This window comes from Stenotrophomonas sp. 1278 (assembly GCF_029892765.1).
GTDB lineage: Bacteria > Pseudomonadota > Gammaproteobacteria > Xanthomonadales > Xanthomonadaceae > Stenotrophomonas > Stenotrophomonas indicatrix.
Genome location: NZ_JARXWD010000030.1, coordinates 1 through 47212, shown reverse-complemented (window position 1 = coordinate 47212; position 47212 = coordinate 1). Strand labels below are relative to the sequence as shown.

Here is a 47212-nt window from a genome sequence, read left to right as displayed (position 1 = left end):
GGGGGGGGGGGGGGGGGGGGGGGGGCGGCGGGGGGCCCCCGGCGCCCCCCCCCCCCCCCCCCCCCCCCCCCCCCCCCCCCCCCCCCCCCCCCCCCCCCCCCCCCCCCCCCCCGCCACCCCACGGATAGCCCGGTGTTGCTGTTGCTCCGGCTCCGGCCTCGGCGGGTGCAGGGCGCAGCCCTGCCGGCCAACCTCACCCCAGCGCGCGCGCCTTCAGTTCGCCCTGCTCATGCAGCGTCACGAAACGTCCCTTCTCATCCCGCCCGACCTGCGCCAGCGCCACCTGCGGATCATGGGTGAAGAACAGATGCACGTTGCGCGCCAGCTTGTCTTCCAGGAACTGTCGCTTCTCGTCGATCAGCAGCTCGGCGTTGCGGTCGTACCCCATGGTGATCGGCACGTGCACCCACGAGCGACCCGGAATCAGATCGGCGCAGAACACCACGCCGCCGTGCGCCCCCTCGCCTGCGCGTGCCTGCCCGACGATCTCGGCCAGCATCAGCCCCGGCGTGTGCCCGTCGCTGTAGCTGAAACGCACGCTGTGGCCCAGCACCTTCGAATACTCGCCGTCCACCACTTCCAGGCGGCCACTGGCCTGCAGCAGGCCCGGCAGTTCTGGAATGAAGCTGGCGCGATCGCGCGGGTGCGGCTGCAGCGCGCGCTGCCAATGCTGCGCCCCGACCACGTACGTAGCATTGGGGAACAGAAGTTCCGGTTCACGGCCTTCGTGCCACGCGGCCAACAGGCCGCCGGCGTGGTCGAAGTGCAGATGGCTGAGCACCACCACGTCGATGTCTTCGTGCTCGAAGCCGGCTTCGCGCAGCGAATCGATCAGCACATGCTGGCTTTCCTGCACGCCATAGCGCTCGCGCATGCGCGGCTCGAAGAACGCACCGATGCCGGTTTCGAACAGCACCGTCTTGCCTTCCAGCGGGCTCGCCAACAACGCACGACAGGCCAGCTCGATGCGGTTGAGCTCATCCGGTGCTGCCCACTTTTCCCACAACGCGCGCGGCGCGTTGCCGAACATTGCACCGCCATCCAGGCGTTGGGTATTACCGCGGATCGACCATAGTTTCATGACGCAATTATCGGTGGCCGCTCGTTAAATAATCGCTAGTGGGAAAATGAAAAACCCCGCCGTTGCGGGCGGGGTTCTCAGGTTTGCGTCCGCCGGGCATGGCCCGGCGCTGCCGCCGGATCAGGGAGCCGGCACAATCTGGGCACTGCCGACCGGGTTGCGCGGGTCACTGCCGCCAAACAGTTTGTTGGCCTTGCGGTCCCACTCCACCGTCTGCAGGTTGCCCCACACGTGGCTGGAGCCGCGGCCGCCGGCAGCGACCTCGCCCGGCAGGTCGATCTTGTGGCCCATCGCCTGCAGCTGCTTGATGGTGCCAGCGTCGAAAGCATTGCTTTCCGCTTCGATCAGGTCCGGCAGCCACTGGTGGTGGTAGCGCGGCAGCGCGGCGACCTGCTGCGCATCCAGGCCAGCGTCGTAGCCCAGGATACCCAGCAGCACCATGGTGATGATGCGGCTGCCACCGGGCGTGCCCAGCACGATCACCTTGTCGTCGTTTTCCATGAAGGTGGGCGTCATCGAGCTGAGCATGCGCTTGCCCGGCTTCGGCGCGTTGGCCGCGTAGCCCATCACGCCAAAGGCGTTGGGCGTTCCCGGCTTCAGCGCGAAGTCGTCCATCTCGTTGTTCAGCAGCACGCCGGTGCCCTTCGGAATCAGCCCCGAGCCGTACAGCAGGTTGACGGTCTGGGTGGCACCGACACGGTTGCCATCACGGTCGATGATCGAGAAATGGGTGGTCTCGTCATCCTCCAGCGGCGTCGGGTTGCCCGACAGCAGGTCGCTGGGGGTCGCCTTTTCCGGGTGGATGGTGGCGCGCAGGCCCTGCGCGTAATCCTTGCTGGCCAGCACCTTCTGCGGGATCTGCACGAAATCCGGATCGCCGAGGAAGAAGGTGCGGTCACGGTAGGCACGACGCATCGACTCGACCACCAGATGGGTGCGGTGCGCGGCATCCATCTGCTTGATGTCCCAGCCTTCCAGGATCTGCAGCATGCTGGCCAGGGCGATGCCACCGGAGGACGGCGGCGGTGCGGTGGTGATCTTCCAGCCGTTGTAGTTGAAGACGATCGGCGCACGCTGCTTGACGCGGTAGCCGGCCAGCTCTTCGGCGGTCCACTTGCCGCCCGCCTGCTTCACGCCGGCCAGCAGCAGCTTGCCGGTCTGGCCCTTGTAGAAGCCGTCGAAGCCACCGGCCGCCAGGCGCTCCAGGGTCTGCGCCAGTTCCGGCTGCTTGAACAGGTCACCGGTGGCGATCGGCTTGCCATTGCGCAGATAGACCTCGCGCGTACCGGGATAACGCTCCATCACTTCACGGCGCGAGGCATAGCCCTTGGCCATGCGGTCGTACACCGGGAAGCCTTCACGCGCGATGCGGATCGCCGGCTGCAACGACGCTGACAGCGGCAGCTTGCCGTGCTTGGCCGACAGTTCGACCAGCGCCGCCGGCAGGCCCGGAATGCCGGCCGACCACGGGCCGTTGACCGAGCGGTCGCGGTCCAGGTCACCCTTCTTGTCGAGGAAGGCCTGCGGCGTGGCCGCGGCCGGCGCGGTCTCGCGCGCGTCCAGCATCACGTCCTTGCCGGTGGCCGCATCATGCAGCAGGAAAAAGCCGCCGCCACCGAGACCGGAGCTGATCGGCTCGACCACTGCCAGGGTGGAGGACACCGCCACCGCCGCGTCGAAGGCGTTGCCGCCCTGGGCCAGGATGTCGACACCGGCCTGGGTGGCCAGGGCGTGACCGCTGGCGATGGCCGCGCCATCGGGGCGCTCGGCACGGACCGGGGCATCAGCCCAGGCGACGGAACTCAGCAGCAGGCCGAGCAGCAACAGGGGGCGGGCGAACGACTTCATTCGGATGGGGGCTCCGCATAGAGTTCGGGATGATCGTGCTGCAGTTGGCGCAACTTGGCCAGCAGCTCGATTTCGGTTTCGACGATGTCCGGATCGGGGTCGATGCATTCGACCGGGCAGACGACCACGCACTGCGGTTCGTCGAAATGGCCCACGCACTCGGTACAGCGGGCGGGGTCGATCACGTAGATGGTTTCACCCATCGTGATGGCCTGGTTCGGGCAGGCCGGCTCGCATACGTCGCAGTTGACGCAGAGCTCATTGATTTTCAGCGACATGGCGATACTCCACGCCCGCGCCTTGGGACAAGGACCGGCCTGCGCGGGCGCGCGGGCCGGTCAGGTCATCAGCGGCGCCCATCGCAGGGCGCCGCCCGGGCCGTGCCGAAGCACGACCGCCTCGGCTCGGTCTTACTTGGCTTCGACGAAAATGTACTCGGCACCGGTCGGCTGGACCACGGCCTGCACGCGGGCGTTGTCGGCAGACTGGCCGATGAAGACGACGCGCACGCCCTTCATCGAATCCGGCGAGACATCCTTGAACACGGTCTGGATCATGTCAGCCATCTTGCCCGAGGCCGACGAACCGAAGGCCAGCATGTTGCCGGGCTGCACGCCACGGGCCACGGCCTGGGTCGCGCTTTCGGTCTGGCGCTCGTACTTGGCCTGGAAGTCCGGATCCGATTCCGGCGACAGGTAGTACAGGAACGGGCTGTTGGTGATGTTGCCCATGTTCTGGATGGCCACTTCCTGCAGGTACTTCTTCCAGCCTGCGTCGTCTTCCTTGGCCGGCGCGACCAGCGCCTGCTTGGCTTCGTCGACCGGAGCGGCTTCTTCCTTCTTGCAGGCGGTGAAAGCCAGGGCAAACGAAGCGATCAGCATCGCGCGCATGGTGTTGTTCATGGGTTTCCTCCCGGAATGTTGCGTGTTGGTGTGCGTAATGGAATGCGTGGTGCTACAGGATCTACTGCTGGCCAGGGCTTACGACTGCGCCGACTTCGCTTCGCGGACCTTGCGCAGCGCCTCGAGCACGGCGGCCGGCACGAAGCCGGACACATCGCCACCCAGGCGTGCGATCTCGCGGACCAGCGAGGACGAGATGAAGCTGTGCTGTTCGGCCGGGGTCAGGAACAGGGTCTCGACCTCCGGAATCAGGTGGCGGTTCATGCTCGCCATCTGGAATTCGTACTCGAAGTCGGACACCGCGCGCAGCCCGCGCAGCAGCACACCGCCCTGCACCGAACGTACAAAATGGGCCAGCAGCGTATCGAAGCCGATGACCTCGACGTTGCTGTGGTGGCCCAGGGCGCCACGCGCCAGCTGCACGCGCTGTTCCAGCGGCAGGGCCGGTCCCTTCGAGGGGCTCTGCGCCACGCCCACCACGACCTTTTCAAACAGCGGCGCGGCCCGGCTCACCAGGTCGATATGACCATTGGTGATGGGGTCGAACGTGCCGGGATAGACGGCGATGCGGCGGTTGGCCACGGTCATGGGCGGTCGCAGATGTTCAGATGAGGTCAAAGTGTAGCAGCGGCGCGGCGGTACAGGGCAAAGCGCACCTCGCGGGTGCCGCCATCGCGGTGCAGCAGCCATTCCGGGGGCAGCACCGGCACGTGGCTGGCCGGCGATTCCAGGTACAGCCAGGCATCGGCGGCCAGGTGCCGCGGCAGCTGGGCCAGCACGTCCTGCCACAGGCCATCGGCGAACGGCGGGTCGATGAACACCAGATCCGCCTGCTGTGCCGGCGCGGCCTGCAGCCAGCGCAGCGCATCGGCCTGGGCGACGGTCACGACGTCACCCGCCTGCAGTCTGGCCACGGCCGCCGACAGGTTGCGCGCCAGCTGCGGATCGCGCTCGACCAGGGTGGCATGCGTGGCCCCCCGCGAGACCGCCTCCAGCCCCAGCGCGCCGCTGCCGGCGAACAGGTCCAGCACGCGCGCCCCGCCCAGCTTGGGCATCAACCAGTTGAACAGGGTCTCACGCACGCGGTCGCTGCTGGGCCGCAGGCCCGGCAGGGTCGGAACCGGCAGTCGGGTATTGCGCCAGCGCCCACCGATGATGCGCACCTGGCCTTCGTTGCCACCTCGGCCGCTCACAGGCGCCCCTGGCGAGATTCATTCGAGAATTTCAGCATGAGCGGGATTGTAGTTCGGCCGGGCTGCGCCCGGCACCCGCAGAGGCCGAAGCAACGGCCGAAGCAACGTCAAAAGCTGGCTTCCTGCGGATTGGCGGGGTGGCCCCGGTTGCGGGGGCCGCCGTAAATCCGTCCATGGAGGCTCGGTCGCGCCATCCATGGCGCTCACGCCCCCGCAACCGGACCCACCCCGCCTTCGACAGTTTCCTGCGATCTGTCAAACGGCTCTTGGGGGATTTCGATATCTGAGAGATTTCATCCACGCATGGCGTGGATCTACTGCAGGTCGCGACGATCTGTCGAAGGCGGGGCACTGTGGGTTTGCGGGGTGTGAGCGGCATGGATGCCGCGACCAAGCCCCCATGGACGGGTTTACGGCGTCCCCGCAAACCCACAGTGCCCCGCCATCCCACGGAATGCCCGCTGTTGCTGTTGCTGTTGCTTTGGCCTCGGCCGGTGCCGGGCGCAGCCCGGCCGACCAACCCCTTGATTTCGGGACAATCACCCCTACCCCTTGGCGAGGCCGCACGCGCTTGCGCGGCACCGCACATGGAGCCCTACCCGATGACCGAGACGACCCAGACCGAAACCCTTGGCTTCCAGACCGAAGTCAAGCAGTTGCTGCAGCTGATGATCCACTCGCTGTACTCCAACAAGGAGATCTTCCTCCGCGAGCTGGTCTCCAATGCCGCCGACGCCGCCGACAAGCTGCGCTTCGAAGCCCTGACCCAGCCTGAGCTGCTGGAAGGCGACAGCGAGCTGCGCGTGCGCGTCAGCTTCGATCCGGCCGCCCACACCATCACCATCGAAGACAACGGCATCGGCATGAGCCGCGCCGATGCCATCACCCACCTCGGCACCATCGCCAAGTCCGGCACCGGCGACTTCCTGCGCCAGCTGTCCGGCGACCAGAAGAAGGACTCGCAGCTGATCGGCCAGTTCGGCGTCGGCTTCTACAGCGCCTTCATCGTCGCCGACGAAGTGGAAGTCACTTCGCGCCGCGCAGGCTTGGCCGCCAATGAAGGCGTGCGCTGGACCTCGCGTGGCGAAGGCGATTTCGATGTCGCCACCATCGACAAGGCCGAGCGCGGCACCCGCATCGTCCTGCACCTGAAGGACGGCGAGCACGACTTCGCCGACGGCTGGCGCCTGCGCAGCATCCTCAAGAAGTACTCCGACCACATCGGCCTGCCGATCCAGATGCCCAAGGAAGGCGGCGAAGAAGGCGCCGCGATCGAGTGGGAAACCGTCAACCGCGCCAGCGCGTTGTGGACCCGCCCGCGCACCGAGATCAGCGATGCGGAGTACACCGAGTTCTACAAGCACGTCGCCCACGACCACAGCGACCCGCTGGCGTGGAGCCACAACAAGGTCGAAGGCAAGCTGGAGTACACCTCGCTGCTGTACGTGCCGGGCCGCGCGCCGTTCGACCTGTATCACCGCGATGCACCCAAGGGCCTGAAGCTGTATGTGCAGCGCGTGTTCGTGATGGACCAGGCCGAGCAGTTCCTGCCGCTGTACCTGCGTTTCATCAAGGGCGTGGTCGATTCCAACGACCTGTCGCTGAATGTCTCGCGCGAGATCCTGCAGTCCGGCCCGGTCATCGATTCGATGAAGGCAGCGCTGACCAAGCGTTCGCTGGACATGCTGGAGAAGCTGTCCAGCGACAAGCCCGAGCAGTACGCCACGTTCTGGAAGGAATTCGGCCAGGTGCTGAAGGAAGGCCCGGCCGAGGACTACAACAACCGTGAGAAGGTCGCCGGCCTGCTGCGCTTCGCTTCCACCCGTGGCGAGGCCGATGCGCAGACCGTCTCGTTGGCCGACTACATCGGCCGCATGGCCGAAGGCCAGGACAAGATCTATTACCTGACCGGCGAGAGCTACAGCCAGGTGCGCAACAGCCCGCACCTGGAAGTGTTCCGCAAGAAGGGCATCGAAGTCCTGCTGCTGACCGATCGCATCGACGAGTGGCTGATGGGCTACCTGACCGATTTCGACGGCAAGGGCTTCGTCGACATCGCCCGCGGCGACCTCGACCTGGGCGCGCTGGAGAGCGAAGCGGACAAGCAGGAGCAGGAAGCCGCAGCGAAGGAGAAGCAGGGCCTGGTCGAGCGCCTGAAGAACGTGCTCGGCGATGACGTGGCCGAAGTGCGCGTGTCGCACCGCCTGACCGATTCGCCGGCGGTGCTGGCCATCGGCGAACAGGACCTGGGCCTGCAGATGCGCCAGATCCTGGAAGCCAGCGGCCAGAAGGTGCCCGACAGCAAGCCGGTGCTGGAGATCAACCCGGGTCATCCGCTGATCGCCAAGCTGGATGCCGAAGCCGATGGCGCACGTTTCGACGACCTGGGCCGGGTGCTGTTCGACCAGGCCGCACTGGCCGCCGGCGACAGCCTGAAGGACCCGGGTGCCTATGTGGCCCGTCTGAACAAGCTGCTGCTGGAGCTGTCGGCCTGACCGATGCCGGGATCGCCCGGCCTGGTGGGTGCCAACCTCGGTTGGCACCGCCATTGCCCCGGTAGATGCCAACCTTGGTTGGCGCTGCTGTTGGCCTGGTAGATGCCAACCTTGGTTGGCGCTTGAAAAGCTGCCGAGCATGGCTTGACTGCAAAAGCGTGCCAACCAAGGTTGGCACCTACCAGAGCAGGTCGGATCAGACCCATCCCAGATGCGGTCGGATCAGGCCTGCCGATCCAGCAGCGAGCCCAGCATCTGGTCCTCGCGACGGATCAGCGCGGCATTGGCGGCGAAGGCCACCACCTCGGCCTTGGCAGCCAACAGGTCGCCCAGCGGTGCGGTCGGATCGGTGTCGCCATGGGACGTCACGCGGGTGTCCACCCCGCCCTGCGCTGCGGCATCGCGCTGCAGTTGCAGTCGTGGCGCATCCGGGGTCGCCACATTGTGTGCGGCCACCTGCACGCCCTGCTGGGCCGCACGCATCCCGCTGAGCGCAACACCTGTCACATCGTTCATCGGCGGTCTCCCAGGCCACCCAACGCAGCCCTCCGGACCGGTTAACGGCCGCGTAGCTGCGACCTTGAGTCCACGCCGGCCATACAGGCCCGGGTGGTAGCATATCCCTCTGATTTCAGCGCCTTTTGCCAATGCTCAGTTTTTTCCGCCGCAAGAAGCCCCAGGACGCCGCCACACCGGACGCGCCCAAGACCCAGCACTACTCGGCTGAAGAGCTGGCGGCGGCATTCCCGTCGGCCGCGCCACCCGAGCAGGCCCCGGCCGCACCGGTAGCCCCGCCGACGGTGGAAGCGCCTGTGCCAGCTGCCACGCCCGAGGTCGTTGCGCCCGCAACGTCAACCGCGCCGGCCCCGCAAGCAACACTGCAAGCGGCGCAGGAATCCATCCCCGAAGCCGCGCCCGCACGCGTGCTGGCGCCGGAAAACTTCGAAGCCGAAGCGGCCGCCGCCGCCGCGGTGCTCGCCCCGCTGGCCCCGGTCATCCCGGCGCAGGAACCAGCCGCCCCCGCCGCCGACCTGCCGGTACTGGTCGATGCCCCGGCTGCTGCGGCGGGCAAGCCCGGCTGGCGCGAGCGCCTGCGCAACAGTGCGTTCGCCCGCAGTTTCGGCGGCCTGTTCTCGCGCAACCCCAAGCTCGATGACGATCTGCTGGACGAGATCGAGACCGCGCTGCTGACCGCCGACGTTGGCGTTGCCGCCACCACCGACCTGATCGCCGACCTGCGCAAGCGCATGAAGGCACGCGAGTTCATCGATGCCAATGCCCTGCTGGCGGCACTGCGCGCGGACCTGATCGCGATCCTGCAGCCGGTATCCAAGCCGCTGGTCATCGACCGCAACGCCAAGCCCTTCGTGGTGCTGACCGTGGGCGTCAACGGCGTCGGCAAGACCACCACCATCGGCAAGCTGGCCAAGCGCTTCAAGGACGAGGGCCACAGCTTGATGCTGGCCGCTGGCGATACCTTCCGCGCTGCCGCCGTCGCCCAGCTGCAGATCTGGGGCGAGCGCAACGGCGTGGCCGTGGTCGCGCAGGGGCAGAACGCTGATGCCGCCTCGGTGGCCTACGATGCGCTGCAGGCCGGCAAGGCCCGCGGCACCTCGGTGCTGATCGCCGATACCGCAGGCCGCCTGCACACCCAGTCCGGGCTGATGAACGAGCTGGGCAAGATCCGCCGCGTGCTCGGCAAGATCGACGAGAACGCGCCGCACGAAGTGCTGATGGTGATCGACGGCACCACCGGCCAGAACGCGCTTTCGCAGCTGCGCCAGTTCAATGCCGCGGTCAAGGTGACCGGCCTGGTGGTGACCAAGCTGGACGGTACCGCCAAGGGCGGCGTGGTGTTCGCGCTGGCCCGCGAGTTCGGCATTCCGATCCGTTTTGCCGGTATCGGCGAGCGCCCGGAGGACCTGCGCGTATTCGATCCGGAAGCCTTCGTCGACGCCCTGTTGCCCGAAGCGCTGGGCACTGCCTGACGCGTCCGCATCCACGCATGGCGTGGCTCTACTGCAACCCGGTAGAGCCACCCCATGGGTGACCGGCCGCTGCCGTAGTAGAGCCACCCCATGGGTGGCTGCCCCCCTGGAGTACCGATGCCCCGCCAGCCGAACGCCAGCGCCACGTCCGACCCTGAGCACGGCTTCGTTGCCCGCCTGCTGCACTGGTTCGACGACCACGGCCGCCACGACCTGCCCTGGCAGCATCCGCGCAGCCCGTACCGGGTGTGGTTGTCGGAGATCATGCTGCAGCAGACCCAGGTGGCCACGGTCATTCCGTACTTCCACCGTTTCCTGCAGCACTTCCCTACCCTGCCCGACCTTGCCGCCGCCAGCAACGACGCGGTGATGGCGCAGTGGGCCGGCCTGGGCTACTACGCCCGTGCACGCAATCTGCACGCCGCCGCCAAGCGCTGCGTCGTCGAGCACGGCGGCGACCTGCCGCGTGATTTCGATGCCCTGCACGATCTGCCCGGCATCGGCCGCAGCACCGCCGGCGCTATCCTCAGCCAGGCCTGGAACGACCCGTTCGCGATCCTCGATGGCAACGTCAAGCGCGTGCTCAGCCGCTACCACGGCGTCGAGGGCTTCCCTGGCCTACCCGCCATCGAGAAGCAGCTGTGGGCCATCGCCGAAGCGCAGGTCGCCCAGGTGCCGGCTGGACGCATGGCCGACTACACCCAGGCGCAGATGGACCTCGGTGCCACGGTCTGCAGCCGGTCCAGACCGGCCTGCGTGATCTGTCCGCTGCAGGCCGATTGCGTGGCACGTCGCGAAGGCCGCACCGCCGAGCTGCCAACCGCAAAGCCAAGCAAGACGCTGCCCGAACGCGAGGCGGTGGCTTTGCTGCTGCGCGACAAGCAGCAGCGCGTACTGCTGCAGAAGCGGCCGGACACCGGCATCTGGGCACAGTTGTGGACGCTTCCGCAGGCCGATGCGGGCAGCGAGCTGCAGGACTGGTTCGACGTCCACGTCGATGGTTCGCTGGAAGATGCCGAGGAACTGCCTGTGCTGCAGCACACCTTCAGCCACTACAAGCTGCACCTGCAGGTATTGTCACGGCAGGTGCACGGCCTGCGCGTGGAAGAACCCACGCTGCGCTGGGTTGACGCCGCCGAACTGCCTGCACTGGGCTTGCCTGCCCCCATCCGCAAACTGCTTGAGGGCGCGCCCATCAAGAGCCCGAAGCGAACTTCCGCAAAATCCCGCAACCACGAGTGAGTGCCATGCCCCGAACCGTCTTCTGCCAGTACGAACAACGCGATGCCGAGGGCCTGGACTTCGTGCCTTACCCGGGCGAGCTGGGCCAGCGTGTGTTCAACCACATCGGCAAGCCGGCGTGGACCGCATGGCTGGCACACCAGACCATGCTGATCAACGAGAACCGCCTTTCCCCGCGAAAGCCGGAGCATCGCGCCTTCCTGGAGACGGAGCTGGTGAAGTTCCTGTTCGAGAAGGACGCGGAGAAGCCCGCCGGGTTCACCCCCGAAGCCTGACCTGCCGGTAACGCCGGGCCATGCCCGGCGTCCAGCCATCCGCCGGGCATGGCCCGGCGCTACCGCCCTACTTCGCGGATTCCTCGCGCTCCTGCACCTGCGCCTGGCGCAGCTCCTGCTCGGAGGCGCGTAGCGCCTTCACGTCGAGCTTGCGTATGGTCTTGATGAAGCACGGCATGCGCGGGCCAGCGGTCGGGTCACGTACCAACACCTTGTCGAACGGCGCCGAGACGCGGTTCATCCGGCTGGTCAGGCCGATGGCGGTCGCATACGACAGATCCTGGCAGGGACCATTCAATTCCAGCAGGTAGGCCTCGCTCGGACGCGTCCAGACCGCCAGCGCACTGTCGCCCAGCTCGGTCCAGCCATTGAGGCTGCCGAAGAACTGCATGTCCTTCTGCGGTGCGCCGGCGTGGGCACGATACAGCTCCAGCTTCTCGGCACTGCCCAAGCGGCCGGTGGTGGCACAGCCAGCCAGAGCCAGGCACAGCCCGGCGATCAACAGTGGGGTCTTCATGGCCATCTCCACGGGGGAACTGTGCCGATCATGCACCCGCCGGGGTGGCGCCGGCGCAACGGCCGGCAGCCTGGTTCAGCCGTTGGTCGGCGGCCCCCAGCCGACCAGGCCCTGCATCGAATCCGGTAGTCGCCAACCTTGGTTGGCGCTTGGCCGGCCGCTCAGACGTCGGCGTGGGCCAGCGCGTGCAGGCGCCCTTCGCGCAGCTCCAGCACCCGGTCCAGACGCCGTGCCAGCGAGCGGTCATGGGTCACCAGCACCAGGCTGGTATGCCGCGCACGGTTGAGCTCCAGCATCAGCTCGAACACGGTCGCAGCGGTGCGGTCATCCAGGTTGCCGGTCGGCTCGTCGCCCAGCACGCAGGCCGGGTGATTGACCAAGGCACGCGCCACCGCGGCGCGCTGGCGTTCGCCGCCGGACAGTTCGCCGGGCTTGTGGTCCAGGCGATGGCCGAGGCCGACCGATTCCAACAGCGCAGTCGCACGCGTGCTGGCCTCGGCCGCCGCGGTACCGGCCAGCATCACCGGCATCATCACGTTTTCCAGCGCGGTGAATTCCGGCAGCAGGTGGTGGAACTGGTAGACGAAACCCAGCGCCTGGTTGCGCAGCAGGCCGCGCGAGGTGTCCGACAGCGCCGACATGCGCTGGCCGGTGACATACACCTCGCCAGCGGTGGGCGTATCCAGCCCGCCCAGCAGGTGCAGCAGCGTGCTCTTGCCGGCACCGGAGGCACCGATGATCGCAACCGTCTCACCTGCAGTCACCGTCAGGTCCAGCCCGTCGAACACCGGTGTCTGCATGCGTCCTTCGGCGTAGGTCTTGCCTAGTCCTTCGGCACGGATCACTTCATCGCCGCGGTTGAAGACCTTATTCATAGCGCAGGGCCTCCGCCGGCTGGGTGCGTGCTGCCCGCCAGGCGGGATACAGAGTGGCCAGGAAGCTCATCAGCAGCGCGACCAGGGTGATCACCACGATGTCGCTGGTCTGCATGTCGGTCGGCAGGCCGGTGATGTAGTACACATCCTCCGGCAGCAGCTTGACGTTGAACACCGACTCGATGGCGCCGAGGATCCGTTCCAGGTTCAGGGTCAGGGTGATGCCGCCGATCAGGCCGGCAAGGGTGCCGAAGATGCCGATCAGCGAGCCCTGCACCATGAACACCTGCATCACCCCGCCCGGGGTCAGGCCTAGGGTGCGCAGGATCGCGATGTCGGCCTGCTTGTCGGTCACCAGCATCACCTGCGAGGACACCAGGTTGAACGCGCCCATGGCGATGATCAGCGAGAGCAGGATGCCCATCACCACTTTTTCCATGCGCAGCGAGTGGTACAGATTGGCGTTCTGCTGGGTCCAGTCGCTGACCCGATAGGCACCGCCGAGGTTCTGCGCCAGGTCCACGCCCACCTCCAGCGAGCGGTCCATGTCATGCAGTTTCAGGCGCACGCCGGTGGCGCCATCGGAACGCAGTACGCGCTCCAGGTCTTTCATGTTGGCAAAACCCACACCGCGATCGACCTCGTTGTAACCGGCCTCGAAGATGCCGCTGACGGTGAAGCGCTTCATCCGCGGCACCGCGCCGGCTGGCGTGCCCTGCACTTCCGCGAAGGTCACCAGCACCTGGTCACCGACGTCCACGCCCAGCCAGACGGCCAGTTCCTTGCCCAGCAACAGGTTGAAGCTGCCCGGGGTCAGGCTGCCGTAGCTGCCCTTGGTGACCTTCCTGTCGATCACCGACACCTTCGGTTCCAGTGCCGGGTCGATGCCCTGGATGATCGCACCCTGCACGCGCGGGCCGCTGATCATCGACTGGATCTCGATATACGGCGCAGCACCGGCCACGCGCGGATCCTTGTTGGCCACATCGACCACGCGCATCCAGTCCGGCATCGGTTCGCCGTCGCGGCTGATGGTGGTGTGCGCGGTCATCTGCAGCAGGCGGCTGCGGATTTCCTTCTGGAAACCGCTCATGACCGCCAATGTGGTGATCAGCACCGTCACCCCGAGCGCGATGCCCAGGATCGATGCCATCGAAATGAAGGAGATGAAGCCGTTGCGGCGCTTGGCGCGCAGGTAGCGCAGGCCAATGGCCACGGGAATGGGTTTGAACATGCAGGCACGCCAGTCGATTCAGCCTATGGTGCCACCGACCGGGGCCGACGGGAAACGCTTCGTGCGGCCACGGCCAGTCGCAGTTCACGTCGTTGTGCGCGATCAAGCACGTCCGGCCAGAACAACAGGCGCCTGCGACGCCAGCCCTCCCGCCAGTGCAGCAGCAGCCAGGGCCCGCGCACCACCAGCCGCGGCTCGGCAATATCGCCGCCGTCCAGCCGCAGCAGCTCTGGCAGGGGCGGCAGCTGCAGCACGACAGGGCGCCGCCGCAGGCGCCAGGCCAGCTCAGCCAGGCCAAGCGCCCAGACCCCGATCAACGCCGGAAGCAGATGCGCGGATGGCAGATCCGAAGCATGCAGCAGCCACGGCGCGGCCAGCAGTACCGCCAGCTGGGCGCCGGCCTGCAGCCGCGACGGGCGCCACTCAAGGCTTGAGGGCGAGGATCCTGTGCATGAGGGGGACGGCGTGTGCATGCGGACAGGCCTCGTAGCCCATGAACCAGCGCCACAACTTATCGTCCTCGCAATCGAGCAGGAACAGGAAAACCTCGCGGTCTTCGGTCGGCGCACTGCTCCATTCGCGGTCCAGGTAGCGACCGAACAACTGGTCCAGTTCGCGCATGCCGCGCCGGCAGCGCCAGCGCAGCTTCTTCAGCAGGATTTCTTCATCCATTGTGTTTCTCCAGATACAGCAAAGCCACGCATGGCGTGGCTCTGCTGGGGTCATGCAACTACCCGGCACCGTATCAGGCGCGGCGTTCCATCATCAGCTTCTTGATCTCGGCGATCGCCAGCGCCGGGTTCAGGCCCTTCGGGCAGGTCCGGGCGCAGTTCATGATGGTGTGGCAGCGGTACAGCTTGAACGGATCTTCCAGATCGTCCAAGCGCGCACCGGTGTCCTCGTCGCGCGAATCGATGATCCAGCGGTAGGCCTGCAGCAGGATCGCCGGGCCCAGGTAACGCTCGCCGTTCCACCAGTAGCTCGGGCAGCTGGTCGAACAGCACGCGCACAGGATGCACTCGTACAGGCCATCGAGCTTCTTGCGGTCTTCCGGCGACTGCAGGCGCTCACGGTCCGGCGGTGCCGGGGTCTGGGTGCGGATCCACGGCTTGATCGAGGCGTACTGCGCGTAGAAGTGGGTCAGGTCCGGAACCAGATCCTTGACCACGTTCATGTGCGGCAGCGGGTAGATCGGCACTTCCTTCTTGCCGCAGTCCGAGATGGCTCGGGTGCAGGCCAGGGTGTTGGTGCCGTCGATGTTCATCGCGCACGAACCGCAGATGCCTTCGCGGCACGAGCGCCGGAAGGTCAGGGTCGGGTCGATCTCGTTCTTGATCTTGATCAGCGCGTCCAGGACCATCGGGCCGCAGGCGTCCAGATCGACGTCATAGGTGTCGGTGCGCGGATTGCTGTCGTCGTCCGGACTCCAGCGGTAGATCTTGAAGGTGCGCACGTTCTTGCCGCCGGTCTTGGCGGGGAAGTGCTTGCCCTTCGTGATCTTGGAATTCTTGGGGAGTGAAAACTCGGCCATGGCTGCTCTCGTTGGCTCAGGCGGCCCGCGCCCGAGGGCGCGGATTGCATGTTAGGCGGGGTCGGATCAGTACACGCGCGGCTTCGGCGGCACCACGGACACGTCATCAGTCAACGTGTACATGTGCACCGGACGGTAGTCGAAGCTGCACTTGCCCTTCTCGTCCACGCTGACCAGGGTGTGCTTCTGCCAATTGACGTCGTCGCGGTCCGGGAAGTCCTCGTGCGCGTGTGCGCCGCGGCTTTCCTTGCGCTGCTCGGCCGAGTTGATCGTCGCCACTGCATTCAGCAGCAGGTTGTTCAGCTCGTAGGTCTCGATCAGGTCCGAGTTCCAGACCAGCGAACGGTCGGAGACCTTCACGTCCTGGAACGAATCGAAGATCTTGTCCATCTTCTCGCAGCCTTCCTTCAGCGTCTGGCTGGTACGGAAGACCGCCGCGTCGGCCTGCATGGTGCGCTGCATGCGATCGCGGATGACCGAAGTCGGGGTATCGCCGTTGGCGTGACGCAGCTTGTCCAGCAGGCCCAGCGCCTTGTCGCAGGCGTCGGCCGGCAGGGTCTTGTGCGCCGCGCCCGGGGTGATCGTCGCCGCGCAACGGTTGGCCACCGCACGCCCGAACACCACCAGGTCCAGCAGCGAATTCGAACCCAGGCGGTTGGCACCGTGCACCGAAACGCAGGCCGCTTCGCCGATGGCGTACAGGCCCGGCACGACCGCATCGGGGTTCTCGCCGTCCTTGCGTACCACTTCACCGTGGTAGTTGGTCGGGATGCCGCCCATGTTGTAGTGCACGGTCGGAATCACCGGGATCGGCTGCTTGTGCACGTCGACGCCGGCGAAGATGCGCGCGCTCTCGGCGATGCCCGGCAGCTTGTCGTCGATCACGCCCGGGCCGAGGTGGGTCAGGTCGAGCAGGATGTGGTCCTTGTGCTCGCCCACGCCACGGCCTTCGCGGATCTCGATGGTCATCGAACGGCTGACCACGTCGCGCGAAGCCAGGTCCTTGTAGTGCGGTGCGTAACGCTCCATGAAGCGCTCGCCGCTGCTGTTGCGCAGGATGCCGCCTTCACCGCGGACACCCTCGGTGATCAGGCAGCCGGCGCCGTAGATGCCGGTCGGATGGAACTGCACGAACTCCATGTCCTGCATGGCGATGCCGGCGCGCATGGCCAGGCCGCCACCGTCGCCGGTGCAGGTGTGCGCCGAGGTGGCGCTGAAGTAGGCGCGGCCGTAGCCGCCGGTGGCCAGCACCACGCCCTGGGCGCGGAACAGGTGCAGCGTGCCGTCGGACATGTCCAGCGCCAGCACACCACGGCAGGCACCTTCGTCATCGAAGATCAGGTCGAGTGCGAAGTACTCGATCATGAAGCGTGCGTCGTGCTTCAGCGACTGCTGGTACAGCGTGTGCAGCATCGCGTGGCCGGTACGGTCGGCCGCCGCGCAGGTACGCTGCGCCGCCGGGCCTTCGCCGTACTGGGTGGTCATGCCACCGAACGGACGCTGGTAGATCTTGCCTTCGGCGGTGCGGCTGAACGGCACGCCGTAGTGCTCGAGCTCGATGATCGCCGGAATCGCTTCACGGCACATGTACTCGATGGCGTCCTGGTCGCCCAGCCAGTCCGAACCCTTGATGGTGTCGAAGAAGTGGTAACGCCAGTCGTCCTCGCCCATGTTGCCGAGCGCGGCGGAGATACCGCCCTGGGCGGCAACGGTGTGCGAACGGGTCGGGAAGACCTTGGTCAGGCACACGGTCTGCAGGCCCTTGGCGGCCAGGCCGAACGTGGCACGCAGGCCGGCGCCGCCGGCGCCCACCACGACCATGTCGTACTTGTGTTCGGTAATCTTGTAAGCGGACATCTAGTCTGGATTCCTGTCTTGGCGCCTGGGCTCAGGCAACGCCGAGGGCGATGCGGCCCACCGCAAACACACTGACGATCATGCCGAGCACGGCAACGAACTTCACCGCGGTCTGCAGCACCAGGGCCAGCAGCGATTCGTGGATGTAGTCCTCCAGCACGACCTGCAGGCCGAGCTGGGCATGCCAGAACATGGCGATCAGCAGGCCGATCAGCGGAACGGCGTTCCACGGCTTGGCGATCGCGGCGGTGGCAGTCACGTAATCCGAGCCCAGCAGGCCCAGCACGAACACCAGGAACCAGATGCCCAGCACCACCAGCGCGGCGGCGGTCAGGCGCTGATGCACGAAGTGCTCGGTGCCGGTCTTGGCCGAACCGAGACCGCGCACGCCCTTCAACGGGGTACGGAACTTGCTCATGCGGCACCTCCGAACAGCACATAGGCCCACACGGCCAGGGTGATCAGCAGGCTGCCGATCACCGACATCCAGCTGCTGCGGATGAAGGTGGCAATGCGGAATCCGATCGCGAAGTCCTGCACGATATGGCGGATGCCATTGCACAGGTGATAGGCGAACGACCATGTCCACGCGAACAGGAACACGCGGCCATACCAGGCCCCGGCATGGCCGGTGAAGCAGTTCCAGGATTCGGGCCCCATCATCAGAGCCAACAGGCCTCCGGCGATGATGAGGGCACCAACAGACAGAAAGACGCCAGTGGCTCGATGCAGGATCGAGGTGGCCATCTGAATCTGCCAGCGATACACCTGAAGGTGCGGAGAAAGGGGACGTTGTCTGGTCGCCATTCGCTGGGCTCGTTGTCTCGGCTGGGCGGCATAAGGCCGCGTTGGCTCAATGCTGATCAAAAATCGATGCAGCGTCCGTTTTTTTCCCAATCGCCATACCGCACCGGATCAAGTCCGCCGCGGCCACCGAATTCTTCTTCCACCTCTGGTTGTTCCACGGGCACAGGGACCGGGGGAACCAGCGGGGCTTCAGCTTCGGCGTCGGGAGTGGGGGTTGTTTGGCCTATCATGATGGGTCTCGCAACGCACAAATTTTAGACCTCGTTCACGTGCCTGACAACCTTCCCCCTGCTTTCGTCGCATATCCGCGCCTGCCCGGCCATCAATTGCTGAGCCTGCAGGGCGTGGATGCAGTGGCTTTTGCCCATGCCCAGTTCAGCAGCGACGTGACCGCCCTGCCCCTGCTGCACTGGCAGTGGAGCGCGTGGCTGAGCGCCAAAGGCCGCACCCTGGCGGTGTTCCAGCTGCTGCGGCTGGCCGATGACCATGTGCTGCTGGTGCTCGCCGACGGTGATGCCGATGCGATTGCGTCGCAACTGCAGCGCTTCGTGTTCCGCCGCAAAGTGAAACTGCAGGTGCATGCGGACCTGGCCGTGGCCGGTGCCTTTACTGCGCCGGAAGCCGCCGCTGGCGCCGCCATCGCGCTGGTCGGCAGTCAGGGTTGGGAGCTGGATCTGGGCAGCGACGCACTTCCCCGTACGCTGCGCATCGGCCCGGTCGAGGCCTTCCCGGCCAGCGACGAAGCCGAAGATGCCGCCTTCGCCCTGGCCTGGCGCCAGGCCGACCTGCGCTTTGGCCTGCCACGCTTGGCAGAGAGCCAGCGCGAGGTGTGGACCCCGCAGCAGCTGGGTCTGGACCGCCTCAACGGCTACAGCGTGAAGAAGGGCTGCTACCCCGGCCAGGAAATCGTCGCGCGCACCCATTTCCTCGGCAAGGCCAAGCGCGCGGTGCAGCTGCTGCATACCGCTGCACCTGCGCAGGCAGGCGATGGCGTGCAGCAGGACGGCGTCGCGCTCGGCACCCTGGCCAGCGTGGCCGGCGATCTGGCACTGGCTGTGCTGCCGCTGGAGACCGGCGACAGCGAACTGCAGGTGGGCAACGCGGTCGCGCAGCGGATGCCGCTGCTGGACGGCCTGGCGCGCTGAACCGCCGATCCGGCATTTCATCCACGCATGTCATCCACGCATGGCGTGGATCTACTGGTGATCACGGTGGGTGCGGACCGTTGGTCCGCACGCCTTCGGCGAAGGAAGGTAGTGCCGGCCACTGGCCGGCAACCACGCCGGGTTGAGGTTGCCGGCCAGCGGCCGGCACTACCGGTTACAGGCGCTCGCCGGTTTCCGGGTTGAAGAAATGCAGGCCCTGGGGGTGGATCGCCACCCGGATGTCCTCGCCCACGCCCGGCAGCGACTGCGGCGCCACGCGCATGGTCAGCGCGTGCTGGCCGCTGCTCATGTTGACGAAGATCTCGTTGCCGACCGGCTCGATGCCTTCGATGCGCGCGGTGAACGCATGCGTGTCTTCACTGCCTGCCGGCTGCAGGTGCTCGGGACGCACGCCCACGGCGATCGGCTTCTGCAGCCACGCCGGATCGATCGTCGCCTGCCCCAACGGGGCACGCCACTGGCCATCGACCACGGTCACGCCACCAGCGTCGCCCTGCAGCGTGCCGCGCAGCACGTTCATCGCCGGGCTGCCGAGGAAGCCGGCCACGAACAGGTTGGCCGGGCGGTCGTACAGCGCCATCGGCGTATCGATCTGCTGGATGATGCCGTCCTTCAGCACCACGATGCGCTGGCCCAGGGTCATCGCCTCGACCTGATCGTGGGTCACGTAGATCATGGTGGTGCCCAGCTTGCGGTGCAGCTGCGCGATCTCGGTGCGCACGCTGTGGCGCAGCTTGGCATCCAGGTTGGACAGCGGCTCGTCGAGCAGGAACACCGCCGGCTCACGCACCAGCGCACGGCCCAGGGCAACACGCTGGCGCTGGCCACCGGACATCGCCTTGGGCAGCTTGTCCATCATGTCGGTCAGGCCCAGCGTCTGCGCGGCTTCGCTGATGCGCTTGTCGATGGTCGCCTTGTCGTGCCCGCGCAGCTTCAGGCCAAAGGCCAGGTTCTCGGCCACGGTCATGTGCGGATACAGCGCGTAACTCTGGAACACCATCGCGATGTCGCGATCCTTCGGCGCCACGTCGTTGACCACGCGATCACCGATGGTCAACGTGCCGCCGCTGATCTCTTCCAGCCCGGCCACCATCCGCAACAGGGTCGACTTGCCACACCCCGACGGACCGACCAGCACCATCAACTCGCCGTCGGCGACCTCGAAGGTGGCGTCCTTCACTGCAACCTGGCCGTTGTCGTAGACCTTGCGCACACCCTGCAACTGCACTTTTGCCATTTCACTCATCCAGTCCGCCCGACGCCGGGCTGTCTTTTGGGACTGCCTCGGCCCTCCCGATGGCAGTGATGATTGCGCGGTTGCCGCATGACGGCGACCACTGCAATCGAATACAGTTGCCCATTCTGCCATGTAAACGTTTTCACGTGGCACTATCCGACAGTCGGTGCGCGCCGACCTGCATCGTCGACCGAACGAAGGGTTGCCGCTGTAGTGGTTTCGATTGGAACGGTGCTCCGCCAACCCGGAAAACCGATCCAGATGAGCCTCGGACAGGCAGTTGCGCGGATGTCCCCCGAACCCAGCCATGAAGCGATTGACAACGATGTCACCCGGATCTGAAACTCGAGCGATGCACGACACACTCTTCCTGTTTGGTGCCACAGGTGATCTGGCCCAGCGCTACCTGTTCCCTTCGCTGCTGCGCCTGCTCGGCGACGGCCTGCTGCCGGAGGATTTCCGCATCCGTGCGCTGGCCCTGTCGGGCCACGACACCGAAGCCTTCCATGACATCCTGCGCCCGCGCCTGCAGCAGGCGATGCCGATGGCCAGCCAGGAGGACATCGCCTCCCTGCTGCGCCGCATCGACTACCGCTCGGTGGACCTGCGCGACGTCGACTCGGTCGCCGCTGCCGTGTCCGACCTGGTCGACCGCCGCTGCGTGAGCTACCTGGCGATCCCCCCGGGCCTGTACATCTCCACCTGCGAGGGCCTGGCCAAGGGCGGCGCGCTGGCCGCACCCGCGCGCCTGATGCTGGAGAAGCCGATCGGCAGCGACAGCGAAAGCGCCGAGGAGATCATCACCACCATCGGCCAGTGGATCGACGAAGACCGCGTGTTCCGCCTCGATCACTACCTGGGCAAGGCGGCGGTACAGAACCTGATCGCGCTGCGCTTCGGCAACACGCTGCTGGAAGCGGTGTGGAACCGCAATTACATCGAATCGGTGCACATCCTGGTCGCCGAAAGCGAAGGCGTGGATGGCCGCGATGCCTACTACGCGCGCTCCGGCGCCCTGCGCGACATGGTGCAGAGCCACATCCTGCAGCTGCTGTGCATGGTGGCGATGGAGCCGCCGGCGTCGCTGGAAGCCGACCGCATCCGCGATGAGAAGGTCAAGGTGCTGCGCGCACTGCGCCCGCTGGATGCCAAGCACGCCGCGCGTGACAGCGTGCGCGGCCGCTATACCGCCGGCAGCATCAACGGCCAGCCCGCACAGGCCTACCAGCCGCCGGAAGGCAGCGACGTGGAGACCTTCGCCGGTGTCACCGCGCACATCGACAACTGGCGCTGGAGCGGGGTGCCGTTCCACCTGGTCACCGGCAAGCGCCTGCCCGAGCGCACCACCCGCGTGGTGGTGACCCTCAAGCCGGTCACGCATTGGTTGTTCGAGCGTCCGCAGCGTGCGCAGGCCGCACCGAACCGCCTGGTGTTCCAGCTGCAGCCGCAGGAGAACATCGAACTGGGCCTGATGAGCAGCCTGGCCGGGCCGGAATGGGGCGCGCTGGAACTGCAGCCGCTGGAGCTGGAGCTGTCGGTGCCGACCGGCCTGCATCGCCGTATCGCCTACGAGCGCCTGTTCCTGGACGCGTTCAACGGCAACCACACCCTGTTCGTGCGCGATGACGAAGTGCGTGCCGCCTGGGCCTGGATCGACAGCGTTGCCGATGCCTGGAAGGCGGCCAACCTGCCGCTGGAACCCTACCCTGCCGGCCAGTGGGGCCCGGCCAACGCGGTCGACTTCCTGCCGCAGGGCGTGGATGCGCCGGACAGCGGAGCGTCGGAATGAGTGCCAGCTCGCAGCCCGTGCTGGTCGCCGACATCGGTGGTACCAATGCCCGCTTCGCCCTTGCCGACACCTCGCAGGACGCCCCGCTGCTGAAAGAGAGCATCCGCGAGTACGCCGTGGCGGAGTTCCCGTCGCTGGGTGATGCCGCGCGCCACCATCTGGAGCAGATCGGCGCCACCGCAAGCCGTGGCGTGTTCGCAGTCGCCGGTCGTGTCGATGGTGACGAAGCCCGCATCACCAACCATCCGTGGGTGATCTCGCGCAGCCGCACGGCCGCGATGCTTGGTTTCAACGAACTGCACCTGATCAACGACTTCGCCGCGCAGGCGATGGCGATTTCGCTGCTGCAGCCCGATGACGTGGTCCAGGTCGGCGGTGCCGCCTGGGTTCCGGGCAAGCCGGGTCAGCCGCGCAACTACGCAGTGATCGGCCCAGGTACCGGCCTCGGTGTCGGCGGCCTGATCCTTCGCCACGGCCGCTGTTACCCGCTGGAAACCGAGGGCGGCCATGTCAGCTTCCCGCCGGGAACGCCGGAAGAGATCCGCATCCTGGAGATCCTGTCCGAGCAGTTCGGGCGCGTCTCCAACGAGCGGCTGATCTGCGGCCCCGGCCTGGTCAACATCCATCGCGCAATCTGCGAGATGGCGGGTATCGACCCGGGCCAACTGCAACCGGTGGACGTGACCGCCCGCGCCCTGCACGGCGATCCACAGGCGATGCGTACCGTGGATGTGTTCTGCGCGGTGTTCGGCGCCATTGCCGGTGATCTGGTGCTGACCCAGGGCGCCTGGGATGGTGTGTTCCTGACCGGTGGGCTGACTGCGAAGATGCTCGATTCATTGCAGCACTCCGGTTTCCGCCAGCGCTTCGAACACAAGGGCCGGTTCTCTTCGATCATGGCGCGGGTGCCGTCGCTGGCCGTGATGCATCCCCACGCCGGACTGCTGGGCGCCGCTGCCTATGCTGCCGACGCCGAACGTGACGCACCAGGAGTTGCCGCATGACCCCCATCTTCCAGGACGACCGTATCGACTTCATCAACCATGGCGATGCCGATGGCTGGATCGAAGCGGTTGCAGCCGAAATGGCGCAGGCGATCAACCACGACATCACCGAACTGGGCCGCGCACGCATCCTGCTGTCCGGCGGTACTACGCCGGCCCCGATATACCAGGCGCTGGCCGAGCTGGACGTGCATTGGGACCGCGTTGAAGTGAGCCTGGCCGACGAGCGCTGGTTGTCGCCGCAGGATCGCGACAGCAATGCGTGGCTGGTGCGCGAGAGCCTGCTCACGCGTGCCGAAGGTGCGCACTTCGATCCGCTGGTGCGGATCGGCAAGCCGCTGCCCGAATGCGTGTATACCGCCAACCTGCAGGCCCAGCACAGCCAGGCGCCAAGCCTGGTCGCACTGGGCATGGGCAACGACGGCCATACCGCCTCGCTGTTCCCGGGCTCGAAGGACCTGACCCGCGCGCTGGAAAGCACCCTGCCGTACGCCGCGCTGGATGCCACCGGATGCCCCGGTGCCAACCAGTGGCCGCTGCGCATCACCCTGACCCCGCGCGGCCTCGGCCAGTGCCGCCAGCGCCTGCTGCTGCTGCGCGGCAAGCAGAAGCTGCAGGTGCTGCGCCAGGCATTGGACAGCAACGACCCGCAGCAGTATCCGATCCTCAACGCGATCAACCTGGAAGGCGCGCGCCTGCGCGTCCACTGGGCTGATTGATGTCGGCGGCGGCGCCCTGCTGCCGCTTGCCTCTCGCCACCTCGAACGCCGGTAGCCAATGAGCCTCCATCCGCAACTGCAAGCCATCACTGAGCGCGTCATCCGCCGCAGCGCCGCTTCGCGCGCCGCCTATCTGGCAGCGATCGACGCCTCCCTGCGCGATGGCCCGTTCCGCAGCCGCCTCAGCTGCGGCAACCTCGCCCACGGTTTCGCTGCCTGTGGCGGCACCGACAAGAGCCGCCTGCGCGGCGGCGTGACGGCCAACCTGGGCATCATCACCGCCTACAACGACATGCTGTCGGCGCACCAGCCGTTCGAGACCTATCCCGAACAGATCCGTGCGGTGGCCCGCGAACTGGGCGCGACGGCACAGGTTGCCGGCGCTGTGCCGGCGATGTGCGACGGCGTCACCCAGGGCCGTGGCGGCATGGAGCTGTCGCTGTTCTCGCGCGATGTCATTGCCCAGGCCACTGCGATCGGGCTCAGCCACGACATGTTCGATACCACCGTGTACCTCGGTGTGTGCGACAAGATCGTGCCGGGCCTGCTGATCGGCGCCCTCGCCTTCGGCCATCTTCCGGCGGTGTTCGTGCCGGCCGGCCCGATGACGCCGGGCATTCCCAACAAGCAGAAGGCCGAAGTGCGCGAGCGCTACGCCGCCGGCGAAGCCACCCGCGAAGAACTGCTGGAAGCCGAATCGGCGTCCTACCACGGCGCAGGCACCTGCACCTTCTACGGCACCGCCAATTCCAACCAGGTGCTGCTGGAAGCGATGGGCGTGCAGTTGCCGGGCGCATCGTTCGTCAATCCGGACACGGCGCTGCGCGATGCACTGACCCGCGAAGCCACCGAGCGCGCACTGGACATCACCGCGCTGGGCGACGACTTCCGTCCGCTGGGCCGGATCATCGACGAGCGCGCGATCATCAACGCGATCATCGCGCTGATGGCCACCGGCGGCTCGACCAACCACACCATCCACTGGATCGCGGTGGCACGTGCGGCCGGCATCGTGCTGACCTGGGACGACTTCGACGAGCTGTCGCAGCTGATCCCGCTGCTGGCGCGCGTCTATCCGAACGGCGAAGCCGACGTGAACCGCTTCGCTGCAGCGGGTGGCCCGGCGTTCGTGTTCGGTGAACTGATCAAGGCCGGCCTGATGCATGGCGACCTGGTCAGCGTTGCCCGTGGCGGCATGGCCGACTACGCGCGCGAGCCGCAGCTGCGCGATGGCAAGCTGGTGTACCTGCCGGGCCTGGAACGCAGCGCCGATGAAGAAGTGGTGCGCGGTGTCGACAACCCGTTCGAGAGCCAGGGCGGCCTGCGCCTGCTGCGCGGCAACCTCGGCAAGTCGCTGATCAAACTGTCGGCGGTGAAGCCGCAGTACCGCACCATCGAAGCGCCGGCCGTGGTGGTTGATGCGCCGCAGGTGCTGAACAAGCTGCACGCCGGCGGCCTGCTGCCCGAGCATTTCGTGGCGGTCGTGCGTTACCAGGGGCCGCGTGCGAACGGCATGCCGGAACTGCATTCGCTGGCGCCGCTGCTGGGCCTGCTGCAGAACCAGGGCCGGCGCGTGGCGCTGGTCACCGATGGTCGCCTGTCTGGTGCGTCGGGCAAGATTCCCGCCGCCATCCACGTGACGCCGGAAGCTGCACGCGGTGGTCCGCTGGGCAAGGTGCGCGAGGGCGACATCATCCGCCTGGATGGTGAGGCCGGCACGCTTGAAGTGCTGGTGGACGCAGCCGAATGGGCCGCGCGTACACATGCGCCGAATACGGCGCCGGCCGCCAATGACCTGGGCCGCAACCTGTTCGCGATCAACCGGCGCGTGGTGGGTCCGGCCGATCAGGGCGCGATCTCGATTTCGTGTGGTCCGGCGGCGGCTGACGGTGGGCCGTGGGACTACGACGCGGAGTATGAGCTGGGGCACGATGCTGCTGCGGCGGCGGCGCCGCATGAGGCGAAGGACGCCTGAGGGATTGAAGCGCGTTGCGGGTATGTGGCGGCGGTTGGTTTCCAGGGGGCGGCGAAGGGCAGGCCGTCGCCAGGACACGCCGTAAATACATCCCTGTAGGCTCGATCGCGCCATCCATGGCGCGAACGGTCCTGGCGACGCCCTGCCCTCCGCCGCATCACAGTTTCCGGCGCCGATACGCCGCGAAGTGATCATTGAAAGCACAACTAGAGCGAAAGCAAAGGCAGAAGCAGAGCTATGGGTATCGAACAACATCAGGTGCGGGCGGCGGAGCTGTTGCATGCGGCCGGCATCCTGCCGGTGGTGACGATTCATACGCTGGACCAGGCACGTGCGGTCAGCGCGGCGCTGCTGGAAGGCGGATTGCCGGCGATCGAGCTGACGCTGCGGACGCCGGTGGCGGTGGAAGCACTGGCGATGCTCAAGCGTGAGCTGCCGGATGTGGTGGTCGGCGCGGGTACGGTGCTGACGGTGGAGCAGATGCAGCAGTCGATCGATGCGGGTGCCGATTTCCTGGTGACCCCGGGCACGCCGCCGGTGCTGGCCGATGCGTTGGCTGCGGCACCGCTGCCGGTGGTACCGGGTGCGGCGACGCCGACCGAACTGCTGGCGCTCTACGCGCGCGGTTTCCGCGTGTGCAAGCTGTTCCCGGCCACGGCCGTGGGCGGCCTGGCGATGATCAAGGGCGTAGCCGGCCCGATCGCCGACCTCAAGCTGTGCCCGACCGGTGGCATCACCGAGAACACCGCCGCCGAGTACCTGGAGCAGAAGAACGTGGTCTGCATCGGTGGCTCGTGGATGGTGCCGGGCAACTGGATCGAGGCCGGCCAGTGGGACAAGGTGCGCGAAAGCGCCGCGCAGGCCGCGAAGATCGTCAAGCGCGTACGCGGCAACTGACGCACTGCGGGGTCAGAGCCCTTTCCCGCCGGGAAAGGGATCCGCCCCAAGCGCGCAAAGCGCGCGACCCGCTCCTTCCGTTCCCTTCTTCATTCTGCGGTGGCAGCGCACGGAACCTGTCCGTGGCCCTGCGGAGGGATCGCGCAGGGGCGTAAGCGCCGTGGATGGCGCGCCCGAGCCTCCAGGGATGGATTCACGGCGTCCCCTGCGCGATCCCTCCGCAGGGCCAACCCCACGAACTCCGTCCCACCACCGCGAGGGGCTCAGCCGTTGGCTGAAATCCTTACAGCGGCCGTGCCGGATCCACCAGCCCGTACTGGCTGGCCATCCGCGCCAACGCGATGTTGTCGTGGATTCCCATCTTCTCGAACAACCGCGCCTTGTGCGTGTTGACCGTCTTCGCGCTCAGGCTCAGACGACGGGCGATATCTTCCTGGCGCAGGCCCTGGGTCAGCAGCAATGCCACTTCCAGCTCACGCGGCGACAGGTTGTCGAACGGCGAGCCGTTGCCTTCCACGGTGGACAACGCCAGGTTCTGCGCGATGCTCGTGCCCAGGTAGCGCCGTCCGGCAGCTACGTCGCGCACCGCACGCAGCAGTTCCTGCGCATCGCAGCCCTTGCCGATGTAACCGGCGGCGCCGGCCTCGAGCAGGCGCTTGGGCAGCGGACCGTCTTCCAGCACCGACACGATCACCACCCGCGTGCTGCGGTGGCCACGGACGATGCGCTCGGTTACTTCCATCCCGCTCACGCCGGGCAGGTGCAGATCACACAACACCACGTCCGGTTGCAGCTGGCGGATCGCGGGCAGCGCGTCTTCGCCCGTTTCGGCCTCGCCCACCACTTCAATGTCGGTTTCACTCGACAGTATCATTTTCATCCCGGTGCGGACCAACGCATGGTCATCCACCAGGTAGACTCGAATCGTCATTCACGTACCTCTTCGAATGCGGCCAATACGGGTCAACCTAGGCAGGAGCACCTGACCACTGCAAGCGCGGATGTTGCGCAATTCCGGCGTTCTGCCTTGCGCATCACATTCTTCACGCACTGATCGTGCCCCTTGCCCTGCAGAACCCGTTACAACGAAACAACCCGTCCCTCAGCTAGACGCCCTTGGGAGGGCATCCACGTCACTCCCCTTGCGTGATCGCTTCGCTGGCCGTCGCTGGCGGCGAACCGTGCCGTCGCCATGGATGACGGCGGCTGAACATGACCAGATAGCACCCTACCACCCAAACCAGCGCGGCACACCACCCGGCGAGGATGTCGGAGGGGTAATGCACCCCCAGATAGACCCGGGAAACGCTTACCAGCAGGCTGAACGACGGCGCCAGCAGCAGTACCGGCCAGCGCCAGCGGGTATTCCAGGCCAGCAGCACCAGGGTGACCGCCAGGGTCATCGAGCCCATCGCGTGGCCACTGGGGAAACTGAACGTGGATTCCGGCGCGATCGATTCCCACAGGCTGGGCCGGTCACGCTGGAAGAAGTGCTTGCTGCCCATGTTGAGCAGCGCCGACCCTACGAAGCTCACGGCCACGAAGGTCGCTTCGCGCCAACGCCGGTGCCAGGCCAGTGCACCGACAATCAGCACATCAGCCGGGATCAGGAACCACTCGTAGCCCAGCTTCGACAGCAGCACGAACACATGGTCCAGCCACGGCGAATGCAGGCCGTGCATCTGCCACAGCAGCGGCGCATCGAAATGGAAGGATTCGAACTCGTGCACCTCGTCGGCCAGGGCGACGAATCCGGCCAGCGGCAGCAGCACGCCGGCAAACAGCAGCAGCAGCCGCCAGGCATTGCGCGCCATCCAGTGGCGGAAGCCGGAGGCGGGCTCCGGTGCAGCGAGGATCGTCGGCTTACCCGGCGCTTCGGACATAGGTGCGTTCAACGTAATCATCGATCAGGGCGACGAATTCCTGGGCGATGTTCTCGCCACGCAGGGTCACCTTCTTCTCGCCATCGACGAACACCGGTGCCGACGGTGCTTCACCGGTGCCCGGCAGCGAGATGCCGATGTTGGCATGCCGCGACTCACCCGGCCCGTTGACCACGCAGCCCATCACCGCCAGGGTCATGTTCTCCGCACCCGGGTGCTGGATCTTCCACAGCGGCATCTTTTCGCGCACGTGGTTCTGCACCACCTTGGCCAGCTCCTGGAAGAATTCCGAGGTGGTACGGCCGCAGCCCGGGCACGCCGTGACCAGCGGAGTGAAGGCGCGCTGGCCGGTGGTCTGCAGCAGTTCCTGGGCGACGATCACTTCCTGCGTGCGCGACTGGCCCGGTTCGGGCGTCAGCGAAATGCGGATGGTGTCGCCGATGCCTTCCTGCAGCAGCACGCTGAGCGCCGCCGCCGAGGCGACGATGCCCTTGCTGCCGATACCGGCTTCGGTCAGGCCCAGATGCAGGGCGAAGTCCGAACGCTGGGCCAGGTCGCGGTAGACCGCGATCAGCTCCTGCACGCCGCTGACCTTGGCCGACAGGATGATGCGATCGCGCGGCAACCCCAGCTCGACGGCCTGCTCGGCCGAATCCAGTGCCGAACGGATCAGCGCCTCGCGCAGCACGCGGCCGGCGTCCCAGGGCTGTTCGCGGTGGTTGTTCTCGTCCATCAGCTTGGCCGCCAGGGCCTGGTCCAGCGAGCCCCAGTTGGCGCCGATGCGCACCGGCTTGTTGTAGCGGATGGCGAACTCGATCAGCTGCGCGAACTGCAGGTCCTTCTTCTTGCCGAAGCCTACGTTGCCCGGGTTGATGCGGTACTTGGCCAGTGCTTCGGCGCAGGCCGGCTCGGCCGTCAGCAGCTGGTGGCCGTTGTAGTGGAAGTCGCCGATCAGCGGTACGTCGATGCCCATCATCGCCAGCTTGTCGACGATGCGCGGGATCGCCGCGGCCGCTTCGACCGTGTTGACGGTCAGGCGCACCATTTCCGAGCCGGCACGCCAGAGCTCAGCGACCTGCTTGACGCTGGACGCCACATCGGACGTGTCGGTATTGGTCATCGACTGCACCACGACCGGCTTGCCACCGCCCACGGTGACTCCACCGATCTGGACCGCTTGGGTCAGGCGACGGGGCCAGGAAGTGGCATCGGAGGGGGCTGTAGGGCGGGTGACGGCGTCATGCATGCGGGCATTCTAACGCCCGCCCCGACCTTCCGGGTGTGTCGCATTCAGGCGACAGTCCGGCTGCGGCCGATTGTCGCAGGCAGCCGTCCCCGCGAACGCATACGATGGGCGCGAATGACCGGTCCCGACGCCCCGTTTCTCCGAACCCTGTGCAGCCTGCGCTGGTTGGCCGTGGCTGGCCAGGCGGCCACCATCCTGGTTGCGACCTGGGTGCTGGGACTGCCCTTGCCGCAACTGCCGCTGTGGTCGGGCGTTGCCGTGCTCGCCGTATTCAACCTGTATACGCAGCTGCGCCCGGAGCCGGCCGATACCGCGCCGCTGACCGCCTTCGGCCACATCCTGGTGGACGTGATCATCCTCACATGGATGGTCAGCTGGAGCGGCGGCATCGCCAATCCGTTCGGCTCGCTGTTCCTGATCCTGATCGCCCTGGCGGCCTTCGCCCTGCCCCTGCGCTGGGCCCTGGCCGTGGCCAGCGCCTGCCTGCTGGGCTACGCCGCCAGCGGACTGTTCGGGCAACCGCTGCCGGCGGGCTATTTCAACGCACTGGACCTCAATCGCTGGGGCGTGATCGCCACCTTCCTGCTGTCCGCTGCGGTCGTACTGATCTTCTCTACCCGGCTGGCGATCGCGCTGCGCGAGCGCGAGCTGGAACTGTCGGCACTGCGCGAACGCTTCGCGCGCAACGAGGGCATCGTCGCCCTGGCCACGCATGCAGCCTCGGTGGCGCATGAACTGAACACGCCGCTGGCGACGATGACCCTGCTCGCCGACGACGTGGCCGAACGCAGCGAAGAACCGGAAGTGCGCGAGGACATGGAAACCCTGCGCGAACTGCTGGTGCAGTGCCGGGAGCGCGTGCTGGCCCTGGCCGCCCCGGCCTCCAATGACGGCCCCGGGCGCGCCCACTCCACGGCCCAGCAGGTGCTGGAGCAATGGCGGCTGGTGCGCCCGACCATCGACCTGCATCGCAACGACGACGCACCCCTGCGCCTGCCGCTGGACCCGGGCGTCGGCCACCTGCTGATGGTGCTGCTGAACAACGCGGCCGATGCCGGCGAGCAGGCCGGCCGACCGCGCGTCGATCTCAGCCTGCGCATCGAAGGCGACGACCTGATCGGCGAAGTGCGCGACTACGGCCATGGCTTCAACGCCCGCGCCGCCGTGCTGCCGGGCAAGCTGTTCGGCAGCAGCAAGAGTGAAGGCATGGGCGTCGGTCTTGCCCTGTCCCATGCCACCATCGAACGCCTGGACGGCGAGATGTGGATGCGCCCGGCCCAAGGGGCCGGTAGCCGCGTCGGCTTCCGCCTGCCGTTGGCCCCCCGCGAGGAATGACCATGACTGCTTCCACCCTTGGCCTGCTGGTCGACGACGACGAACTCTACCTGCGCACCCTGCAGCGCAGCCTGGCCCGCAAAGGGCTGGAGACGCAGACCGCACAGGATGCCGCCAGCGCGCTGGCACTGGCCCGCCAGCATCCGCCGGCGTTCGCGCTGATCGACCTGAAGCTGGGCAGCGATTCCGGGCTGGCCCTGATACAGCCGTTGCGCGCGCTGCGCGCAGACATGCGGATCCTGCTGGTGACCGGCTATGCCAGCATCGCCACCGCAGTGGAGGCGATCAAGCTGGGCGCCGACGACTACCTGCCGAAGCCATCGACGGTGCCGATGATCCTGCGTGCGCTGGGCGAGGAAGACGATGGCCCCGCCGATGACGGCGAGATGGAAGTGCCTGATGCGATGACCCCGATCAGCCGCCTGCAGTGGGAACACATCCAGCAGGCGATGCATGAAACCGGCGGCAATGTGTCGGCGGCCGCGCGGCTGCTCGGCATGCACCGGCGTTCGCTGCAGCGCAAGCTGGCCAAGCGGCCGAGCCCGGAACGCGATCCGAGCCGGTGATGCGTCGTCGTATTCGCCGGGCATGGCCCGGCGCTACCGGCATGACGAAGGGTAGCGCCGGGCAATGCCCGGCGGCATTCCCCGCCCGCGTCAGCCCCTCAGCTGCGCCAGCAGCTCACGGGTCAGCGGATCATTGATCTGGACATCCTCGCCCTGCCTGGCCTCGGCGTCCACTTCTGCAACCCATTGATCCACCCCACCACGCATCAGATCTGCCCGACTGGGCAGGACGTCGCGCGCAGGGCTATACAGATCGAGCAGCAGTCGGTTGCGGGCCTCGACTGTCATGTCCGCGCCGCCAGACCGCTCGACGATGATGTCAGCCCGCGCCAGGCCCTGCTCATCCACGCACCGCTCGCCATGACGCAGCAGAACCAGCACCGGCACATCTGCGCCCTCCTGCACGGCGGCCTGCAGCCGGTCGTGTCCGTCCAGCACCACGTGTGCCTGCAGGCCACTGATCCACATCAGCAGCACCGGTGGCAGTGATCCTGCCCGGGCCTGCCTGGCCCAGGCCTTGACCCGCCCATCCGTGGCCAGTGACGGTGCCCGCAGCAGGACAGGAGGCAGGCATTCGCCGTGCGTCACGCTCGACCAGTCCAAGGTATCGACCGCCGGTCGGGCCAGCGCATCTGACGCGAGCGTGAGCGGCATCCGCGCACGCTCCAGGCCATGCAGCGTCGGCTGCAGCAGCCATTCGCCCTGTGCCAGCGGAGATCGATCCGAACGGGTAAGGGCCCGTGCGAAATGACGTGCCCACGCTGCGGCAGTCCGCACCGGATCATCCGAATGCAACGCCCGCGCCTCGGCAGCCGTGATCGGTGGAATGATCGCCGGCGAGGCCGGGGAGGCGCTGCGAAGCAGGTCCACGCCGAAGTAGTCGGGCTCCACCCTCGCCCACAACATGGGGCGTTCCTCGGTACCCACCCGTATGCGGTCCGGCGGGCAGACCGAAACCACAAGCGCAGGGCGCACGGGGGCCTGCACGGTCAGGTGCAGACCCGCCCACACCTCGGGCTGCCTTCGTCGAACGAGGTCGCGCCAGTGCATCGACGCACGCATCCGGCGCGCCGCGCTCAGCCCTTCAGCTGAGCCAGCAACTCACGGGTCAGCGGATCATTGATCTGGACATCCTCGCCCTGCAGGGCCGGCAGCAGGCCACTGGCCAGCTGCTTGCCCAGTTCGACACCGAACTGGTCGAAAGCGTTGATGTTCCAGATCACCGACTGCACGTACACCGCGTGCTCGTACATCGCGATCAAGGCGCCCAGCGCCTGCGGGGTGAGCGCGTCGAGCAGGATCATCGTGCTCGGGCGGCCGCCCGGGTAATCGCGGTGCGGATCGTCGCTGCCCTGGCCGTTGGCCAGTGCTTCGGTCTGCGCCAGCAGGTTGGCCATCAGCGCCTGGTGGTTGACCGTATACGGATCATCGTTGTGCACGCAGCCGATGAAATCGGCTGGGATGATGCTGGTGCCCTGGTGCAGCGCCTGGAAGAAGCTGTGCTGCACATCGGTGCCCGCACCGCCCCACCACACCGGCACGGTGTCGGTGGTGACCGGCTGGCCATCGCGCTGCACGCGCTTGCCCAGGCTTTCCATCACCAGCTGCTGCAGGTAGGCCGGCAGCAGCGCCAGGCGCTGGTCGTAGGTCATCACCGCATGCGTGGCGTAGCCCAGCAGATTGCGGTTCCAGATGTCGGTCAGGCCGTGCAGCACCGGCAGGTTGCGCTCCAACGGTGCGTCCAGCGCATGCGCATCCATCTGCGCGGCACCTTCCAGCAGCTGCTCGAAGCGCTCGAAGCCGATGGCCAGTGCGATCGGGAAACCGACGGCCGACCACAGCGAATAGCGGCCGCCCACCCAGTCCCACATCGGCAGCACGCGCTCGGCGGCAATGGCGAAGGCCTTGGCGGCGCGTTCCGGATTGGCGCTGACCGCGTACAGACGGTCGCTGCCGCCCAGCCAGTCATGCAGGATCTGGCCGTTGAGCAGGGTTTCCTGGGTACCAAAGGTCTTGGAAATGAGGATGCCGGCGGTCTTCGCCGGATCCAGCGTGGCCAGCGTGCGCTGCATGGCGGCGCCGTCCACGTTCGACACGAAATGCACGCGCAGGCGTGCGCCTGTGACCGGGCGCAGCGCATCGGCGACCAGTCGCGGGCCGAGATCGGAACCGCCAATGCCGACGCTGACCACATCGGTCACGCCGCTGTCTTCCAGCGCGCGCACCAGCACGCCCATGCGCTGGCGGATGCCGCGCGCGGTGGCATAGGCCTCGGCCGCCACCGGCGCATCGACTACATCACCGCGCAACGCGGTATGCAGCGCAGCGCGGCCTTCGGTCAGGTTGACCTGCTCGCCACGGAACAGGCGCGTGATGGCGCCGCCGACATCACGTTCGGCAGCCAGCGCCAACAGCGCCTGCAACGCTGCGGCATCGTATTTCTGCCGGGCGAAGTTGACATACAACGGACCGACCCGCAGCGCCAGGTCCTGTACACGGCCGGGTTCGGCGGCGAGCAGGCCGGGAATGCTTGCGCCCTTCAGGCGCTGGGCGTGGGAATGCAGCGAGTCGAATCCGTTGTTCGTTGTCATGCGGCCTGGGTCGGGATCGTGTCGTTGGTGTGGGAAATCTGGTTGTTGCCATCCACGTACACCAGCTTCGGCTTGAAGCTGTCGGCTTCCTGCTCGGTCATGCTGGCGAAGGCGGCAATGATGATGATGTCACCGACCTGCACGTGGCGCGCGGCGCCACCATTGAGCGAGACGACGCCGCTGCCGGCTTCGGCGCGGATCGCATAGGTCGAGAAGCGCGCACCGTTGGTCACGTCCCAGATGTGCACCTGCTCGAACTCACGGATGCCGGTGGCAGCCAGCAGGTTGTCATCGATGGCGATGGAGCCTTCGTAGTTCAGCTCGGAATGGGTGACGGTGGCGCGGTGGATCTTGGTCTTGAGCAGGGACAGGTGCATGGGGGCGCTGCAACGGCAAAGGAAAGAGCGGATTCTAGCACCCACGCGGCAACCGTCAGGTAGCGGCCGCAGGATGCTGAAGACCGTTCAGCCGGTGCGCTGCTGTGCGCCCGGCGATGGCGCCGCGGCACCGGCCAGCACGGCCCGGAACACGGCATGGAACGCCAGTCCGGCCATCAGGCCGAATCCGGCCGCCACCAGTACCGAGAAGGCATAGCTGGCCCAGTCGAAGTTGCCCGCAGAGGACAGCGGGCTCATCAGAGCGCCGCCAGAGCCGTCGGGCCAGGCACAAGTGGCCATGGCCAGCGCGCCCAGCCCTGCCCCGACCAGCGCGAACCACACCCAGCGCAGGCGGCCGGAAGACAGCAGGATCAGGCCCATCGGCAGCAGCACCGCCACGGCGTGGGCGAAGGCCAGCACGAACATCAATGCGGCCGCCAGCGCGGCCGTGGCCACTTCCTGGCCGAGACTGAGACCGGCGATCAGGCCACCGATCACCAGCGAAGGCAGCAGCGCGGCGGCGAACACCGCCAGGATCGCCGCCACGGCGCGGCGGCCGGGGCTGGCTGGAAACGAGGTCATATCGGCAGGTCATCCTTGCCGGCGAACACGGGCGCCCACTGCGGGCGCCCTGCACAACCGCGCGGGGCGGTTCAGAACTCCAGGTTGTCGATCAACCGGGTGGTGCCCAGGCGCGCGGCGATCAGGGCCACGCGGCCGCCGCCATCGAAACTCGGCTCGGCCAGCTCCGGAGTGCGCAGTACCGCGTAATCCACCTGGAAGCCCGCTGCCTGCAGCGCAGCGACGGCGTCGGCCTCGATGCGTTCACGCGCATGCCCGGCCACATAGCCTTCGCGCATGCCCAGCAGGGTGCGGTGAAGGGTGGTCGCCAAGGGGCGCTGCTCGGCGCTGAGGTACTGGTTGCGCGAGCTCTTGGCCAGGCCATCCTCATCACGCACGATCTCGGCACCGACGATCTGGATCGGGAACGACAGCTCGGCCACCATCTGCTTGATGACCGCCAGCTGCTGGTAGTCCTTGCGGCCGAACACGGCCACATCCGGCTGTACCTGCAGGAACAGCCGCGCCACCACCGTGCACACGCCATCGAAATGGCCCGGGCGGCTGGCGCCTTCCAGTACCTCGCTGACGCCAGGCGCATGCATCTGCGTGGTCTTGTCCACGCCCAGCGGGTACATCGCTTCGACGCTGGGCAGCCACACCGCATCGCAGCCCACCTGCTCCAGCCCGGCTACATCGGCTTCGGGGGTGCGCGGATAGCGGCTGAAATCCTCGTTCGGCCCGAACTGTGTCGGGTTGACGAAGATGCTGGCCACCACCTTGTCGGCGTACTGCTTTGCCAGGGTGACCAGCGCGTGGTGCCCGCCGTGCAGGTTGCCCATGGTCGGCACCAGCGCCACGCGCAGGCCCTCGCCCTTCCACTGCGCGATCTGCGCGCGCAGCGCACCGAGTTCGTTGAAGGTCTGGATCATTGGGCGTACGCGTGTTCTTCGTCGGGGAAGCTGCCATCGCGCACGGCATCGGCGTAGGCACGGGTGGCGCCGGCCACCGAACCGCCTTCAGCCAGGAAGTCCTTGACGAACTTCGGGCGACGGTGGCCGCTGTCCAGACCGAGGAAATCGTGCAGCACCAGCACCTGGCCGTCGCACTGCGGACCGGCACCGATACCGATGGTCGGCACAGGCACTGCGGCGGTGACGGCGGCGGCAACCGGGGTCGGCACGCATTCGAGCACCATGATGCTGGCACCGGCTTCAGCCACGGCCTTGGCATCGTCCACCAGCTGGCGCGCGGCATCACCACGACCCTGGATCTTGAAGCCACCCAGGCGCAGCACCGACTGCGGGGTCAGGCCCAGGTGCGAACAGACCGGGATCTCGCGCTCGACCAGGTAGCGGATGATGTCGACCTTGAAGCCGGCGCCTTCGATCTTGACCATCTCCGCACCCGCCTGCAGCAGCTGCAGCGAAGCATCCAGCGCGCGTTCCGGGGTGGCATCGGCGCCGAACGGCAGGTCGGCGATCAGCAGCGCACGCTGCAGCACGCGGGCGACTGCGCGGGTGTGATAGACCATGTCGGCGACGGTCACCGGCAGGGTCGAATCGTGCCCCTGCACGACCATGCCCAGCGAATCGCCGATCAGGATCAGGTCGACGCCATTGGCATCGAAGGTGCGGGCGAAGCCTGCGTCGTAGGCGGTCAACATGACCAGCTTCTGGCCATTGCGCTTGGCCTCGGCCAGGGCGGGAACGGTCCAGGGCTTGCTGTCTGCGTGGGTGCTCATGTGCTGATAACCGGGGGAGATAACCCGGGCATTATCACCCTAACGGCGCGATCCCGCAGGCATCCACCCGCATCACTGCATCCCGTACGCGACCGTGGCCGGGAATGGCCAGATCGGCGGCGATTTCGGCCAATGGCACCAACACGAACGCACGCTCGTGCAGGTAGGGATGCGGCACCTTCAGCTCGGGCAGGTCCAGCACCTGCTCGCCGAACAGCAGCAGATCCAGATCCAGCGCACGCGGCCCCCAGTGCACGGCGGGATCACGTACGCGGCCGAAGCGCTGCTCCAGCGCGAGCATGGCCTGCAGCAGCTCGACGGCGGGCAGATCGGTGTCGACCGAGGCCACTGCGTTGACGAACGGTGGCTGGTCCTCGTTGCCCCATGCCGGCGTCGCGTACAACCGCGAGGCCTGCCTCAGCCGGGTTCCGGGCAGCTCGTCCAGCGCGGCAATGGCCGCGCGGACGGTGTTGGCTGCGTCGCCAAGATTGGCGCCCAGCCCGATCCAGGCACCGGTCATGGATTACTCGGCAGCACCGGCAGCTGCGCCATCGGGACGACGACGGCGACGACGACGCTTGCGCGGCGCTCCACCCTCCTCATCGCCGGCATCGCTGTGCAGGGAATCCAGCGACGAATCCAGCTCATGCCCGGACTGCGCCTGCGCTTCGCGCCAGAACGCGACGTCGGCTTCGTGCTCTGCCGATGCCACCTGGCGCAGGGCCAGGAAATCGAAGGCGGCACGGAAACGGGGGTGGCTGAGCGTGCGCATCACGCGCTTGCGCTGGCGCGAACTGAAGCGCGCCTGCAGCAGCCAGATCTCCTGCATCGGCAGCGAGAAACGGCGCGGCAATGCAATGGTGCTCAGCTGCTGCACGGTGACACGGTCGGCGGCACGACGCTGTGCCTCTTCCGGTGCCACGCCCTGCTTGAGCAGCGTTGCCTGTGCGCGGCAATACGCCGGCCACAGGAGCAGCGCGAACAGGAACGCCGGCGACACGGGCTCGTCATTGGCCACGCGTGCATCGGTGTTGGCCAGGCCCTCGACCAGCATGCGACGCAGCGCGCCGGTGCGGTTCGACTTCAGCGCCTTGGCGCTTTCCGGGAACAGCACGTCGAACAGGCCGTAGCGTTCCAGTCCTTCGAAGCTGGCAACGCCATGCCCGGACAGGAACAGCTTCAGGACTTCCTCGAACAGACGCGCCGGTGCGGCTTCGTTGAGCAGGCCGGCCAGCTGCGGGATCGGTGCGGCGGTTCCCTCTTCGATCTGGAAGCCGAGCTTGGCCGCCAGGCGGACCGCACGCAGCATGCGCACCGGGTCTTCCTGGTAACGCTGCACCGGGTCGCCGATGAGCTTCATCAGGCGTGCCTGCACGTCTTCGAAGCCGCCGGTGTAGTCACGCACCGAGAAGTCCTCGATGGCGTAATACAGGGCATTGCAGGTGAAGTCGCGGCGGATGGCGTCGTCTTCGATGCTGCCGTACACGTTGTCGCGCACGAGCATGCCGTTTTCCATCTCGCGGTCGCCGCTGCCGTCATCGATGTTGGCACGGAAGGTGGCGACTTCGATGATCTCGCGGCCGAACACAACATGGGCCAGGCGGAAACGGCGGCCGATCAGGCGGCAGTTGCGGAACAACTGCTTGACCTGTTCGGGCGTGGCATCGGTGGCCACGTCGAAATCCTTGGGTTGGCCATTGACCAGCAGATCGCGCACCGCGCCGCCGACAAGGTAGGCGCCGAAGCCGGCATCGCGCAGTCGATAAAGCACGCGCAAAGCGTTCGGGCTGATGTCCTTGCGGGAGATCGTGTGCTGGTCGCGCGGGATGACGCGCAGGCTGAACGGTGATGTAGCAGAGGAAATGATGTTGGCGCTTCCGGTTGAAGTTTCGGGATTGCCCAATGGCATCGAGGTGCATATACTAGCGCTCCTGCACCGGCAGCGACACACTGCTCCCTTCGTCTAGTGGTTAGGACGTGGCCCTCTCAAGGCTAAAACAGGGGTTCGAGTCCCCTAGGGAGCACCAGTCGCCGCAGCAGGAACCGAAAAAGCCCGCCTTGTGCGGGCTTTTCTGTTTTCCGGAATCGTGTCGCCGACTGGGCTGGTCGCTTGAGCGCCTCCTTGTTCCTGCGAGGGAGGGGGCGGGCCACCCTGTCCTGGACACGCAAAAGCCCATCCATGGTGCTCGATGGCGCCATCCATGGCGCCAACGGTCCAGGACAGGGTGGCCCGCCCCCTCCTGACAATTCCCGCGCCGGCGGCAAGATCAAGAACAGCCTCGCTCCTCCGAAGCAGATCAGCCCGGACGCGCTTGCGTGTGTCCGCCACCCGCGATCTGTCGAAAGGCGGCAGGCCAGCCGCTCCAGGACCGTTGGCGCCATGGATGGCGCCATCGAGCCCCCATGGATGGGTATACGGCGTGTCCTGGAGCGGCTGGCCTGCCGCCTCCCCTCGGAACAGGGAGGCGCTGAAACTCAGGCCAAGCCATCAGCCTTCCATCTGCTCCAGCTCTTTGCCCTTGGTCTCGCGCACGTAGCGGACGACGAAGATGATCGAGAGGATCGCGGCCACGGTGTAGATGCCGTACGCACCGGCCAGGCCGATGCCGGCCAGCAGCATCGGGAAGGTCACGGTGATCGCGAAATTCGAGGTCCACTGCGCCGCACCGGCCACGGCCAACGCCGGGCCGCGGATCTGGTTCGGGAACATCTCGCCCAGCATCACCCACATCACCGGGCCCCACGACATGTTGAAGAACACCACATAGACGTTGGCCGCTACCAGCGCCAGCCGCCCCATGCCGTCGGACAGCTGCAGGCGCCCCTCGGCCAGGCTGCCGCTGGCGAAGGCCACCACCATCAGCACCAGGGCCACCGACATACCGACCGAACCGACCCACAGCAGCGGCTTGCGGCCGATGCGATCGATCAGCATCACCGTCAGCAGGCAGGCGCCGATGCTCAGCGCACCGGACAGGACGTTGATCAGCAGCGCATCGCTTTCCGAGAAACCCACCGCCTGCCACAGCACCGCGCCGTAATAGAACACCACGTTGATGCCGACCAGCTGCTGGAACATCGCCAGGCCGATGCCGACCCAGACGATGGGGCGCAGCTTGCCGGTGGCCTTGTTGAGCAGGTCGCCGAATCGCGGCTTGTGCTGGTCCTGGGACAGGCTGGCTTCGATCTCGGCCTGCTTGTTCACCGCGGCACGTTCGCCGTACAACCGGCCAAGCACCGCCCTCGCCTGCGCCTGCCGGCCCTTCATCACCAGGAAGCGCGGGCTTTCCGGGATCACCAGCAACAACAGCAGGAACAGCAGCGATGGCAGTGCCTGCATCCAGAACATCCAGCGCCAGGCTTCCTGCCCCAGCCAGAGCGGCTCGGTCGACGCACCCGCCGCCCGGGCCAGCAGATAGTTGCTGAGGAACGCTGCGAACAAGCCGCAGATGATCGCCATCTGCTGTACGGTCGCCAGCCGGCCGCGATAGCGCGCAGAGGCGACTTCGGCGATGTAGGCCGGCGACATCACGCTGGCCGCACCGACAGCGAACCCGCCGAGCACGCGTGCGCAGACGAACAACCAGGAGGAATGCGCAGCGCCGGCGCCCAGCGCCGACACCAGGAACATCACGGCCGCCACGATCAGCACGCCGCGACGTCCCAGCCGATCGCCAAGCCAACCGGCCACGAACGCCCCGATCGCGCACCCCAGCAGCATCGAGGCGACCTCGAAGCCGAGCGCGGCCTCGCTGGAGTTGAAGGCCTGGCGCAGGCCATCGACGGTGCCATTGATGACGCCACTATCGAAGCCGAACAGGAACCCGCCGAGGGTGGCGGCGCAACTGATCAGGACGATGAAGGCAGTGTTCTCACCGCCGTTGGAGGCGGCACCGGGCTGGACTGGCGACATGAAGGATCCTGCAGGGAAGGGGGCCGACCGAAGCGGGCCGGCGGCCCTGGCAGCGTCGCACAGGGCGGGCACGCCGCCAAATGGGCCTCCGGGCCGCCCATCCGCCCCACTTTCACACGGCAACCGACACCGGGGGCCAACCTGTTCTAGAATTGGCAGGTTCAGAAAGCGATTCGCCCTCTACCCATGCCATTTGTCGTCACCGAAAACTGCATCAAGTGCAAACACACCGATTGCGTGGAAGTGTGTCCCGTGGATTGCTTCCACGAAGGCCCGAACTTCCTGGTGATCGACCCGGACGAGTGCATTGACTGCACCCTCTGCGAACCCGAGTGCCCGGTCAACGCGATCTTCCCGGAAGACGATGTTCCCGCCGGCCAGGAAGGTTTCGTCGCCCTCAATGCAGAACTGGCGAAGGAATGGCCGGTGCTGACCGTGCGCAAGGACCCGCCGGCCGACGCCGGTGAGTGGGATGGCAAGCCGGACAAGCTGAAGCTGCTGGAGCGCTGAGGCGCAGGCACCATGGCCCTGGTAGCTGCCAACCCTGGTTGGCACAAAAGCGCCGACCAAGGTCGGCCTCTACCACGGCAGGTGCGAACCCGCAGGCAATGAAAAGGGCGCCCAGGGCGCCCTTTTCCGTTCTGGCCCTGGTAGCTGCCAACCTTCGTTGGCACAAAGGCGCCGACCAGGGTCGGCCTCTACCACGGCAGGTGCGAACCAGCAGGGTCCGCACCCGCCCAACCAGCCATTACGGGGCCAGCTTGGCCTTCAGCGCGGCAATCAGCTTCACCGGGGCTTCGGCGGTGGCCGGCAGGCCACGCGGGTCGACCGCGGAGATGTAGGCGCCGGCGTCGACGGCGACCACGCGGACCAGGAAGTTGCTGCCTTCATAGGCCACGTCGTACGAACCCAGCAGCTGCGCGCGGGTAGCGATGGTCAGGCCTTCCACGCCTTCCAGCGCGGTACCGACCTTGGCGAAGGCTTCATCCTTGCTGCCGGTAATGGTGAAACCGGTGGCGCTGACGGCGGGGGCAGCGGCGGCCGGGGTGGCCGGCTTGGTCGCCGAGCTCAGGGTCGGCACCTGGTTGTTGCCGGCGCCTGCCGGCAGGTTCAGGTCCGGCGGCACTTCCAGCGGACGCACTTCCGGGGCCAGAGCGTAGTCGCCCTTGACGCCACGCTTGAAGCAACCGGTGGTGCCGGCTGCGGTGGCCACGGCAAGGAGCGCGAAGGACAGCACGCGGACGGCGGAAACGGATTGGCGCATGTGAATCTCCTGGATCAGACCAAGACGGAAGGTCAGTGGCTGGAAAGGGCTTCGAGGGCGGCGATATCGCCGGCGAGATGGTCGGCGGCAGGCGCGTGTGCGGCCGAAAGCGGCAGCAGCGGCAGGCGCAGATCGTGACCGATGCCGATCCGACGCAACAGCGCCTTGACCGGAATCGGGTTGGATTCGACACCGCAGAAGTCATGGAACGGCTGCAGGCGAGCGTCCCAGGATTCAACGGCTTCATGGTCGCGGGCAGCGGCCAGGTCGCACATCCGGCGATAGGCGCCGGGCAGCACGTTGGAACCGACCGAGATCAGACCGTCCATGCCGGCCTGGATCGAACGTGCGGCCGTGCCGTCATCGCCGGTGAGCACGGCAAAGGTCGGGCTGCGCAGGTCAAGCAGTGCCCGCACGCGACCGGTATCGCCCACCGCTTCCTTGATGCCGACGATGTTCGGATGGCTGGCGAGCTCGGCCACGGTCTCCGGCAGCATGTCGCAGCCGGTGCGGCCAGGCACGTTGTACAGCACCACCGGCACTCCGGCCTGGTCAGCGACCGCGCGGTAATGCGCGATCAGGCCAGCCTGGGTCGGCCGCACGTACGGCGGGGTGACCACCAGCGCGTGGGTGGCGCCAAGCGCGGCAGCACGGCGGGTCTGTTCGATGGTTTTGGCGGTGCCGGACAGGCCGGTACCGGCCAGGACCGGAACGCGGCCGGCAATGCGTTCGACCGCGCTGGCCAGCAGCTGGTCGTACTCCGCATCGGACAGGGTGGCTGCCTCGCCGGTGGAGCCGGCAACGACAACGCCTTGGACGCCGCCCTCCAGCTGCAGGTGCAGCAGGCGCTGCCAACCGTCGGGGTCGAGTGCGCCGTCGGCCCGGAAGGGGGTCGCCAGCGCGGTGATGAGGCCGGAAAGGGACAAGGACGTGCTGCTCTTGGCTGGGGAGGGAAAACGTCCGCCACGGAAGGGCGCGGGCGTTCTGAATGTTACTTGCGGCGCGAAAGCACGGGCAAGTATGCTGGACACCGGTGGATCCCCGCCTCTGGCGGGCATTCAGACTAACGCATGCATTACCCGGAATCGCCTTGACCGACACCACCCCGCGCCCAGCGCCGAGCGAAAACCACCTCCTGATCAACGCCTATACGACGCATCCGGAGTCCCCCCTGTTGTCCGTCACCCGCCGCATCGCCGACAGCGGGTGCAATCTGGTGGATGCACGCCTGGCCACCGTGGGCCGCGATGTCTCGGTGACCGCGCTGGCCACCGGCTCCTGGGATTCGGTCGCCAAGCTGGAAGCGATGCTGACCCGGCTCGAGCGCGAGGAAGGCCTGAAGCTGGTGTGGTATCGCACCGAAGCCAAGCAGGCGCAGTCCAACCTGCTGCCGTACATCGTCGAGGTGATCGCCGCCGACAAGCCGGGCATCCTGTTCCAGCTGGCCGATTTCTTCGACCGCCAGGGCATCACCATCGAGACCCTGCAGAGCACGCGCTACCGCGCCATGCAGACCGGTGCGGAAATGTTCAGCGCACAGGTCACCATCGGCGTGCCGGCCAACATGCATATCGCCGCCCTGCGCGATGATTTCCTCGAGTTCTGCGACCACTTGAACCTGGACGCGATCATGGACCCGATGAAGTTCTGATTGAAACCCTGATTCTTCGCGCGCTCCTCACGGGCGCGTGGCGTTTCATGCAATTGTCGTAGAAAGAACCCAGGCTCGACAGAAGGACCTCATGAACAACGGCGATACCCTGGACAGCACCACCCTTTCCCTGCCGCTGGCGCTGTCCGGCGGCGCCCAGGCCACCCTCGGCGATTACGCCGGCCAGTGGCTGGTGTTGTACTTCTACCCCAAGGACAGCACCCCGGGCTGCACCACCGAGGGCATCGACTTCAACGCACTGCTGCCCGACTTCAGGAAAGCGGGCGCGGTCGTGCTTGGCGTCTCCCGCGACTCGGTGAAGTCCCACGACAACTTCTGTGCCAAGCAGGGCTTCGCGTTCCCGCTGGTCAGCGATGCCGACGAAGCGCTGTGCAGCGCCTTCGACGTGATCAAGATGAAGAACATGTACGGCAAGCAGGTACGTGGCATCGAGCGCAGCACCTTCCTGATTTCCCCCGACAGCCGCATCGTGCAGTCATGGCGCAAGGTCAAGGTCGCCGGCCATGCCGACGCCGTCCTCGCCGAACTGAAGGCCAATCAGTCCAAGTGAGTCCCATCGCCCACTTTGTCCGCCACCACCCTGCCCTGCAGCAGGCCGTGGTGGTTTTTCCCTGTCCGTAACCAGGAACCGATGATGACCCGAGGCAAGCGCATCTACGTGCTGGATACCAACGTGCTGATGCACGATCCCACCGCGCTGTTCAAATTCGAGGAGCACGATGTCTACCTGCCCATGCAGGTGATCGAGGAGCTGGACAACGGCAAGAAGGGCACGACCGAAGCGAGCCGCAATGCCCGCCAGGTCAGCCGCTTCCTCAACGAGCTGGTGCAGGCTTCGGGCCTGGACAACCTGGCCGAGGGCATTCCGCTGCAGCGGCCGCAGGGCCTGCAGCTGCGCGGCAAGCAGAGCGTGGGCCTGCTGCGCTTCCAGACCAGCCATTTCGACGCGGGCAAGAGCTTTGGCAAGGTCATCCCGGACAACGCCATCCTCGGCGCGATCCTGGCGCTGAAGGAAGAAACGCCGGAGATCCCGGTGGTGTTCGTTTCCAAGGACATCAACCTGCGCATCAAGGCGGCCATCGCCGGCATCGTCTCGGAAGACTACGAGAACGACCGCGCGCTGGACGATTTCAGCCTGCTCTACACCGGCGCCACCGAGCTGCCGGAAGACTTCTGGAAGCGCCACGGCGAGGATCTGCGCAGCTGGAGCGACAAGGGCCGCACGCACTACGAAATCCTCGCCCAGGACGGCGAAGAGTGGTACCCGAACCAGTACGTGTACCTGCCGGGCGAAGACGAAGTCGAGCTGCGCGTCAGCAGGATCGTCGGCGATGGCAAGGTGGTGTTGTCGCTGGTCGATGACTTCCGCCACGGCAGCCATGCCGTGTGGGGCATCAGCGCGCGCAACCGCGAGCAGAACTTCGCACTCAACGCACTGATGGATCCGGAGATCGACTTCGTCACCCTGCTCGGTACCGCCGGCACCGGCAAGACCCTGCTGGCACTGGCCGCCGGCCTGGCGCAGACGATGGACCAGCAGCGCTACCGCGAGATCATCATGACCCGCGCCACGGTCAGCGTCGGCGAGGACATCGGCTTCCTGCCCGGTACCGAGGAAGAGAAGATGACGCCGTGGATGGGCGCGCTGACCGACAACCTGGAAGTGCTGACGCACAACCAGGAAGGCGGCACCTGGGGCCGCCAGGCCACCAACGACCTGCTCGCCAGCCGCATCAAGATCCGCTCGATGAACTTCATGCGCGGCCGTACGTTCCTGTCGCGTTACCTGATCCTGGACGAGGCGCAGAACCTGACCCCCAAGCAGATGAAGACGCTGATCACCCGTGCCGGCCCCGGCACCAAGATCGTCTGCCTGGGCAACGTCGAACAGATCGACACCCCATACCTGACCGAAACCACGTCGGGCCTGACCTACGCCGTGGACCGCTTCAAGAACTGGCCACACAGCGCGCACATCACGCTGCGTCGCGGTGAACGCTCGCGGCTGGCCGATTACGCCTCGGAGGTGTTGTGAACCGCTGCACCCGTCTGCTGCTGCCATCGCTGGCGGTCGCCATTGCCACGCTGCTCGGTGCCTGCGCGACCACGCAGGGACCGGCCAGCGTGCCGACCACAGAACGCAGTGGCCAGTCCTGGGTGGTCACCCGCCCGATCATCGCCGCGCAGGTGCTCGACACCTGCTCGCGCCCCAGCCCCGGCCGCGAGGCCGGGCGGGTCAGCGGCTACTGGGCACCGAGCCGGCAGCAGGTGGACCAGCTGGAAGCGAAGCTGGCATCGCTGGAAGCGCAGGTGCCACACGTGCTGGATTTCGATCGCCAGTACGTCGGCATCGAGCTGGACGGAAAGCAGGTGATCTACATCAACGCGTTCCATCTGCCTGAAGACAACAGCCTGCGGCCCGCCCGCGAGGCGGTGCGGGTCTGCGATGGCGGCGCGCAGTTCTGGGGCGCGGTCTTCGACCCGGCCAGCGGGACCTTCAGCGAGCTGCAGTTCAACGGCGGCTTCGGCGGGCCCTGAGGGGCCTGCCATGGGAATCCGCCTGCCCACCTGGGTCTGGATCGGCGCGGTCGCCCTGTCGTGCGTGGCCGGCATGGTCAATGTGGTTGGCTTCCTCGGTTTTGAACACCAGGCGGTCAGCCACATGACCGGCAGCACCAGCCAGCTTGGCATGGCACTGGCGCAAGGTGACTGGCGCGCGGTCGGCCATTTGTGGGGGCTGCTGATCGCGTTTTCGCTGGGCGCGATGGTCAGCGGACTGCTGATTCAGGACAGCGCACTGCAGCTCGGCCGGCGCTACGGCGTGGCGCTGGCATTGGAATCGCTGTTGCTGCTGGCGGCCATTCCGCTGTTCAAGCAGCATCAGATATGGGGCGCATTGGCGGCCGCGATGGCCTGCGGACTGCAGAATGCGATGGCCACCACCTTCAGTGGTGCCGTCGTACGCACCACTCATCTCAGCGGAATGTTCACCGATCTCGGCATCGGCCTGGGCCACCTGCTGCGCGGGCTGCCGCTGCAGGTACGACGCCTGACCCTGAGCGGCCTGATCATCAGCGGCTTCCTTGCTGGCGGCGTGATCGGCGCCTGGCTGTTCGTGCGCTGGCAGTACGACGCCCTGCTGGCCCCTGCCCTGCTGACCGGCCTGACCGGCCTGGGCTATGTGTCCTACCAGCAGTGGGCACGCTGGCGGCGTTGAGCATGGCGTCATCCACGCATGGCGTGGATCTACGTTGTCCATCCGATCTTTTCCGCGATATCCACGCATGGCGTGGATCTACTGACCGTCACCAGGAAGCTATCGAAGGCGGGGCGGGGGGGGGGGGGGGGGGGGGGGGGGGGGGGGGGGGGGGGGGGCGGGCGCCCCCCCCCCGGCCAGGCGCCGCCGCCCCCCCCCCCCCCCCCCCCCC

General features: G+C 66.9%; 50 protein-coding genes and 1 tRNA gene. 19 read left to right on the top strand and 32 right to left on the bottom strand.

Features of this window, described 5'->3' with window-relative positions:
* Positions 1-193: 193 nt before the first annotated feature.
* The 6 genes from M2299_RS18525 to rsmD form a co-directional block, all read right to left on the bottom strand.
* The gene (locus M2299_RS18525; protein WP_025878830.1) at positions 194-1081 is read right to left on the bottom strand and encodes an MBL fold metallo-hydrolase; all 888 of its coding nucleotides are present in this window, start codon (positions 1079-1081) and stop codon (positions 194-196) included.
* Positions 1082-1201: 120 nt separating this feature from the next.
* On the bottom strand, positions 1202-2929 hold the full coding sequence (ggt, locus tag M2299_RS18520) for a gamma-glutamyltransferase (RefSeq protein ID WP_059063811.1): 1728 nt from the start codon (positions 2927-2929) through the stop codon (positions 1202-1204).
* Positions 2926-3207, bottom strand: coding sequence for a YfhL family 4Fe-4S dicluster ferredoxin (locus M2299_RS18515; RefSeq protein WP_025878828.1), 282 nt, complete (start codon positions 3205-3207; stop codon positions 2926-2928). Before M2299_RS18515 ends, ggt begins: the two co-directional genes overlap by 4 nt.
* A 132-nt stretch (positions 3208-3339) precedes the next feature.
* Positions 3340-3831 (bottom strand): hypothetical protein, encoded by a 492-nt coding sequence (locus M2299_RS18510; protein ID WP_025878827.1) that lies wholly within the window; start codon positions 3829-3831, stop codon positions 3340-3342.
* Between the two features lie 78 nt (positions 3832-3909).
* The gene (coaD, locus tag M2299_RS18505) at positions 3910-4419 is read right to left on the bottom strand and encodes a pantetheine-phosphate adenylyltransferase (RefSeq protein WP_008267036.1); all 510 of its coding nucleotides are present in this window, start codon (positions 4417-4419) and stop codon (positions 3910-3912) included.
* A 26-nt stretch (positions 4420-4445) separates the two neighbouring features.
* Positions 4446-5042: a 16S rRNA (guanine(966)-N(2))-methyltransferase RsmD gene (gene rsmD, locus M2299_RS18500; RefSeq protein WP_318532791.1), complete on the bottom strand. Its 597-nt coding sequence runs from the start codon at positions 5040-5042 to the stop codon at positions 4446-4448.
* A gap of 584 nt (positions 5043-5626) precedes the next feature.
* Here rsmD and htpG point away from each other — a divergent pair.
* A complete protein-coding gene (gene htpG / locus M2299_RS18495; RefSeq protein WP_140227157.1) occupies positions 5627-7519 on the top strand; it encodes a molecular chaperone HtpG in 1893 nt (630 codons plus the stop codon).
* Between the two features lie 222 nt (positions 7520-7741).
* Here htpG and M2299_RS18490 read toward each other — a convergent pair whose 3' ends face one another.
* Positions 7742-8035: a hypothetical protein gene (locus M2299_RS18490; RefSeq protein WP_099842280.1), complete on the bottom strand. Its 294-nt coding sequence runs from the start codon at positions 8033-8035 to the stop codon at positions 7742-7744.
* Between the two features lie 131 nt (positions 8036-8166).
* On the opposite strand from M2299_RS18490, the gene ftsY reads away from it, so the two are divergent.
* The 3 genes from ftsY (at position 8167) to M2299_RS18475 (ending at position 11024) form a co-directional block, all read left to right on the top strand.
* The gene (ftsY, locus tag M2299_RS18485; protein WP_099842279.1) at positions 8167-9507 is read left to right on the top strand and encodes a signal recognition particle-docking protein FtsY; all 1341 of its coding nucleotides are present in this window, start codon (positions 8167-8169) and stop codon (positions 9505-9507) included.
* A 117-nt stretch (positions 9508-9624) separates the two neighbouring features.
* On the top strand, positions 9625-10749 hold the full coding sequence (gene mutY / locus M2299_RS18480) for an A/G-specific adenine glycosylase (RefSeq protein ID WP_099842278.1): 1125 nt from the start codon (positions 9625-9627) through the stop codon (positions 10747-10749).
* Positions 10750-10754: 5 nt separating this feature from the next.
* Positions 10755-11024, top strand: coding sequence for an oxidative damage protection protein (locus M2299_RS18475; protein WP_025878821.1), 270 nt, complete (start codon positions 10755-10757; stop codon positions 11022-11024).
* Between the two features lie 67 nt (positions 11025-11091).
* Here M2299_RS18475 and M2299_RS18470 read toward each other — a convergent pair whose 3' ends face one another.
* From M2299_RS18470 to M2299_RS18425, 10 genes are all read right to left on the bottom strand, one after another.
* The gene (locus M2299_RS18470) at positions 11092-11541 is read right to left on the bottom strand and encodes a DUF6491 family protein (protein ID WP_025878820.1); all 450 of its coding nucleotides are present in this window, start codon (positions 11539-11541) and stop codon (positions 11092-11094) included.
* A gap of 161 nt (positions 11542-11702) precedes the next feature.
* Entirely contained in the window at positions 11703-12416 is a 714-nt protein-coding gene (gene lolD, locus M2299_RS18465; protein ID WP_025878819.1) for a lipoprotein-releasing ABC transporter ATP-binding protein LolD, read from the bottom strand.
* Positions 12409-13650, bottom strand: a complete 1242-nt coding sequence (locus tag M2299_RS18460; protein ID WP_099842276.1) for a lipoprotein-releasing ABC transporter permease subunit — start codon at positions 13648-13650, stop codon at positions 12409-12411. Before M2299_RS18460 ends, lolD begins: the two co-directional genes overlap by 8 nt.
* Before the next feature lie 23 nt (positions 13651-13673).
* Positions 13674-14123, bottom strand: coding sequence for a hypothetical protein (locus M2299_RS18455; protein WP_032977865.1), 450 nt, complete (start codon positions 14121-14123; stop codon positions 13674-13676).
* Positions 14074-14322 (bottom strand): succinate dehydrogenase assembly factor 2, encoded by a 249-nt coding sequence (locus M2299_RS18450; protein ID WP_025878816.1) that lies wholly within the window; start codon positions 14320-14322, stop codon positions 14074-14076. The genes M2299_RS18455 and M2299_RS18450 overlap by 50 nt, the downstream gene beginning before the upstream one ends.
* Before the next feature lie 73 nt (positions 14323-14395).
* The gene (locus M2299_RS18445; RefSeq protein ID WP_025878815.1) at positions 14396-15181 is read right to left on the bottom strand and encodes a succinate dehydrogenase iron-sulfur subunit; all 786 of its coding nucleotides are present in this window, start codon (positions 15179-15181) and stop codon (positions 14396-14398) included.
* A gap of 66 nt (positions 15182-15247) precedes the next feature.
* Positions 15248-17038, bottom strand: a complete 1791-nt coding sequence (sdhA, locus tag M2299_RS18440) for a succinate dehydrogenase flavoprotein subunit (protein WP_025878814.1) — start codon at positions 17036-17038, stop codon at positions 15248-15250.
* 31 nt (positions 17039-17069) lie between these two features.
* A complete protein-coding gene (gene sdhD / locus M2299_RS18435) occupies positions 17070-17456 on the bottom strand; it encodes a succinate dehydrogenase, hydrophobic membrane anchor protein (protein ID WP_025878813.1) in 387 nt (128 codons plus the stop codon).
* The gene (gene sdhC / locus M2299_RS18430; RefSeq protein WP_025878812.1) at positions 17453-17845 is read right to left on the bottom strand and encodes a succinate dehydrogenase, cytochrome b556 subunit; all 393 of its coding nucleotides are present in this window, start codon (positions 17843-17845) and stop codon (positions 17453-17455) included. Before sdhC ends, sdhD begins: the two co-directional genes overlap by 4 nt.
* Positions 17846-17901: 56 nt before the next feature.
* Positions 17902-18075, bottom strand: coding sequence for a DUF1674 domain-containing protein (locus tag M2299_RS18425; RefSeq protein ID WP_080149151.1), 174 nt, complete (start codon positions 18073-18075; stop codon positions 17902-17904).
* A gap of 39 nt (positions 18076-18114) precedes the next feature.
* Here M2299_RS18425 and M2299_RS18420 point away from each other — a divergent pair, with 39 nt between their 5' ends.
* Positions 18115-18990, top strand: a complete 876-nt coding sequence (locus M2299_RS18420) for a folate-binding protein YgfZ (protein ID WP_025878811.1) — start codon at positions 18115-18117, stop codon at positions 18988-18990.
* Positions 18991-19165: 175 nt separating this feature from the next.
* Here the strand turns inward: M2299_RS18420 and ugpC are convergent, their stop codons facing one another.
* On the bottom strand, positions 19166-20248 hold the full coding sequence (ugpC, locus tag M2299_RS18415) for a sn-glycerol-3-phosphate ABC transporter ATP-binding protein UgpC (RefSeq protein WP_025878810.1): 1083 nt from the start codon (positions 20246-20248) through the stop codon (positions 19166-19168).
* A gap of 352 nt (positions 20249-20600) precedes the next feature.
* Between ugpC and zwf the strand changes: the two genes are divergently transcribed.
* The 5 genes from zwf to eda all read left to right on the top strand — a co-directional run bounded on the left by zwf (position 20601) and on the right by eda (position 26632).
* Positions 20601-22037: a glucose-6-phosphate dehydrogenase gene (gene zwf / locus M2299_RS18410; RefSeq protein ID WP_025878809.1), complete on the top strand. Its 1437-nt coding sequence runs from the start codon at positions 20601-20603 to the stop codon at positions 22035-22037.
* Positions 22034-23041, top strand: coding sequence for a glucokinase (glk, locus tag M2299_RS18405; protein WP_100468153.1), 1008 nt, complete (start codon positions 22034-22036; stop codon positions 23039-23041). The genes zwf and glk overlap by 4 nt, the downstream gene beginning before the upstream one ends.
* Positions 23038-23760 carry a 6-phosphogluconolactonase gene (pgl, locus tag M2299_RS18400; protein ID WP_280884800.1) on the top strand — a complete coding sequence of 241 codons (723 nt, stop codon included), beginning with the start codon at positions 23038-23040 and terminating at the stop codon, positions 23758-23760. The genes glk and pgl overlap by 4 nt, the downstream gene beginning before the upstream one ends.
* Positions 23761-23818: 58 nt before the next feature.
* Positions 23819-25735, top strand: coding sequence for a phosphogluconate dehydratase (edd, locus tag M2299_RS18395; protein WP_025878806.1), 1917 nt, complete (start codon positions 23819-23821; stop codon positions 25733-25735).
* Positions 25736-25972: 237 nt separating this feature from the next.
* On the top strand, positions 25973-26632 hold the full coding sequence (eda, locus tag M2299_RS18390; protein ID WP_223485098.1) for a bifunctional 4-hydroxy-2-oxoglutarate aldolase/2-dehydro-3-deoxy-phosphogluconate aldolase: 660 nt from the start codon (positions 25973-25975) through the stop codon (positions 26630-26632).
* 283 nt (positions 26633-26915) lie between these two features.
* On the opposite strand, the gene M2299_RS18385 is transcribed toward eda, so the two are convergent.
* From M2299_RS18385 to ispG, 3 genes are all read right to left on the bottom strand, one after another.
* Positions 26916-27563, bottom strand: coding sequence for a response regulator (locus M2299_RS18385; RefSeq protein WP_025878804.1), 648 nt, complete (start codon positions 27561-27563; stop codon positions 26916-26918).
* Positions 27564-27765: 202 nt separating this feature from the next.
* Complete coding sequence (locus M2299_RS18380) at positions 27766-28515, bottom strand: phosphatase PAP2 family protein (protein WP_025878803.1); 750 nt, start codon at positions 28513-28515, stop codon at positions 27766-27768.
* Positions 28496-29761 (bottom strand): flavodoxin-dependent (E)-4-hydroxy-3-methylbut-2-enyl-diphosphate synthase, encoded by a 1266-nt coding sequence (gene ispG, locus M2299_RS18375; protein ID WP_025878802.1) that lies wholly within the window; start codon positions 29759-29761, stop codon positions 28496-28498. The genes M2299_RS18380 and ispG overlap by 20 nt, the downstream gene beginning before the upstream one ends.
* A 114-nt stretch (positions 29762-29875) precedes the next feature.
* On the opposite strand from ispG, the gene M2299_RS18370 reads away from it, so the two are divergent.
* Both M2299_RS18370 and M2299_RS18365 read left to right on the top strand, forming a co-directional pair.
* Entirely contained in the window at positions 29876-31096 is a 1221-nt protein-coding gene (locus M2299_RS18370) for an ATP-binding protein (RefSeq protein ID WP_032952097.1), read from the top strand.
* Entirely contained in the window at positions 31093-31662 is a 570-nt protein-coding gene (locus M2299_RS18365; RefSeq protein WP_032952096.1) for a response regulator transcription factor, read from the top strand. The genes M2299_RS18370 and M2299_RS18365 overlap by 4 nt, the downstream gene beginning before the upstream one ends.
* A gap of 90 nt (positions 31663-31752) precedes the next feature.
* Here M2299_RS18365 and M2299_RS18360 read toward each other — a convergent pair whose 3' ends face one another.
* The 8 genes from M2299_RS18360 to pcnB form a co-directional block, all read right to left on the bottom strand.
* Complete coding sequence (locus M2299_RS18360) at positions 31753-32712, bottom strand: hypothetical protein (protein ID WP_133119671.1); 960 nt, start codon at positions 32710-32712, stop codon at positions 31753-31755.
* Positions 32713-32738: 26 nt separating this feature from the next.
* Positions 32739-34253: a glucose-6-phosphate isomerase gene (gene pgi, locus M2299_RS18355; protein WP_099842270.1), complete on the bottom strand. Its 1515-nt coding sequence runs from the start codon at positions 34251-34253 to the stop codon at positions 32739-32741.
* Positions 34250-34630, bottom strand: coding sequence for an aspartate 1-decarboxylase (panD, locus tag M2299_RS18350; RefSeq protein WP_004153087.1), 381 nt, complete (start codon positions 34628-34630; stop codon positions 34250-34252). The genes pgi and panD overlap by 4 nt, the downstream gene beginning before the upstream one ends.
* A gap of 87 nt (positions 34631-34717) precedes the next feature.
* Complete coding sequence (locus tag M2299_RS18345; protein ID WP_033830829.1) at positions 34718-35212, bottom strand: hypothetical protein; 495 nt, start codon at positions 35210-35212, stop codon at positions 34718-34720.
* Between the two features lie 71 nt (positions 35213-35283).
* Entirely contained in the window at positions 35284-36123 is an 840-nt protein-coding gene (panC, locus tag M2299_RS18340; RefSeq protein ID WP_032977891.1) for a pantoate--beta-alanine ligase, read from the bottom strand.
* Positions 36120-36935: a 3-methyl-2-oxobutanoate hydroxymethyltransferase gene (panB, locus tag M2299_RS18335; protein WP_025878796.1), complete on the bottom strand. Its 816-nt coding sequence runs from the start codon at positions 36933-36935 to the stop codon at positions 36120-36122. Before panB ends, panC begins: the two co-directional genes overlap by 4 nt.
* Before the next feature lie 34 nt (positions 36936-36969).
* Positions 36970-37455 carry a 2-amino-4-hydroxy-6-hydroxymethyldihydropteridine diphosphokinase gene (folK, locus tag M2299_RS18330; protein WP_080149163.1) on the bottom strand — a complete coding sequence of 162 codons (486 nt, stop codon included), beginning with the start codon at positions 37453-37455 and terminating at the stop codon, positions 36970-36972.
* A gap of 3 nt (positions 37456-37458) precedes the next feature.
* Positions 37459-38838, bottom strand: coding sequence for a polynucleotide adenylyltransferase PcnB (pcnB, locus tag M2299_RS18325; RefSeq protein WP_033830828.1), 1380 nt, complete (start codon positions 38836-38838; stop codon positions 37459-37461).
* A gap of 49 nt (positions 38839-38887) precedes the next feature.
* On the opposite strand from pcnB, the gene M2299_RS18320 reads away from it, so the two are divergent.
* A tRNA-Glu gene (locus M2299_RS18320) sits at positions 38888-38962 on the top strand.
* Positions 38963-39423: 461 nt separating this feature from the next.
* Here M2299_RS18320 and M2299_RS18315 read toward each other — a convergent pair.
* Positions 39424-40848 carry a sugar porter family MFS transporter gene (locus M2299_RS18315; protein ID WP_280884799.1) on the bottom strand — a complete coding sequence of 475 codons (1425 nt, stop codon included), beginning with the start codon at positions 40846-40848 and terminating at the stop codon, positions 39424-39426.
* A gap of 186 nt (positions 40849-41034) precedes the next feature.
* Between M2299_RS18315 and fdxA the strand changes: the two genes are divergently transcribed.
* Positions 41035-41358, top strand: a complete 324-nt coding sequence (gene fdxA, locus M2299_RS18310) for a ferredoxin FdxA (RefSeq protein WP_005409054.1) — start codon at positions 41035-41037, stop codon at positions 41356-41358.
* 238 nt (positions 41359-41596) lie between these two features.
* Here fdxA and M2299_RS18305 read toward each other — a convergent pair whose 3' ends face one another.
* The gene (locus M2299_RS18305; RefSeq protein ID WP_088101377.1) at positions 41597-42112 is read right to left on the bottom strand and encodes a hypothetical protein; all 516 of its coding nucleotides are present in this window, start codon (positions 42110-42112) and stop codon (positions 41597-41599) included.
* A 32-nt stretch (positions 42113-42144) separates the two neighbouring features.
* Positions 42145-43038, bottom strand: coding sequence for a 4-hydroxy-tetrahydrodipicolinate synthase (gene dapA, locus M2299_RS18300; protein ID WP_025879443.1), 894 nt, complete (start codon positions 43036-43038; stop codon positions 42145-42147).
* Between the two features lie 164 nt (positions 43039-43202).
* Here dapA and M2299_RS18295 point away from each other — a divergent pair, with 164 nt between their 5' ends.
* From M2299_RS18295 to M2299_RS18275, 5 genes are all read left to right on the top strand, one after another.
* Entirely contained in the window at positions 43203-43763 is a 561-nt protein-coding gene (locus tag M2299_RS18295) for a glycine cleavage system protein R (protein ID WP_025879444.1), read from the top strand.
* Positions 43764-43854: 91 nt separating this feature from the next.
* On the top strand, positions 43855-44334 hold the full coding sequence (locus M2299_RS18290) for a peroxiredoxin (protein WP_032977901.1): 480 nt from the start codon (positions 43855-43857) through the stop codon (positions 44332-44334).
* Between the two features lie 84 nt (positions 44335-44418).
* Positions 44419-45819 (top strand): PhoH family protein, encoded by a 1401-nt coding sequence (locus M2299_RS18285; RefSeq protein ID WP_025879446.1) that lies wholly within the window; start codon positions 44419-44421, stop codon positions 45817-45819.
* Positions 45816-46322, top strand: a complete 507-nt coding sequence (locus M2299_RS18280) for a hypothetical protein (protein WP_025879447.1) — start codon at positions 45816-45818, stop codon at positions 46320-46322. Before M2299_RS18285 ends, M2299_RS18280 begins: the two co-directional genes overlap by 4 nt.
* A 10-nt stretch (positions 46323-46332) precedes the next feature.
* A complete protein-coding gene (locus M2299_RS18275) occupies positions 46333-47001 on the top strand; it encodes a YoaK family protein (protein WP_059063786.1) in 669 nt (222 codons plus the stop codon).
* The last annotated feature ends 211 nt before the right edge of the window (positions 47002-47212 follow it).

Coding starts and splice junctions, on each gene's coding strand:
- M2299_RS18285 (WP_025879446.1), top strand. CDS start 44,419: ATGACCCGAGGCAAGCGCATCTACGTGCTGGATACCAACGTGCTGATG.
- M2299_RS18365 (WP_032952096.1), top strand. CDS start 31,093: ATGACCATGACTGCTTCCACCCTTGGCCTGCTGGTCGACGACGACGAA.
- pgi (WP_099842270.1), bottom strand. CDS start 34,253: ATGACAACGAACAACGGATTCGACTCGCTGCATTCCCACGCCCAGCGC.
- ggt (WP_059063811.1), bottom strand. CDS start 2,929: ATGAAGTCGTTCGCCCGCCCCCTGTTGCTGCTCGGCCTGCTGCTGAGT.
- M2299_RS18370 (WP_032952097.1), top strand. CDS start 29,876: ATGACCGGTCCCGACGCCCCGTTTCTCCGAACCCTGTGCAGCCTGCGC.
- M2299_RS18455 (WP_032977865.1), bottom strand. CDS start 14,123: ATGCACACGCCGTCCCCCTCATGCACAGGATCCTCGCCCTCAAGCCTT.
- M2299_RS18515 (WP_025878828.1), bottom strand. CDS start 3,207: ATGTCGCTGAAAATCAATGAGCTCTGCGTCAACTGCGACGTATGCGAG.
- ugpC (WP_025878810.1), bottom strand. CDS start 20,248: ATGGCAAAAGTGCAGTTGCAGGGTGTGCGCAAGGTCTACGACAACGGC.
- M2299_RS18460 (WP_099842276.1), bottom strand. CDS start 13,650: ATGTTCAAACCCATTCCCGTGGCCATTGGCCTGCGCTACCTGCGCGCC.
- M2299_RS18475 (WP_025878821.1), top strand. CDS start 10,755: ATGCCCCGAACCGTCTTCTGCCAGTACGAACAACGCGATGCCGAGGGC.
- panB (WP_025878796.1), bottom strand. CDS start 36,935: ATGAGCACCCACGCAGACAGCAAGCCCTGGACCGTTCCCGCCCTGGCC.
- ispG (WP_025878802.1), bottom strand. CDS start 29,761: ATGCATGACGCCGTCACCCGCCCTACAGCCCCCTCCGATGCCACTTCC.
- M2299_RS18315 (WP_280884799.1), bottom strand. CDS start 40,848: ATGTCGCCAGTCCAGCCCGGTGCCGCCTCCAACGGCGGTGAGAACACT.
- eda (WP_223485098.1), top strand. CDS start 25,973: ATGGGTATCGAACAACATCAGGTGCGGGCGGCGGAGCTGTTGCATGCG.
- zwf (WP_025878809.1), top strand. CDS start 20,601: ATGCACGACACACTCTTCCTGTTTGGTGCCACAGGTGATCTGGCCCAG.
- M2299_RS18380 (WP_025878803.1), bottom strand. CDS start 28,515: ATGTCCGAAGCGCCGGGTAAGCCGACGATCCTCGCTGCACCGGAGCCC.
- M2299_RS18450 (WP_025878816.1), bottom strand. CDS start 14,322: ATGGATGAAGAAATCCTGCTGAAGAAGCTGCGCTGGCGCTGCCGGCGC.
- ftsY (WP_099842279.1), top strand. CDS start 8,167: ATGCTCAGTTTTTTCCGCCGCAAGAAGCCCCAGGACGCCGCCACACCG.
- M2299_RS18470 (WP_025878820.1), bottom strand. CDS start 11,541: ATGAAGACCCCACTGTTGATCGCCGGGCTGTGCCTGGCTCTGGCTGGC.
- panC (WP_032977891.1), bottom strand. CDS start 36,123: ATGATCCAGACCTTCAACGAACTCGGTGCGCTGCGCGCGCAGATCGCG.
- glk (WP_100468153.1), top strand. CDS start 22,034: ATGAGTGCCAGCTCGCAGCCCGTGCTGGTCGCCGACATCGGTGGTACC.
- edd (WP_025878806.1), top strand. CDS start 23,819: ATGAGCCTCCATCCGCAACTGCAAGCCATCACTGAGCGCGTCATCCGC.
- M2299_RS18275 (WP_059063786.1), top strand. CDS start 46,333: ATGGGAATCCGCCTGCCCACCTGGGTCTGGATCGGCGCGGTCGCCCTG.
- mutY (WP_099842278.1), top strand. CDS start 9,625: ATGCCCCGCCAGCCGAACGCCAGCGCCACGTCCGACCCTGAGCACGGC.
- M2299_RS18360 (WP_133119671.1), bottom strand. CDS start 32,712: ATGCACTGGCGCGACCTCGTTCGACGAAGGCAGCCCGAGGTGTGGGCG.
- sdhD (WP_025878813.1), bottom strand. CDS start 17,456: ATGAGCAAGTTCCGTACCCCGTTGAAGGGCGTGCGCGGTCTCGGTTCG.
- lolD (WP_025878819.1), bottom strand. CDS start 12,416: ATGAATAAGGTCTTCAACCGCGGCGATGAAGTGATCCGTGCCGAAGGA.
- coaD (WP_008267036.1), bottom strand. CDS start 4,419: ATGACCGTGGCCAACCGCCGCATCGCCGTCTATCCCGGCACGTTCGAC.
- M2299_RS18305 (WP_088101377.1), bottom strand. CDS start 42,112: ATGCGCCAATCCGTTTCCGCCGTCCGCGTGCTGTCCTTCGCGCTCCTT.
- folK (WP_080149163.1), bottom strand. CDS start 37,455: ATGACCGGTGCCTGGATCGGGCTGGGCGCCAATCTTGGCGACGCAGCC.
- pgl (WP_280884800.1), top strand. CDS start 23,038: ATGACCCCCATCTTCCAGGACGACCGTATCGACTTCATCAACCATGGC.
- panD (WP_004153087.1), bottom strand. CDS start 34,630: ATGCACCTGTCCCTGCTCAAGACCAAGATCCACCGCGCCACCGTCACC.
- M2299_RS18525 (WP_025878830.1), bottom strand. CDS start 1,081: ATGAAACTATGGTCGATCCGCGGTAATACCCAACGCCTGGATGGCGGT.
- M2299_RS18385 (WP_025878804.1), bottom strand. CDS start 27,563: ATGACGATTCGAGTCTACCTGGTGGATGACCATGCGTTGGTCCGCACC.
- M2299_RS18490 (WP_099842280.1), bottom strand. CDS start 8,035: ATGAACGATGTGACAGGTGTTGCGCTCAGCGGGATGCGTGCGGCCCAG.
- M2299_RS18425 (WP_080149151.1), bottom strand. CDS start 18,075: ATGATAGGCCAAACAACCCCCACTCCCGACGCCGAAGCTGAAGCCCCG.
- htpG (WP_140227157.1), top strand. CDS start 5,627: ATGACCGAGACGACCCAGACCGAAACCCTTGGCTTCCAGACCGAAGTC.
- sdhC (WP_025878812.1), bottom strand. CDS start 17,845: ATGGCGACCAGACAACGTCCCCTTTCTCCGCACCTTCAGGTGTATCGC.
- M2299_RS18345 (WP_033830829.1), bottom strand. CDS start 35,212: ATGACCTCGTTTCCAGCCAGCCCCGGCCGCCGCGCCGTGGCGGCGATC.
- M2299_RS18290 (WP_032977901.1), top strand. CDS start 43,855: ATGAACAACGGCGATACCCTGGACAGCACCACCCTTTCCCTGCCGCTG.
- M2299_RS18445 (WP_025878815.1), bottom strand. CDS start 15,181: ATGGCCGAGTTTTCACTCCCCAAGAATTCCAAGATCACGAAGGGCAAG.
- fdxA (WP_005409054.1), top strand. CDS start 41,035: ATGCCATTTGTCGTCACCGAAAACTGCATCAAGTGCAAACACACCGAT.
- M2299_RS18510 (WP_025878827.1), bottom strand. CDS start 3,831: ATGAACAACACCATGCGCGCGATGCTGATCGCTTCGTTTGCCCTGGCT.
- sdhA (WP_025878814.1), bottom strand. CDS start 17,038: ATGTCCGCTTACAAGATTACCGAACACAAGTACGACATGGTCGTGGTG.